This window comes from Bacillus sp. CDB3 (assembly GCF_002081505.1).
GTDB lineage: Bacteria > Bacillota > Bacilli > Bacillales > Bacillaceae_G > Bacillus_A > Bacillus_A cereus_AT.
Genome location: NZ_ALBR01000065.1, coordinates 57,672 through 115,342, shown reverse-complemented (window position 1 = coordinate 115,342; position 57,671 = coordinate 57,672). Strand labels below are relative to the sequence as shown.

The window sequence follows — 57,671 nt, the reverse complement described above, 5'->3', positions numbered from 1 at the left end:
TAGCTCTTCCAGGAAACGGTAGTATTTTAGCAATTGATCCAAGACGTGAGGAGTTAATTAAACAAGCAGCAGAGAAATTAAAAATTTTAATTGAGAGAGATATTAAGCCACGCGATATTGTGACAGAAGAGGCAATTGATGATGCATTTGCACTTGATATGGCGATGGGAGGATCTACGAATACAGTATTACACACGCTAGCGCTCGCACAAGAGGCAGGATTAGATTACGATATGAACCGTATTGATGCTGTTTCAAGACGTGTACCGCATTTATGTAAAGTAAGCCCTGCTTCTAATTGGCATATGGAGGATATTGATCGAGCAGGCGGGATTAGTGCAATTTTGAAAGAGATGAGCAGAAAGGAAGGGGTACTTCATCTAGATCGCATAACTGCTACTGGGCAAACATTAAGAGAAAACATTGCTGAATCTGAGATTCAAGATAAAGAAGTTATTCATACTCTTGAAAACCCTCATAGTGAAGAAGGGGGATTACGTATATTAAAAGGAAACCTTGCGAAAGATGGGGCAGTTATTAAAAGCGGAGCAACAGAGGTAAAACGATTTGAAGGACCTTGCGTTATTTTTAATTCACAAGATGAGGCGCTTGCGGGCATTATGCTTGGAAAGGTGAAAAAAGGAGATGTAGTTGTCATTCGTTATGAAGGGCCAAAAGGCGGACCAGGTATGCCAGAAATGTTAGCACCAACATCAGCAATTGCTGGTATGGGGTTAGGAGCAGATGTTGCACTGTTGACAGATGGACGTTTCTCCGGTGCTTCACGTGGTATTTCGGTAGGACATATTTCACCGGAAGCAGCTGCAGGTGGTACGATTGCTCTTCTTGAGAAAGGGGATATAGTTTGTATTGATGTTGAAGAACGTTTGCTAGAAGTAAGGGTGAGTGATGAAGAATTAGAGAAACGGAGAAAAGAATGGAAACGACCAGAACCGAAAGTAAAGACTGGCTGGCTTGGACGATACGCACAAATGGTAACATCGGCGAATACAGGTGCAGTTCTAAAGGTACCGAACTTTGATTGAGTCAATCTAAAAGAGATAAGGATGATAGAAAATGGTGCAGAAAGTAAAGGAGAGAGTGAAAATTGAAGATATCTTAATGGCTCATAATTGCATGAAAGATATCGTTATTAAAACACCGTTACAACGAGATACAGTTTTATCTGAGAAATATGATTGTGACGTTTATGTGAAACGAGAAGACTTACAATTGATTCGATCTTTCAAAATTCGTGGTGCGTATAATTTGATTCAAAGTTTACCGAAAGAAAAGTTACAAAATGGTGTTGTTTGTGCAAGTGCTGGTAATCATGCGCAAGGGGTAGCTTATACGTGTAATTTATTGAAGATTCCGTCAAATATTTTTATGCCCACAACGACACCTAAGCAAAAAGTATCACAAGTCCAATTTTTCGGTGGTGATTTCGCAGAGATTGTATTAGTTGGTGATACATTTGATAGCTCTTTCCAAGAAGCACAGCGCTATTGTGATGAACATAAGATGACATTCGTTCATCCGTTCGATGACCCGTATGTCGTTGCTGGTCAAGGAACAGTGGCGGTTGAAATTATGCATGATATGGAGAAACCAGTTGATTATATCTTTACAGCAATCGGCGGTGGAGGGTTAGCATCAGGTGTTGGTACATATGTGAAAGGTGTTAGTCCTGCTACAAAGGTCATTGGTGTAGAACCGATGGGGGCTGCATCTATGAAAGAGGCTTTTCTTCAAAATGAAAATGTGGCATTGGAGAAAATAGATAGTTTTGTTGATGGGGCAGCGGTTAAAAAGGTAGGAAAGTTAACATTTGAAACTTGTAAAGAGGTAATTGATGATATTGTTTTAGTACCAGAGGGAAAGGTTTGTACGACGATTTTAGAACTGTATAAGAAAAATGCAATTGTAGCTGAACCCGCTGGAGCGCTTTCTATTGCGGCGCTTGATCTTTACAGAGATGAAATAAAAGGGAAAACAGTTGTATGTACGCTAAGTGGTGGAAATAATGATATTGATAGAATGCAAGAAATGAAAGAACGTTCCCTCATTTATGAAGGATTAAAGCATTACTTCATCATTGAATTCCCGCAGCGTTCAGGAGCACTAAGAGAGTTTCTTGATAAGGGATTAGGCCCAGAAGATGATATTACACGATTTGAGTACATTAAGAAACATAATAAAGAAAATGGTCCAGCACTAGTCGGTGTAGAATTAAAACATAAAGAAGATTACGAGCAATTAATTACTCGTTTTAAAGAAAATAATATTCAATTTGTGGAGCTCAATAAAAATCCTATTTTGTTTGATTTACTTATTTAAAAGAAATAGAAAGAGAGCTATTATTAGCTCTCTTTCTATTTACGTTTATTTATTATTTTCCCAGTATCATCAATTTCTACATCGGTTGAAACCGTTTGTAAATATTGTAGTGCTTTTTTCTTTTCTTCTTCATTTACAGGAGAAACTTGGTTGTTGCGAATGATGTACGGGTTAAATGACATTTGGACATCATTTCCTTTAAAGGTTAAAGTTAATACGCCAGTTTCGGCGCTTTTTCCATTTACATAACTTGGGAATAAAAAGTTTCCTAATGAGTAAGCGATAGGAACTTTATTATAATACTCAAACCCTTGTAACCAATGTGGATGACTGCCGACAATTGCGTCAGCTCCTGCTTCAACCATTTTAGGTACATATTGTTTTTGATATTCTATTGGACGATTTGATTTTTCAACGCCCCAATGCATATAAACGATTACATAATCAGCATCTTTCTTTTGCTCTTGAATCGTTTTTGTCACAAGATCTAAATCATATCCGTTCGTAACGCCAGGCTTATTTTCACCAGCTACCCAATTAAAGTTAGGCATAAATCGAACGAAGGAAAGAAACTTAAACTTTTTCCTTTTACAGTTAGTTCACGAGCGGTATAAGCATCCTCAGCATTTTTTCCGGCTCCAGTGTAAGGTAGTTTTAATTTTTCGACGTGAGAAATGGTGTCTAGTAGTCCATCTTGTCCATAATCAAGCGTATGGTTATTGCCAATATTGACAATATCGTATCCAGTATTTTTTATTGCTTGTAGTGTGGATGGGTCGCTTTTAATCCAAAATTGTTGTCCAGGTACTTTTTTTTCTCTCGTTGTAAATGCTGACTCTAAATTAATAAAAGAAATATCAGCTTTTGTTATTTCTTCTTTTACATGTTGGAATGGATAATCAGCCCCATTTTTTTCGATTACGGGACGTAATTGCCAATCGAACATTGTATCACCAGAGAAGGTGAGTGTGATTTCAGGCTCTTCTATTTTCTTTTCATTTGTTGAAGCAGTTTTACTAGATTTGTTTTGCAAATCGGGTTTGTCTTTCGCTTTTGAAATAAAAGAGTAGTTGATTAATAAAACAATTGGTGTAATGAAAAAGGCTATTAACAGAAATCGTTTTAGTAAAGTTTTCATAAATACCTTCCCTTTTGAGTGTATCCTGCTATTTATGGGCAGTAAAACTCCCACCTCGAAATTTGGCGAATGCAAGGGAGTTAGGTGGGAATCGGCTGACCGTAAAAGCCCGATTGGTGTGGGCTAATAATTATTGGGGATGGCCCCAATGATTAAAGTTTCACTGTATCCCGCAAGTAGATTAACAATGAATCTACTAAAGGCAATCGGTCTTTGTATAGTTACAAAAAATAGCGGGTTATGTAGTGGAAAACGTTTGTTAATATTCATAATGTTAAGTTAACATATAGATAACCTGTAAATCAATGTATAAACCAAAATATAGAAATAAAGAATTCGAAGGGTGAAGAATGAGAAATGGTTATATTAGGAGCAGTTGTAAATGGGATTTGTATTATATTTGGTACTTTACTTGGTAAATTATTTAGTGCGATTCCAGAAAGTATGAAGGGAACAATTATGCATGCAATCGGTTTAGCGGTTACTGTACTTGGACTTCAAATGGCATTAAAAAGTGAAAATTTTCTTGTTGTCATACTAAGTTTAGTTATTGGTACGGTAATCGGGGAATGGCTACAATTAGAAGAAAGGTTAAAACTGTTAGGGGATTGGTTAGAAAATAAAGTTGGATCGAAAGGGAAAGGGAGCATATCAGAAGGCTTTGTAACAGCCACACTTATTTTTGCAATTGGTGCGATGGGGATACTTGGTGCATTGGACAGTGGGATTCGCGGAAATCATGATATTTTATTTACAAAGGCGATTATCGATGGATTCATTTCTATTATATTAACGACAACTCTAGGAATTGGCGTAGTATTTTCAGCGATTCCAGTGATTTTATATGAGGGAGGTATTGCAGTTTTTGCAACACAAATTAATAGTTTTGTTCCAAAAGAATTAATGAATCAATTTATAGTGGAAATGACGGCTACTGGCGGTATTATGATATTCGCAATCGGATTAAACTTACTTGGATTTATTAAAATTAAAGTGGCAAATTTACTTCCAGGCATATTAATGGTTGGAGTAATTGTTTCTATTATATATGGTTATGGTTTGATAATAAGTCATTAGGGGAAGGGATATAGATGGTGGAATTCCAATTTACAAAACGTGCATATAAAATATTGGAGATCGCAGCAGAAGAGGCTGAGTGTAGTAAAGGTATTATCCATCCAGTTCATCTATTCATAGGAGCTTGTAAGGAAGGTACTGGAGTTTGCGCGGAGTTACATATGTATTTATTTCACACGGTGGGTATGGATTTTTTAGCAAAGATATCGTTACTCCAACAATATTATGCAAATGAAATAGAATACATAAATGTTGGGGAGTTTAAAGTTTCAAATAAGACGATAGAAGTTTTAAAAGTAGCGAAGAAACGGATGGAACGTTTTCAGCAAATATTAATAAATGAAGGGCATGTTTTATATGCAATTTTTCAAGGGGATACAGTTATTGATAAGGTTATAAGTAAAAAGATGAAAAAAGATGTATTGCAAATTACATCTGAACCAAGAGATTTGACGGTTGCATTAAAAAGATTTGATCCTATTTGTAATAGTTTAAGTCATAATATTAGAAAAGCGATCTCTTCTGATTTTGAAAAGTTGGCACGTTTTGTTAAGAATGAATTTGGTGAGCGTTGGTTAAAATCTTTAGATTATGGATTTCGGACATATAAAGAAGAGTTACCTATTTTTATTGCTGAACAAGGAGGAGAAATCATTGGTTTCGCTTGTTATGATGTTGTGAGAGGAAAGAAAGGGCTGTTTGGGCCGATGGGTACAGTGAAACATAATCGTGTGAACGGTGTTGGGAAGACGTTATTGAATCATTGTTTATATGACATGAAGAAAAGCGGATATGAGTATGCAATTATAGGACAAGCAGGTCCGATTGAGTTTTACGAGCGAGGCTGTAATGCACGTTTAATACCCATAGGAGATAATTAACTCTATCCCTTTGCTAAGAATGCAAGGGGATAGAGTTTTATTATGTATAAAGCAAATTACTAAACTTTTTTTAGAAAACGGTGTAGAATGGGGAGCGAAAGAAAGAAGGTGTGAAAATGGCCAGCTGGAAACGAAATTTAATGATTTGTTGGCTAGGTTGTTTTACCACTGCAGCCGGTATGAGTTTAGTAATTCCTTTTTTATCTTTTTATATTGAGGAATTAGGGGTGACCGGCACTTCTAGTATTGCACAGTGGTCGGGACTTGCATTTGGTGTGACATTTTTAATGGGTGCGATCGTATCACCAATATGGGGCAAGCTTGGTGATATATATGGACGGAAATTGATGCTTATACGTGCGAGCCTTGGTATGGCGATAATTATGACGCTTATGGGGTTTGTGGCGGACGTGTATCAACTAGTCGCACTGCGGTTTTTAATGGGAGCGGTATCAGGTTTCCTTTCTACAGCGATGACATTTATTGCTGCAGAAACTCCGCAAGAACATTCAGGTTGGGCGATTTCTACAATCTCAACAGGAGGCGTGAGCGGTTCATTACTTGGGCCGATACTCGGAGGTTATTTGTCAGAGTTAATCGGAATGCGCCATGTTTTTCTAGTTACAGGAGCTTTCTTATTCCTTTCCTTTCTCATCGTCTTTTTCTTCTTACATGAAGAGAAGCATTCTGCTAAAGCAAAAAAAGCACAGCCGAAAAAAGTATGGACGATGGTCCCGGCAAAACATTTAATAATAAGTTTATTTGTAGCAACGTTTATTATTCAGCTTGCAAATATGTCAATTCAACCTATTATTACGCTGTACGTAAAACATTTGGCAGGCCCAGGAACAGATCATATTGAAATGATTGCAGGTGCAGTTATGTCTGCGACAGGATTAGCAGTTATTTTAGCAGCTCCGAAGCTAGGACGATTATCAGATCATATCGGTCCTCAAAAAACGTTAGTTGTAGCGTTGTTTGCTGCCGGAATTATTTTTATTCCGCAAGCATTTGTAACCTCAGCTTGGCAACTATTAATTCTTCGCTTTTTATTAGGTATTGCACAAGCAGGACTATTACCTTCCGTACAAACTCTACTAAAACAACATACGCCAACCCATGTAACGGGACGGATATTTGGATATAATCAATCGTTTCAGTTTTTAGGAAATATGATTGGGCCAGTACTTGGTGGGCAAATTGCAGCTCACGCAGGCTTCCAATATGTTTTCTTCTCTACATCATCATTATTATTTATTGCATGTATTTGGGTTTATTTTCATAGTAAGAATGCAGAGGTATCAGAGAAACAACATTTGGAAGTTAGTTAATTAGGTGAATGAACAGTAAAAAGGATGAAGCGATAGTTGCTTCATCCTTTTTTATTAAAACTGAAGGCAAAGATAACTTAATGTACCTAGCTCGTAGCTACGGTGAATGACTTTTCCTGTCTGTTCACCACTACCCATTGCGATAAATAAAGGAACAAAATGTTCTGCTCGTGGTACTGCTAATTGTGCATGAGGCGCATTCTTCTCCCAATTAAACAATGCATCTTTATCATTGGTCTGCATATGTTTAATAATCCAATCATCAAATTCAATTGCCCAATTTTCAGGTGTTGTTTGATTCCATTTCAATGCTCGTAAATTATGAACAGTAACACCGCTACCGATTACTAAAATATCTTCTTGTCCAAGTCCTTTTAGTGCTTCTCCAATTTCAAATTGTTCTTTTGCAGGGAGGAATGGATTTACTGATATTTGTATGACAGGAATATTTGCTTCTGGATACATACGGTGCAGGAGTGTCCATGAACCATGATCTAACCCTCTCGTCATATTATGATGGACTGGAATGCCTTTGTTTTTAAATTTTGTTGCTAGCATAGACGCAATGCTAGAAGAGCCTTTCGTACGATATTTGATTTCGTATAACTCAGGAGGAAAACCTCCAAAGTCATAAATTGTTTCATATTCTTCATCTGAAGAGGAAATCGTTAATACTTCACTTTCCCAGTGAGCGGTAAAAATAACAATAGCTTTCGGTTTATATGTTTCTCCAAGTGTCTTTAAAAAGCGTGTATAGTCTGTATCTTGAATAGCAAGCATTGGTGAACCGTGTGCTAAAAATAGTGATGGCATCATAGTAGAAACCTCCTAAAAAATATAGTAGTTACTTTATGTAAGTAACTATATAATTTTATTTTAAGTCCGTCAAGAGAATAGTTTGAAAGATAAACAATGAATGAATGCATTTGTCATAATAGAAGCAATTGCATATAATACATAATAAGAATAATGAATGGATATTCATTTTTTGAGATACATAATAGATTTGGGGGCTGACGAAATGAACGTACAGGAAAGTTTCGTTACGGCATTGGATGGATCGGAAATTTATTTGCGTAAGTGGTTACCAGAAGGAGATCTGCGAGGGATTATTCAAATTGCACATGGTATGACAGAACATGCAGGTGTTTATACAGACTTTATTGATGCTTTATTAGAAGCAGGATATGGTGTTTATGCTCATGATCATAAAGGGCATGGAAAAACAGTGAAAAGAGAAGAAGACTATGGTCATTTCGAACCAAATGTAGGTTGGAGTGAGGCTGTGTCTGATGTTATCTTTGTATCAGAAATGATAAGAAAAGAGCAGACATGCCCGTTATTTTTACTTGGACATAGTATGGGCTCTTTTTTATCAAGACGAGCTGTACAACTTAGAGGTGAACTATATGATGGATTTCTTATTTCAGGAACTGGTGGAAATCCAGGGCTTTTAGGAAGTATCGGTCATAAAGTAGCGACAATTGAGATGAAATTACGCGGGCCCAAAACGAAAAGCCCGATGCTAAACTTTTTATCTTTCGGAAACTTTAACTCGCACTTTAAGCCAAATCGTACAAAATTTGATTGGTTATCTTCAGATAATAGCCAGGTAGATAGATATATAAAAGATCCTTTATGTGGCTTTATTTGCACAACAAGTTTTTATCGAGAATTATTTCATGGTGTACTAGAAGTAAATAAAATAGAAGAATTCAAGAAAACACCAAAAAATCTTCCGATACATATATTCTCTGGAGATCGTGATCCTGTTGGAGATATGGGAAAAGGTGTAACAGAAGTTTATGAAAACTATAAAAAATGTGGTGTGAAAGACCTGACACTACGTTTATATGAAAATGGAAGACATGAAATGTTCCATGAAGTGAATAGAGATGAAGTGTTTAAAGATTTGATTTCTTGGTTAGATAGACATATTGTATGAGAAGAAACCTCACTTTTTTGAAGTGAGGTTTCTTTGAGGAAATGGAGGAAAGATTATGAGCGGATTTGTAAATAAAGAATATATAGAAATAGATTTTCAATATGAATTGATTAAAGAAGAGGAATTAAAAAATTGTACCTTCATAAAATGCCGTTTTAGAGGGGTAGATGCATCAGAAGTTTTTACTAAAAATTGTAATTTCATAGAATGTGATTTTACTGGTGCTCTTTTTAATGCTTCTATCCATCAAGGAACTACATTCGCAAATTGTAAGTTTGTTGGTGCGAATTTATTCGTATCTAAGTTTGAAGAATGTAAAATGACTGGATCCGATTTTGAAGAAGCGAATTTAGACGGAATAACAATAATATCCGGTGATTGGTCATATACAAATTTAAGGTTCGCGAACTTAAGTAAACAAATGCTAAAAGGTATACGTTTAATTGAAGCTGACTTATATGAATGTAATTTAGAAAAAGCAGATTTACGTGAAGCAGATTTAACAGGTGCACAATTAGGTAAGGCAAAACTTAGCGGTGCAGATTTAAAAGGAGCGATAGTTGATAGAGTTGATTTTAAAAGTTTTGATTTGAAAAATGTGAAATTAGACATAGCACAGGCAGTTGCAGTAGCAAGATGTTATGGAGCTAAGGTGAACTGAATTGTTTGTAAAACCGTTCAAATTGCTGAACGGTTTTACAAATCATAATAGTAGTATAATAGTGAATGAGGTGTTTATAGTATGGAAGATAAAACATTAGGTTTACTACTAGATGTTGTTGGGGAATTATTTTCAGATGAAATTTCCATTGCAGTTTCTAATACGAAAGAATATATTTACTATCGGCCAAGTAAACGAATTGATTTAAAGATTAGCGTCGGGGATCCTATAAAGGAAGGGACGATTGCTCATAAAGCAATGATAACGAAGCAAAAAGCCTCTGAGTTTATTAACCGGGATGTTTTTGGTATTCCTTATCATGGAATGGCCGTACCATTTTCAAATAATAGCAAGATTGAAGGTTGCGTGACGGCAATTTATCCAGCTTTAACGGATGGCAAGTCAGTCGTTACTTTAAAAACAACAGACGGCTGGGTTCCGGTTCCTTTTTCAAAGGTCATGTATTTAGAGGCTAAAGATAAAAAGACGTATGTGAATTCAGAAGAGTTATCAGGAACACATAAATACTCGCTACAAGAATTCGAATACTTGCTTCCGAAAGATTCATTTATTAGATGTCACCGTTCATTTATTGTAAATGTTAATCATATTAAAGCGATTTATCCTGATACTCATTCTACTTTTTTACTTTCGATGGATAATGGGGAGAGAGTACCAGTTAGTCAATCATACGCCAGTTATTTCCGTAAGCTTCTAGGATTCTAGATTTTTCTGCTTTAGAGCCTAGATTTGCTGTTTTGTCTGAATTTTCGGCATTGTATACTAAAATCCCTATTTTGATGGTGTTAATGTGTAAAATAATTATGAATATTCATTAAGAGAGGGATTACATATGGAGAATAATTTGGATAGAATCAGGGATCAACGTTTAAAAGATCGGGTAGTTACACCTGAAGAAGCAGCTTCATGGATTGAAAGTGGAATGACTTTAGGCCTAAGTGGATTTACACGTGCTGGGGATGTGAAAGCAGTCCCATTTGCGCTAGTGAACCAAGTTAAGAATGATAAATCTTTTAAAGTAAATGTTTATACTGGAGCTTCCTTAGGTTCGGATGTAGATAAGTTATTTGCTGAGGCAGGAATTTTAGGGAAGAGATTGCCATTCCAAGCCGATGCGACTATGCGAAAAGGAATTAATAACGGAGACTTTTTATTTGTGGATCAGCACTTGTCTCATACAGCAGAGTTACTCCGTGCTGACGTTATGGATATAGATTTCGCTATTTTGGAAGCGGTTTCGATTACCGAGGACGGAATGATTATTCCAACCACTTCAATTGGAAATTCCTTAGCATTTTCCTTAAATGCTAAGTCTATTATTATTGAAATGAATATGGCTCAATCTACACAACTAGAGGGGCTGCATGATTTATATGAACCAGGAAAACAAGGGGAAAGGCTTCCAATTCCGTTAGTGAAAACGGATGATCGAATTGGAACGATCGGTATTCCGATTGATGTTGAAAAAGTGAAGGGGATTGTGTTTACGAATCAACTAGATTCGCCATCGACAATTGTTCCTCCGGATGAAGAAACTGTTATTATGGCACAGCATTTAATAGAGTTCCTTCGAAAAGAAGTAAAAGTAGGCCGATTAACAAATAGTTTAGCACCGTTACAATCGGGAATTGGTTCAGTGGCCAATGCAGTTCTTCATGGAATGTTAGATTCGGAATTTGAAGATTTAGAAGTGTATTCCGAGGTTTTACAGGACGCAGTCTTTGATCTTATGGATGCTGGGAAAGTCAATTTTGCTTCCTGCTGCTCTATCACGCTTTCTGAAGAGAAAATGCAACAAGTATTTTCCAACTTTGAAAAATATCGTGACAAATTAATGATGCGCCCGCAAGAGATTTCTAATCATCCTGAAATCATTCGCCGCCTTGGATTAATCTCGATTAATACTGCTTTAGAATTAGATATATACGGAAATGTCAACTCTACTCACGTTTTAGGTACAAAAATGATGAACGGTATTGGTGGTTCTGGTGACTTTGCAAGAAATGCACGTTTAGCTATCTTTGTTACTAAATCCATTGCGAAAGGTGGTAATATTTCAAGTATCGTTCCTTTCGTCTCTCATGTGGACCATACTGAACACGATGTAGATGTTATCGTTACTGAACAGGGGTATGCTGACTTAAGAGGGTTGGCGCCAAGAGAAAGAGTGGAACTGATTATTGAGAATTGCGCACATCCAATGTATCGTGATCAGCTAAGAGCTTATTACGAAGAAGCACAAACAAGAGGTGGACAAACCCCTCATGTTTTAGAAAAAGCTTTTTCTTGGCATACGAATTATGCTGAAAATGGAACAATGCTTGAAGGGGTAGTAGAAACTGTATAGGTGCGTATTTTAAGAAGTAGTAAAAGAAATAATTTTTAATATAATATGCCATAAAGGTTTAAAGAAAAAGAACGCCAATTTTCAGGAATGGTGTTCTTTTTCTTTAAAAAATTGTTATCCATAATACGGTGAGCCGTTGTAGTTTTATAATAAAGATTTATAAAGTGAAGGCTAATAATCAGTGGGGGGTGTCCATCACCCACTGATTATTAGCCTTCACCAATCGGACGTTTACGGGCAGTTGATCTCCCACCTAACTTCTTTGCTCCACCTGAATTTTGAGGTGGGAGTTTTACTGCCCGTTAATGCGGGATAAAAGTAATCTCTCATCTACGAAAATAAAAGGTTTTTTAAATTATTTTTCGAATCATTTTAATAGTTTACATATCGAAGGTGAGGAGAAAGAATTATGAAGATAAGAAAAGCTGCATTAAGAGAAGCAAATGAATTAAGTGAACTCGCCCTAAATTCAAAAGCAACTTGGAATTATAGTGAAGAATTTATCCTTGCTTGTAAGGAAGATTTAACAATTACGGAAGAGTACATAAAAAGTAATTTTGTATATATTTTAGAAAACGATAATACAAAGGTTGGATTTTTCTCATTTTTACGTAATGACAATGCTCTCGATTTCCTATACATGCATCCTCGTTACAAAGGGGAAGGGTACGGGAAAATACTTTGGGAGTTTGTAATAGAACAAGCGAATGAACTAGGATTAAAAAGTTTTACGATTGATAGTGATCCGAATGCAAAAGGATATTACTTGAAGATGGGAGCAAAGTTAATCGGAGAGACGCCGTCAACGGTTTTTAAGGATCGTTTACTGCCTCTTTTGAAATATGACGTGTAAAACTATTAATAGTAGGAGAAGCTGAGAATGGATAATATAAAGCGAAAAAGAATATATGAAGCACTAATAAAATCGTGGTCGATTGAAACAAGTTCAAAGTGGACAATTGAAAATCCAGCAAAGGGACAGTGTGGTGTAACGGCTCTAGTCGTTCAAGATATATACGGAGGGAAAATCAAAAAGACAAAAATAGGAGAGGTGTGGCACTTTTATAACTGTATAGATGGGCAGAAGTTTGATTTTACAGAGACACAATTTAATGAAGAATTGAATTACATGGACGTGGAATCAAATCGAGAAGAAGCATCTGCAGATACGAATGAAATACAATATGACATTTTTAAGGAAAAGGTAGTTAAAGAATTAAAATTATCTTTTGACTCTTAATCTTTAATAAGTTACTATAATGGTGGTAACTCATTAAAGGGAACTTCATAGAGTTGAAAGGGGAAATACTTTTGAAAACAACTTATGTAAACGCTACAATTGCAACGATGAATGAAAAAAATGAAGTGATAGAAAATGGATATATCATTGTAGAGAATGATCAAATTATAGATGTAAATAGCGGAGAATTCGCTAACGATTTTGAAGTAGATGAAGTAATTGACATGAAAGGAAAGTGGATTTTACCAGGGCTTGTAAATACACATACACATGTTGTTATGAGTCTTTTGAGAGGTATTGGCGATGATATGTTATTACAGCCATGGCTTGAGACGAGAATTTGGCCACTTGAAAGCCAGTTTACTCCAGAGCTTGCGGTCGCTAGCACGGAATTAGGATTACTTGAAATGGTGAAAAGTGGTACAACATCATTCTCTGATATGTTTAATCCAATTGGAGTAGATCAAGATGCAATTATGGAAACGGTATCAAGGAGTGGAATGCGGGCTGCTGTTTCAAGAACTTTATTTAGCTTCGGAACGAAAGAAGATGAGAAGAAAGCGATTGAAGAAGCTGAGAAATATGTGAAACGTTATTATAACGAAAGTGGTATGTTAACAACGATGGTTGCGCCGCATAGTCCATATACATGTAGTGCAGAAATGCTAGAAGAGTGTGCACGTATTGCCGTAGAAAATCAAACTATGGTTCATATTCATCTTTCTGAAACAGAGCGTGAAGTACGTGATATTGAAGCACAGTATGGGAAGCGTCCAGTAGAATATGCAGCAAGTTGCGGATTGTTTAAACGCCCAACAGTTATTGCGCACGGTGTAGTATTAAATGACAATGAGCGTACTTTCTTGGCAGAACATGATGTTCGGGTAGCCCATAATCCGAATAGTAATTTAAAACTAGGTTCTGGTATAGCGAATGTAAAAGCGATGCTAGAAGCAGGAATTAAAGTAGGAATTGCAACAGATAGTGTTGCGTCTAATAACAATTTAGATATGTTTGAAGAAATGCGCATAGCAACTTTATTACAAAAAGGTATTCATCAAGACGCAACAGCATTACCAGTTGAAACAGCTCTTTCTCTTGCGACAAAAGGAGCCGCGGAAGTAATTGGCATGAAACAAACGGGATCACTTGAGGTTGGAAAGTATGCTGATTTTATTACGATTGATCCGTCTAATAAACCGCATTTACAACCAGCAGATGAAGTATTATCGCATCTTGTGTATGCTGCTAGTGGAAAAGATATAAGTGATGTAATTATTAACGGTAAACGTGTCGTTTGGAATGGTGAATGTAAAACATTAGATGAAGAGCGTATTATATTTGAAGCGAGTCGTTATAAACGTGGTTTACAAAGATAAGCATTTACATGTCAGTTGAAAAAGCTATCCTTTTTTAAAAAAAGGATAGCTTTTTTTGAACGAATAAATATTCAATGGAATGTCGCGTCTTTCTGTTAGTATTTCTGATATAATATATTACGCTTTATAATATTTTATATTTAAGGAGAACAATTCATGAAGCGAAAAAAGAGCCGTTTAATGGTAATGGTACTTGTTACATCTTTATTTTTAACAGCTTGTAATAATAAAGCGAATAAAAGTGATACAGAGGCTAAAAAACAAGTGTTAAATGTAACGGTATCAGAAGAAATTCCTTCTCTTGATACTGCGAAAACAATGGATGGTACGTCAGCACACGTTATGCAAAACATATTTGAAGGATTGTATGTGCTAGATGATCAAGATCAGCCTATTCCAGCAGTAGCAAAATCGTTTGCAAGAAGTGAAGATGGTAAAAAATATACATTTGAATTGCGTAAAGATGCAAAATGGTCAAATGGTGATAATGTAACAGCAAATGATTTTATGTTTGCGTGGAAACGTGCAATTAATCCTGAAACAGCATCTCAATATGCATACATGCTCTTTCAGGTAAAAAATGCGAAAGAAATAAATAAGGGAACAATGCCACTTGATGAACTTGGGGTTAAGGTCATAAATGATTATAAGTTAGAAGTTGAACTCGAACAGCCGATTCCATATTTCTTACAGTTATTAGCTTTACCTATATACTTACCACAGCATGAATCATTTTTGAAAGAACAAGGGGGCAATTACGGGCTTGAACCTAGTAATCTCATATATAATGGCCCATTCGTGTTAGAAAAATGGAAGCATGAACAAGAATTTCAATTGAAGAAAAATGATATATATTGGGATAAAAAGAAAGTGAAATTAGATGAAATAAACTTTCAAATTGTGAAGGATACAATGACAGCAGTAAATTTATATGAAGCTGGCAATTTGGATAGAGTACCAATTAATTCTCAATTTGTAGACAAGTATAAAGGGAATAAGCAATTGCATATGTCGAGCGATCCTGGAATTGCTATGCTACGTTTTAATGAAAAAAATGAGGCGTTAGCAAATAAAAAAGTGCGTCAGTCTATCTCATTAGCGTTAAATAAAGAAGATTTTGTTGCTCACTTTATTAATAACGGGGCAAAACCTGCAAGTGGACTTGTACCAGTTGGTCATGTGAATGAAGAGACTGAAAAAGATTTTAGAAAAGAGAACGGAGATATTTCTTCATATGATTTACAAAATGCGAAAAAGGTTTGGGAAGAAGCGAAAAAGAACTTGGAGTAGAACAAGTAAGCCTCGAGTTTTTAACGTTTGAACAAGATAACGCAAAACGTATGGCAGAATATATAAAAGGTGACTTAGAAAAGAATTTGCAAGGGTTAAAGATACAAATTAAACAACAGCCGTTTAAACAAAAGTTACAACTAGAACAAACAGGCGATTACGATATATCTATGGTAAATTGGGGACCTGATTATAAAGACCCAATTAGTTATTTAGAGCTATTTACGACGAGTAATCCGAATAATAAAATGAGTTACTCTAATCCTCGTTATGATGAATTAATCAAGAAGGCGAAAAATGAGCTAGTACTAAATCAAGAGGAACGCTGGGAAGCTCTGCAAGAGGCTGAACGTATTCTATTAGAGGACGCTGCGATAGCACCGCTTTATCACACTGGCTCAGCTTATGTACAAAAGGACTATGTAAAAGGAATTGAAAAGCATCAATTTGGTGGCGTGTATACGTATAAAAATGCTTATATTGATAAGAAGTAAATAAAAAAACCTTACTTTTAAAAGAATAGTCATTGACTATTCTTTTATTTATTGCCTCGGTATTTTATATAAAACTTGTTAAAGAGGAGGGTTTTCAAAACAAAAGTAAACATATTCTTTAAATTCAGCAACTGTCATTTTATTTAATTCAGCTAAGTGGCGAACAACAACAACGTGTAGCAATTCCTAGGGCACTATCTTACAATGTTGATTTACTTATTGCTGATGAACCAACAGCACACACCCTTTACTATTTCTATAGTCGTACTCAAATAAACGATATTCCGTAAAGTTTTGATGGTGATGGACGGGACCAAAATTAAAATTTTTTAAACCTAATTGGACTTACCATTAAGAGAGCGAGGATTAATGTAATCCATGCATTGCTATATGAAAACAATGCCATACCAGCCAATGGTAATCCAGCAGCTGGAATAGGTAATCCCTTAAAATATCCAATGGTTGGTTTAACACTAAATTTAGCTAATCTTAAAGCACCCATCGTTGGGAAAAGGATAAATGCCAAAGAAGTTAAAACAGATGGTGTTGCTATCGAATGAAATAAAAGTGCAGGAGCAACCCCGAAACTAACAATATCAGCTAAGGAATCTAATTCTACACCAAACTCACTGTTCACTTTTAATTTTCTCGCAATCCTTCCATCAAAAAAATCAAAAACAGCTGAAAAGAAAATGAAAATGGAGGCTACTTCCAAATAGTCATTCATATTCATAGTAATTGAAAAAACACCGCATAATAAATTTCCGATCGTAAATAAATTCGGTATAGCTTTTACCGTCTGATTGAACAAGGTTGTCCCCCCTAAGTTGATTAAACTTCACATTTATGTAGCATTTTCTATATATTCTTCCGTTATTCTTAAAAATATATGACCACTGTATGCTAAGTAAATTTCGACAAGAGAAAAGACGATTTCCTGTCCGTTAATAAGGATTCTACCAGCGCTATTTTTGCGGATCATATGCATAAACTTGTTAAAAAAGAAGTTGTAAATGGTGTTATTATTACAGAACCAGATGAACATGGAACGCATATCTCACGTATTGACCTTACTTTTACAAAGCAAGATGGAAAGCTGGTTTTAAAAGATAAAACAGCTACCGTTATGTGTAAAAAAACCTTACTTTTAAAGAGGTTTTTTTTACACATAAATTCTATTAAACAGATTTTAATAAAGAATAAAAATTCGTATCATATGGGATATCATCTTGATACATATAGTTTTTTAGAACACCTTCTTTTTCAAAACCTAATTTTAATAGCACTTTATTTGAAGCCTCGTTTTCAAGAAAGACAATTGCTCCAATCCGTTTTAAATGAAGGGTGCGGAAGCCATATGATATAACTTCAGAAACTGCCTCAGTAGCATATCCATTTCCCCAGTGTTCAGGCAAAAAGGCATAACTAATATTTGCTCGTTTATGCTCAGAAGACCAATCGTGAAAACCAATCGTTCCAATGATCCCTTTCTTGTCTTTTAATTCGATGCCCCATTTAATGCCGCTTCTTGCGTTGTAACTCACCTTAAAATTATTAAGGATTTGTTTTACTTGATCTAAATTTTGTAATGGTTTTTGGCCATAATGACGCAATACCTCGGTATTAGAAAAGCAATGTAATATACTTGGTGCATCTTCTTCAGTAAGTTCTCTTAAAATAAGTCGCTCAGTTTTTAATAAAGGAAACATGTTTTCACTCCTGTTCAAATGAAACTAGAATGTATTTGTTATTATATAATTTAATCTGAAAATAAAGATTATTCAAGAGGGAGGGGTCAGATTGTTTTGAAATAGATTACAGAATTTATTTTGAATAGAAAGTGGGATGTGGAAGAATCAAAAGGTTTGTTAACAATACTTTGTGTAATTAATACAAATCATATAATAAAAAAGGTATTCCATCTTTATTGGTAATACCCTTTTTATTAACCTACAAATGTCTGATACAGTAAGAAAATATTTAAAACAATAATGAGTGCAGCGATTAACCAAGCGACGAATGTTGTAATGCGATGGTTAACAAGCGCGCCCATAATCTTTTTATTACTTGTGAACATGATGAGTGGTACTAATGCAAAAGCAATACCGAATGATAATACAACTTGGCTCATTACGAGAGCGTAAGTTGGGTTTACACCTAAAGCGATAATAACGAGAGGTGGAATCATTGTAATAAATCGGCGTAAATATAGCGGAATATGCATTCGAATGAATCCTTGCATAATAATATCACCTGACATTGTACCGACAGAAGAGCTAGATAATCCAGCTGATAAAAGTCCGATTCCAAATAAAGCAGCTGATACAGGGCCGACTAAGTTGCTAAATTGGTTAAAAGCAACATCAAGATCTTCAACGTGCAAGCCGTTTTTAAAGAATAAAGCAGCTGCTACTATTAACATACTTGCGTTAATTGCACCTGCGATAACCATTGCAATAATGATATCAATGAATTCGAAACGGAAAATCTTTTTCTTTTGTTCATCATTTGTTCCGACAACGCGGCGCTGCGTTAAGGCGGAATGTAAATATATTGCGTGTGGCATTACTGTCGCACCTAAAATACCAGCTGCTAAAAGGATACTATCTACACCTTGGAATTTTGGAGTGAAAAGTCCTGAGAGTAGAGGGCTTAATTCTGGTTTTGCGTAAAAGACTTGTACACCAAAAGCGATAACAACGATAAAAATCATCCCTGTAATAATAGCCTCTAACGGACGAAAGCCTCTGCGTTGAAATTCAAGAATAATAAATGATCCAACTGCTGTAATTAAAGCGGCAGGTAACATTGGAATTCCAAATAATAAGTACAATCCGAGTGCTGCTCCGATAAATTCAGCTAAATCTGTAGCCATAATAACAAGCTCACCTTGTATCCATAAACCGATGGAAACTGGTTTTGGGAAGTTTTCGCGAGCTATCTCAGGAAGATTTCTCCCAGTAGCGATTCCTAATTTTGCTGATAAAGTTTGAATTAATACAGCCATTAAATTAGAAGCGAGTATTACCCAAAGTAGTAAATACCCATATTGTGATCCAGCTGCGATATTTGTCGCGAAGTTCCCTGGATCAATATAAGCAACTGACGCGATGAAAGCAGGCCCTAAGAATGGTAATAGCCTTTTTAAGCCTTTCGTTTGTCCGCTTAAAGCTAAATGTGCTGATTGAACAGTTGTACTTTGAGAAGGAACTTGTTCATCTTTTGATATATCTTTATTCATAGTAGTGTTCCCCTTTGAAATGTTAACTTGATGAAATTATTGTATTTATTTTTACGCATTATTTCAATACATTTAGATATATTATGTGTCAATTTCATTTGAACACGAAAGTTTCCTTAATGCAAATTATATGCCTTTGTGCAATGGTTGGTGTGATGTTATAAAAAATTGGGAGTTTATGGTGTGGTGACGCGGGGAAACATAATAAATTAAAGGGCTATTTTTGAAATTTATGTGAACATAAAGCCTATAATACAGCATATTAATTGATGGAAATGGATTTGTATGATATATAATATATTGGGATTGCAACATAACCATAGTGTTTTGGTGTGTAATCTTGTTTTTTATTTTTGTTAACTTATAGAAAATAGTATAAAGAGAAGAAAATGGGATGCATAAAACTTTGGATACATTTTCTTATTATATATGTTTTGATATGAACGTTAACTTATACATGATTTTAAAATTTAGATAGGTGGTAGAAATACATTGGCAACTACAAAACCATATAGAGTATTACTGTATTACATGTACACAACAATTGAAAATCCAGAAGAATTTGCTGAACAGCATTTAGAATTTTGTAAATCACTTGAGTTAAAAGGAAGAATTCTTGTAGCGACAGAAGGAATTAATGGAACTTGTTCTGGAACTGTTGAGCAAACAGAAAAATACGTGGAAGCGATGAACAATGACCCGCGTTTTGCTGGAATCGTTTTTAAAATTGATGAGGCAGATGAACATGCATTTAAGAAAATGCATGTACGCCCTCGTCCAGAGTTAGTTACACTTCGTCTAGAAGACGACATTAATCCGAAAGAAATAACTGGTAAATATTTAGAGCCAACAGAATTCTATGAGGCAATGAAACAAGAAGATACAGTTATCATTGATGCACGAAATGATTATGAATTTGATTTAGGACACTTCAAAGGTGCAATTAAACCAGATATTGAATCATTCCGTGAATTACCAGATTGGATTAGAGAGAATAAAGAAACACTTGAAGGTAAAAAGATTTTAACGTACTGTACAGGCGGCATTCGTTGTGAGAAGTTCTCTGGTTGGTTAGTTCGTGAAGGTTACGAAGATGTAAGCCAGCTTCATGGTGGAATTGTAACTTACGGAAAAGATCCAGAAGTACAAGGTGAACTTTGGGATGGTCAATGTTACGTATTTGATGAGCGTATCGCTGTACCAGTAAACCAAAAAGAGCATGTTATCGTTGGTAAAGATCACTTTACAGGTGAACCATGTGAGCGCTATGTAAACTGTGCAAACCCTGAATGTAACAAGAAAATTTTATGCTCTGAAGAAAGTGAAGCAAAACATTTACGTGCATGTTCTCATGAATGTCGTGTACACCCACGTAATCGTTATATCGTGCAACACGAATTAACTGAAGAGCAAGTAGCTACTGCATTAGAAAAAATCGAAGCAGGGAAGTAAGCGGAATTAGTGTAACAAAAAGAGAAGAGGCTACTCCAAGGTTCATTTTGGAGTAGCCTTTTTTATGATTCGGTTCTTATTTTTGTCAGTTTTTGTCGGTAAGTCGATATATTTAAAAAATCGCTGATATATTTTGAGTTGCGCCGATATATTCGGAAAATCGCTGATAAAAATTTCATTTACTTAAGCGCACCATGTATTTTTAATTTAAAAATAATCGTCTTTAATTTTTATCCTCTTTTTCTTTCACAGCAGAAAGTACAGTTTGTTTTACCCACGTTTGTCTTCTTCGATGCTGTATACCCCATTGGTATAAACTTTGTGCACCTAAAATAAAGGAAATGACTATACCGCTAATTGCTATTAACAGTGCGAAAAATTCCAGAGGCGATGATATTTTGTTTGAATCTGTGTTTCTTAAAAGGTCAATCATAGTAAACCCTAACATTTGGCCCACCACAGAGTAGAGAGTTAAAATTAATAATAAAAGGCTATCTTTTTTAGCGGCGACATTTTCTTGATATTTAAACAAACTATCAAGATTTTGTTTCGCGTTCGAGTATAAAATTTCAATGTTAAAAAGTTTTCTTAAGCGGAAGAAAATATCTTCACTTTGTGATTGAGATACTAATTCTAAAGAAAAATAATTCGCTGTAAACGAATTGATTGAATAAATTAATTCCTCTATTTCATTTGTATCTTGTTCAATATTTAGCTCAGCATAAGCGTTCGCCATCTTTAATAAAACAACCTTATGAAATAGGTTTAATAATAAAGCGTAATAAAATTCTCCGTACATTTGACTAGCAAGTTTAGTGACTTCTCGTTCACCTTCATTTGTTATACATGTGAAAATATGTTCTTCCATAATAAAATAACGGTTAGGAGCCCATCTTTGATAAGAATGCTTTGTTAAATAATCGTGAATATAAGGAACATTATTTGCGCTAATATACGGCTTACCATCGTCTGTTAATCCGGAAAGACTGGAAGCTCGATATACATCAACTACATGAAGGTCTGACTTTTTGTTAATAGATAATAAGGTTTGTACATACATTCGTTGGTCTTCAAAGAAGGGGAATGTTTGAAAGTATGAACTCCGCAACCTCTTATTCTCAAAGAAGTCTGTTAAGCCATGAAATAAATCGCCGAATATAAGTTTTTCTACTTGTGAATATTTTTTTCCATCACATTCAATACAAATGGTCTCAGTTGTATCATTTCTAGTTTCAAGCACACGGAAGCGAGAAGCGAATTCGATGGCTTCTGATAATGTCATGTTTGGAGCGGTTTTGACTTCTGTTCGAATTGTTAAGAAGCCAAGCTCATAAGGACAAAGTGTTACATCAATAGAATGTATCTTGAATGGAACGGAAATAAGATTTGTTGTTAAATGTCCATTTAAATTAAGGTCTTTAGAATAGCGCTGTAGTCCCTTTTGATGGTCTGAATGAGGAAAAAGAATTTTATTCGTAAATGAAAGATAGTATGCTTCCATATTTTGATGTGAAACTTGAAACTGCCCGTAATATGTATTTTCATCTTCAAGATGATCAAGTCGAAAAGGACGGAAATTATTTTTTTGTAAGAAAGGGAACATATTTTGTTCATATCCAGTTTTAAACGAAAACGGGAATATAAATTGAAATATAGCTGTTGTTACATCTTTTTCTTCGATTGTTTGTATTGCCTCCATTTACATTGTTTCCTTTCCGTATAAGCTATAGAAACAACATGCCCAATTTTTCTTGAAAATAACCTTGTTTTTGCAATAGATTAAGAATGAAAATTCAGCTAATTTAACAGAGGGCATGTATAATGTTATGTATACTAAAACTAGTATAATTGTGTTAGGAAAAGGGGATATTGTATGCGCATTTTAGTATTAGGAGCTGGAGGCGTTGGAGGTTTTTTTGGTGGACGACTAGTAGAAAAGGGAGAAGATGTTACGTTTCTTGTTCGTAATAAACGGAAACAACAATTAGAGGAAAAAGGTCTTGTTATCAGAAGTATTAACGGCGATTTTTCATTTCAACCGAAACTAATAACGAAAGAAGATAGTACTTCTCCATTTGATGTAATTGTATTCTCAACAAAAGCGTATCACCTAAATGAAGCAATAACAGATTTGAAACCATTTGTAGGAGAGGATACAGTAATAATCCCATTGTTAAATGGTATCGCTCATTTAGCACTATTACAAAAGGAATTCGGTGAAGAAAAGGTGATGGGTGGTTTATGCTTTATTGAAACGACATTAAATAACGAAGGGGATGTCGTGCAAACTAGTGCTGCCAACAGACTTGTATTTGGGGAAATTAAGCCTCAAGATGCAGAGAGGATGCAGCGTATTTCGAAAGTATTTGCGGGTACGAAAGCTAGTTTTGTATTAAGTGAAAATATTACACAAGATATGTGGCACAAATATTTATTTATCACTGTAATGTCAGGTATGACAACATTAATGCGTGCACCAATAGGCCCGATTCGTGAAAGTGAAGGTGGACGCGATTTTATTCGAAACTTATTTGAAGAATCAGTGCAAATCATGAAATCCATAGGGGCTCCGGTTAAAGATAATATTGTTGAGGACCATATGAAAACGATTGATAAAATTTCTTATGATATGAAGTCATCGATGCAGCGTGATATGGAAAAAGGCTCGCTCGTCGAAGGGAAACATTTACAAGGATATTTACTGGATTTAGCAGAGCAATTTTCTATAGAAGCACCTGTATTAGGCGTTGTATATCAAAATTTAAAGGTGTATGAAGAGATGATACAAAGTAAGGAAATAGTATGATTTTAATAGTATGAAAATAGATAAAGGATAGCAGAATATAAATATGTTGCTATCCTTTTTTGTTTCTATTGTGACAATTCATTCGTTTCTTTTAATTCTTTCTGTCGTATTTTTTTCTTTATCACGGTTACCATATAATTGATTAATTTCGCTTGCTAATGCATCTAAATATGAATCGGTAAAAAGTGGCTTCTTTTCTTTAGACATATGGGTCTCCTTTGTGGATTTTTTAGTATTCATTATGTATGTTTAATGGCTTATTATGCACAATCATTTTAATTTTTTCGTTTTTGAAATTTTTGTTTACTTTTTTAAAATAAAGGAGTATTATAATCCACAGTTTCAATTTTCTAAATCGCTGAAACCGCATGGTGCGGGGGACCCGTTTTAATGAATTAGTGCATAATTCAATGGGGTGAATCCTTGAAAAAGGTAGGGCTACTCAAAGGTCCGAATCCGACAGCTAACCTCGTAAGCGTTATATTGAGAAGGAAGGTGGAGCTTGTGCGACATAAAAATTAATGTCTACAAGTCTATTTCGTTATGGCTTGTAGACATTTTTGTTTTCTGAAGAAATAGTTTATCCGCTGTAATTAGCAGAAAAGTTCGTACAAAATTATTGGAGAGTGGACAGCAGTGGTTTCATCTATCAAAAAGTTTTTAATTGGAAGACCGTTAAAATCAACTGAGTTAGGAGAACAAAAGCTTAATAAAACGAAGGCGTTAGCGATTTTATCTTCTGACGCATTGTCATCAGTTGCTTACGGCCCAGAGCAAATATTAATCGCATTAGCAGGTCTTGGAGCGGTAGCTTATTGGTATTCAATTCCAATAGCTGTTGGGGTATTAGTATTATTAACAGCTCTTATTTTATCTTATCGACAAATTATTTTTGCCTATCCTCATGGCGGAGGGGCATATGTTGTATCAAAAGAAAATTTAGGGATGAATCCAGGATTAATAGCAGGAGGATCTTTATTAGTTGATTACATTTTAACTGTTGCAGTAAGTGTATCTGCGGGTACAGATGCGCTCACATCTGCTTTTCCTAGCCTACATGCACATAATGTAATCATTGCAATTATATTTGTAATACTGATTACCATTTTAAATTTAAGAGGGGTAACTGAATCAGCTTCCGTTTTAGCATATCCTGTCTATTTATTCGTTTTAGCACTATTTATATTAATTGGTGTAGGGATATATAATATTTTAACGGGACACGTTTCACCGACTTTACACACGCCGATTGGAACACCAGTTGCGGGGATTAGTTTATTTTTACTGCTAAGAGCATTTGCATCAGGTAGTTCTGCTTTAACAGGTGTTGAGGCGATATCTAATGCAATTCCAAATTTTAAAGATCCTGCACCTAACAATGCAGCAAAAACATTGCTTGCAATGGGAGCATTACTTGCTGTTTTATTTTCAGGAATTGTCTTTTTAGCTTATTATTACGGGATTACTCCAAATAAACAAGTAACAGTCGTTTCACAAATCGCTGAACAAACATTCGGACGTAATTTTATGTACTTTTTCATACAAGGTACAACAGCTTTAATATTAATACTTGCTGCTAACACTGGTTATTCTGCATTTCCATTATTAGCGGTTAACCTTGCGAAAGATAAATTTATACCGAGAATGTTTACGATTAGAGGAGACCGTCTAGGATATTCAAACGGTATTATTATACTTGGAATCGCTTCGATTATTTTAATTGTAGCTTTCCAAGGGCAAACAGAACATTTAATACCGTTATATGCAGTCGGTGTATTTATTCCGTTTACACTTTCTCAAACTGGGATGGTATTAAAATGGCTTCGTGAAAAACCTGAAGGATGGGCTTTGAGATTAACGGTTAATTTAATTGGTGCAGTCATTAGTTTTATCGTAATGAGCATGTTCTTTTTAACTAAATTTGCACAAGTTTGGTCGATCCTTATTTTCTTACCTGCCATTATCTTCTTGTTCCATCGAATTAAGAAGCATTATGATGCTGTAGGCGATCAATTAAGTTTAAAAACTTGTGAACGGATTGTTCCGATTGAGGGGAATGTAATTGTCGTTCCTGTAGCTGGTATGACACATGTAGTAGAAAATTCATTGAACTATGCTAAATCTCTTTCTGCAGATCAAGTTATCGCTGTTTATGTTGCCTTTGACAGAGAAGAGGAAAAGAAATTTGAAGAGAAATGGAAGAAGTGGCAACCTGAAGTAAGGCTTGTTACATTACATTCTCATTATAGAAGTATTATTCAGCCACTAACAAAGTTCATTGATACAGTACAATATAAGGCGAGTGAATCAAATTACCGAGTTACGGTCGTTATACCACAGTTTATTCCGAAAAAAGGTTGGCATAACATTCTTCATAATCAATCTAGTTTACTCATTCGTGCGTATTTACTCTATAAAAGAAATGTTGTTATTACGACAGTACCATATCATTTGAAAAAGTAAGGGAATTTTTTAAGGATAACTTCACGAAAGTGAAGTTATCCTTTTTATGTATATGCTATGCATAATTGCATATGGGTCTTAAAATTATATCGATATAATATTATCGCTTATGAGTAAATAGTGTTTTTTGTTGTGATATATGGATATTTTAATTGAGAAAGTTAATCGGATTTTATTTTGGAATAAAGACATGAGATGTTGAAAATAAAGGGGATGAAAATACTTCTTTACGGTAGATAAATAGCTGTGTTTAAATGACCTTACAGTACAAAACTTAAATGAAAACAAAACGAAATTTCATATTTTCATCCGTTATTAAGTTGAAAATGAATAATATTTTTATGTAATATATTTACTGTATGAATGTGGAAATTGAGATGAAACAGAAATTTTATACAAGATTATTCATACTAAGCACATATGGAAAGTTATGAAATGTTTTATAACAATAAGTAAGTACTGTAGCAATTAAATTTGAGAGAGGTGGTTAGCATATGAATCACGATGAGAACGTTCGTTATTTTTAACCATCTCAAATAATGTACAAGAAAATAGAATAATAAAATGCAATAGTAATAGTTGCTAATACATAGGAGGAGTTAAAGTGAAAAAAACTTTAATTACAGGGTTATTGGTTACGGCAGTATCTACGAGTTGCTTCATTCCTGTAAGCGCTTACGCCAAGGAGGGGCAAACAGAAGTGAAAACAGTATATGCGCAAAATGTAATTGCTCCAAATACATTATCCAATTCAATTAGAATGCTAGGATCACAGTCACCGCTTATACAAGCATACGGATTAGTTATTTTGCAGCAGCCAGACATTAAGGTAAATGCGATGAGTAGTTTGACGAATCATCAAAAGTTTGCAAAGGCGAATGTAAGAGAGTGGATTGATGAATATAATCCGAAGCTAATCGACTTAAATCAAGAGATGATGAGATATAGCACTAGATTTAATAGCTATTATAGTAAGCTCTATGAACTAGCAGGAAAACTAAATGAAGATGAACAAGCAAAAGCAGATCTTACAAGCGCATATGGAAAATTACAATTGCAAGTACAAAGCATCCAAGAGAGTATGGAACAAGATTTATTAGAGTTACATCGATTTAAATCTGTATTAGACAAAGATAGTAACAACTTATCAATTAAAGCTGATGAAGCAATAAAAACACTGCAAGGATCAAGTGGAGATATTGTGAAATTAAGAGAAGACATAAAAAGAATTCAAGGGGAAATCCAAGCTGAACTAACGACTATTTTGAATAGACCTCAAGAAATTATTAAAGGTTCTATTAATATCGGTAAACAAGTATTTACAATCACAAATCAAACTGCACAAACGAAGACAATCGATTTTGTTTCTATCGGTACTTTAAGTAATGAAATTGTAAATGCTGCAGATAGTCAAACGAGGGAAGCCGCTCTTCGTATTCAACAAAAGCAAAAAGAGCTATTACCACTTATTCAAAAGTTATCACAAACTGAAGCAGAGGCGACTCAAATTACATTCGTTGAAGATCAAGTAAGTAGCTTTACAGAACTAATTGATCGCCAAATTACAACTTTAGAGACGTTATTAACGGATTGGAAAGTTTTAAACAATAATATGATCCAAATTCAAACAAATATTGAAGAAGGCACGTATACAGACAGTAGTTTACTTCAAAAACATTTCAATCAACTTAAAAAAGTAAGTGATGAAATGAATAAGCAAACAAATCAATTTGAAGATTACGTTACAAACGTTGAAGTACATTAAACAGAAAAATAATTAGCGATATAGGGAGAGAAGAAAAATGACAAAAAAACCTTATAAAGTAATGGCTCTATCAGCACTTATGGCAGTATTTGCAGCAGGAAATATTATGCCGGCCCATACTTATGCAGCTGAAAGTACAGTGAAACAAGCTCCAGTTCATGCGGTAGCAAAAGCTTATAATGACTATGAAGAATATTCATTAGGACCAGAAGGCCTGAAAGATGCAATGGAAAGAACAGGTTCAAACGCTTTAGTAATGGATCTGTACGCTTTAACAATTATTAAACAAGGTAATGTTAACTTTGGGAATGTATCGAGCGTTGATGCAGCTTTAAAAGGAAAAGTGATTCAGCATCAAGATACAGCTAGAGGAAATGCGAAACAATGGTTAGATGTATTAAAGCCACAGCTTATTTCAACGAATCAAAATATTATTAATTACAATACGAAATTCCAAAACTATTATGATACGTTAGTTGCTGCAGTTGATGCAAAGGATAAAGCAACTCTTACGAAAGGTTTAACTAGATTATCAAGTAGTATTAATGAAAATAAAGCGCAAGTAGATCAGTTAGTGGAAGACTTGAAGAAATTCCGAAATAAAATGACGTCGGATACTCAAAACTTCAAGGGAGATGCAAATCAAATTACATCAATCTTAGCTAGTCAAGATGCTGGAATTCCGCTTCTGCAAAATCAAATTGCAACGTATAATGAAGCAATTAGTAAATATAATGCAATTATTATCGGTTCATCTGTTGCGACAGCTTTAGGCCCAATTGCAATTATCGGTGGTGCAGTAGTTATTGCTACTGGTGCAGGAACGCCGCTAGGAATCGCATTAATTGCAGGTGGTACAGCAGCTGTAGGTGGTGGAACAGCTGGAATCGTATTAGCGAAGAAAGAGCTTGATAATGCACAAGCAGAAATTCAAAAGATAACAGGACAAGTTACAACTGCGCAATTAGAAGTAGCAGGATTAACGAATATTAAAACGCAAACGGAATATTTAACAAATACGATTGATACTGCAATTACAGCATTGCAAAACATTTCAAATCAATGGTACACAATGGGATCAAAATACAATTCTTTACTTCAAAATGTAGATTCAATTAGTCCAAACGACCTTGTGTTCATTAAAGAAGATTTAAACATTGCGAAAGATAGCTGGAAAAACATTAAAGACTATGCAGAAAAGATTTATGCTGAAGATATTAAAGTAGTAGATACGAAAAAAGCATAATAACGATTAAACTGTTATAACATTATGTATAGATAACTGATTATCATAAAATAGAGGGCTCCTGTTCAGTAGTGAGCAGGAGCTCTTTTACCTCTAACGTTTCATATCCTCATAAAAAGAATAGGTGATAAGTATGCGTAATAATTTCTATAAAAAATGCCTTTTAACGATAATGATTGCTGGAGTAGCAACAAGTAATGCGTTTCCTTTACATCCTTTTGCAGCAGAACAAAACGTAAAAACATTACAAGAAAATGCGAAAAACTATTCTCTCGGACCAGCAGGGTTCCAAGATGTAATGGCGCAAACGACATCGAGCATATTCGCAATGGATTCATATGCAAAATTAATTCAAAATCAGCAAGAGACTGATTTGAGTAAAATAAGTTCAATTAATAGTGAGTTTAAAGGAAATATGATTCAGCACCAAAGAGATGCAAAAATTAACGCGGCATATTGGTTAAATAATATGAAACCTCAAATTATGAAAACGGATCAAAATATTATTAATTACAATAATACTTTTCAAGCGTACTATAATGACATGCTAGTAGCGATTGATCAAAAGGATAGCGGTAAATTAAAAGCGGATTTGGAAAAGTTATATGCGGATATTTTAAAGAATCAAAATGAGGTAGATGTATTATTAGGGAATTTGAAAGCTTTTCGCGATAGAATGGCGAAAGACACAAATAGTTTTAAAGAGGATACAAATCAATTAACAGCAATTTTGGCTAGTACGAATGCAGGTATTCCAGCATTAGAGCAACAAATAAATACATATAATGATTCAATCAAAAAGAGTAATGATATGGTTATCGCTGGTGGTGTACTTTGCGTAGCGTTAATAACATGTCTTGCTGGCGGACCGATGATTGCAATTGCGAAAAAAGATATTGCAAATGCAGAAAGAGAAATAGCCAATTTAAAGGATAGAATTTCAGGAGCGCAAGCAGAAGTAGCAATTTTGACTGATGTAAAAAATAAAACAACAAATATGACAGAAACAATTGATGCAGCAATTACAGCACTGCAAAACATATCAAATCAATGGTATACAGTAGGAGCAAAATATAATAATTTACTACAAAACGTAAAAGGAATAAGTCCTGAAGAGTTTACGTTTATAAAAGAAGATTTACATACAGCGAAAGATAGCTGGAAGGATGTAAAGGATTATACAGAAAAATTACATGAAGGTGTGACGAAGTAAACAGTGGACTAGTTCTACTGTTTATTTTTGTATCCCGTTTTTTGTGGAGAGCCGAGCATGTAATTTTACCGATAAGTTTGCCGTCTGTTTTATCAATGTAGCTTTGGGATAATGTTTGGTCAAATTGATACTAATAGCCGCGATAAACTCTTGATCCCGCTTTTTATATTTAATGTTTTAAGGGAAAAATCTATACTATAAGCAAAACTAAAAATTGGAAAGGGAATACTAGAACATGGAAAATTATTTATTATTTATCCTTACAGCAATCCTAATCATAATAATGCCTGGTCCCGGTTTTGCCTTAGTTACAAAAAATACTATCTCGCATGGTAGAAATGGTGGGATGAAGACCGTCTAATGTAGAAGTACACCTAGTATTAAAATAACTATTAGTAAAGGTAAGTTTTTAATCAATTTGAATCCCTCTTTCAAACGAAATATCTTTATATGATTATATTGAAAAAAATATGTAATTAATTATAAGATAGTTATCTATGAGAATTTAACTTGTTTTTCGTTTTGGGATGTTAAAAATTCTTAAGTTGATGGGCATGGGATAGCACCACATGCCCATCAACTTAAGAACAGGAACTTACGCTTGAACATAATATCAAATTTAGATGAGCAAAGCTCTATTTCAAGTGAATAGAATTCACTCTTTAAGAATACATAAAATATATACATACAAGCTTAGTCTGATTACTACATCATTAGTGAAAGTGGGATTCTATATATTTTGGAGGAAGAAATATGCAAAAAAAGGTTCTCCTGTTTACAGATTTGGGGATTGATGATGCGTTTGCTATACTGTACACCTTTTTTCGTAAAGACATTCAACTTGTAGGGATTGTAGCCGATTATGGAAATGTATCAAGAGAAAATGTAATAAGAAATATTAACTATTTGAAGTACATTGCGGGAAGAGAAGAGATACCTGTATTCCTTGGTGCTTCTGTACCGTTGACAGGTATATTGATTCAGTATTTCCCTGAGGTACATGGAAAAGTCGGATTAGGGCCTATCATTCCCCCTGAAATTTCATATCCAGTTTATCCTTTAAATGATATTTATCAAATTATAGAATCAAATTTAGAAGATCTTACAATTATCAATTTAGGAAGACTTTCTTCGCTAGCTACGACTTTTGTATTGAATTTAGAAACAATGCGAAATGTAAGAGAATGCATTTGCATGGGGGGAGCTTTTTTCTATCCAGGTAACGTAACTGCTGTGGCTGAAGCTAACTTTTACTCAGATCCTTATGCAGCAAACTTAATTCTGCAGCATGCAAAGAACTTAACAATTATTCCTTTAAATGTGACTCAACATGCGATTGTTACACCCGAAATGGTCCAGCAAATCGATGCATTTCATCGGAATACACAGGATCTTGCAGGACTCATCATCAAACCTATGCTAGACTATTATTATAAATTCTACTCCAAGTCTAATCCAGGTATAAGTGGAAGTCCTATGCATGATTTTGTAACAGTGTGGTATTTGCTGAATCAAGAGGCTGTTGGTCTTTCAAGAGTACCCATTAAAGTAATTCCTGACCAAGGAGAAGGATTTGGTCAAAGTATTGCAGACTTTCGTTTTTCTACTAATCCAGGCTATAAAACGCATAATGTAGCTTTTCAGTTTGATTATGAAAAATTCAAGAAGGATATTATGGAAACGTTCTTAAAGAAGAGAGTGTAACAGACTTTATTAATTTCAGATAATACGGATTATCTGAATGAAATGCCACTTTAACGTACAGGAATTCGACTTTATTAGGTTAAATTTCGCTTAGTATATAAAATTTCAAAATGTTGGCTGTATCCCACCACTATCAAGCTAACAAAACACCCCCCCTAAAATGAAAAAATCCGCTGACTTCTCAAAGTAATTAACTGTAGTGAAAGAAAATTTTTATTTTGGGGTTACATTAAAACTTTAGCTTGATGGCCGTGGGTTTCGCCATCAAAACGCGAATTTCGTACGCTAAGGAATTTCTATGTTAAAAAACTTGGTTTTACCGTACATTAAAGAAGTTCCATAAACAATATTTAATGTTTGTTATTGAAGGGTTTTGTTATCGTTACTATAGAAAGAACAAAAAGAATGAATATAAATCGATTTACCTGCTTCAAGATCATCTATAATGAGTTTCTGAAGCTACACAATAAAGTTTCATTGTAAATACTAAGTGGAGTAGAAGTTTAGGTGGATAAAATTCGGTAGTCGAAATTTCTTGCATAAAGCTGTATAATGCTTGTAACGAAAGGGAAATACAGGAAAGGATTTGTATTGAGGTACTATGGATAAAGATAAACAACAATTAAGCGTAGAAGTGGCAAGATTATATTATCAATCAGATTATAGTCAGCAAGAAATTGCTAACAAATTAAATATCTCAAGACCGACGATCTCTAGATTATTAAAGTACGCAAAAGAAAAAGGATTTGTTCAAATTAGTATAGCTGATCCATTTGCTGATTTAGATAACGTTGGGAATTTACTTAAAGAAAAGTACAACTTGTTAGAGGCACATGTTGTGTTTTCTCCAGTACCAGAATATGCAACGATTACGGAGTATATTAGTAAGTATGCTGCTGAGTATATGGAAAAGACAGTGAAAAACGGTGATATCGTTGGTGTAAGCTGGGGAATGACGATGTATGAAATCGCCAGAAAAATCGTACCTCAACATGTAAAAGGGGTAGAGGTTGTCCAATTAAAAGGTGGCATTAGTCACTCAAGTGTAAATACATATGCGAATGAGACCATCGCTTTATTTGCAGAGGCTTTTCAAACGACACCAAGAAATTTACCACTTCCAGTTATATTTGATAATGCGGTGACAAAAGAATTAGTAGAGCAAGATCGACATATTCATCACATTATTGAAATGGGGAAACAAGCAAATGTTGCGATTTTCACTGTTGGTACAGTGCGTGATGAAGCGTTATTATTCCGATTAGGATATTTAGAGAAGGATGAAACGAACATTTTGAAAAAACAAGCTGTCGGTGACATTTGTTCACGTTTCTTTGATGGAGACGGAAATATTAGTAGCGAAGAAATTAATAAGCGTACAATTGGAATTGAGTTAGAGGAACTTAAATTAAAGAAACGTTCTATTTTAGTTGCAGGTGGCAATAGAAAAATAAAAGCAATTGATGGTGCGTTACGCGGTGGGTATGCAAATGTATTAATTATCGATCAGCATACAGCAAAAGAATTGTTACATTATCAAAAAGGTTAGAAATAAAAGGCTTTCTCAAAATATTAATTTTGAGAAAGCCTTTTATTTTTAGTATGAATAAATCAATGTGTAGTACCTTGTAAAGTATTTGTAAGGAACGCTCTTTGATTGATCTCCTTTTTCAAAAATTAGTGAGTTAGCCATAATATCTCTATCTACAAAAGTCCATCCATCTTGCTCCATCATATTGATAAAAGGCTCCATTTTTCCGCGCTTTACTAAGTAGGGGTATTGATTATCTATCGGTTCTACTTCCACCATTTCTTTATTTTGAATAACCATCTTAGACATAGCTAAAGCAAATGGAATGGGGTTTCCTTCTTGGAAAATAACATCCCTTTTATAAAAAATAAATATGGATAGTGAAGTGCATACTAGCAATGTGAATATAAAGAATTTTGACTTAAACAAGTGATTCACATCCTTTATTTACAAGCTTATACTACTTTCAATGTATTACAAGAAATTCCCTTCTGAAAAAGTATGAACAAAATTTCAAAAGTATATTTACATTTGTTCAACAAAGAGTTAGAATGAAGTTGTTAAAAGATATGAGGAGTGAAGATAATGAACATTGCAAAGTTAATTGACCATACAATTTTAAAACCAAATTCAACTAAAGAAGACGTTATGAAAGTAATCGAAGAGGCAAAGGAATATAAATTCGCTTCTGTTTGTATTAATCCTACATGGATAAAGCTAGCTGCTGAAGAATTAGCTGGGCATGATGTAGACGTTTGTACTGTAATCGGTTTCCCATTAGGAGCAAGCACTACTGAAACAAAAGCATTCGAAACAAAAGATGCTATCGCAAAAGGTGCAACTGAAGTTGATATGGTAATCAACGTAGGCGCTTTAAAAGATGGCGACAATGAGTTCGTTGAAAAAGACATTTATGAAGTAGTACAAGCAGCAAAAGGAAAAGCTCTTGTAAAAGTAATCATTGAAACTTGCCTATTAACAGATGAAGAGAAAGTACGCGCTTGTGAATTATCAGTAAAAGCTGGTGCTGATTTCGTAAAAACTTCAACTGGATTCTCAACTGGCGGAGCAACTGCTGAAGACATCGCATTAATGCGTAAAACAGTAGGACCAAACGTTGGTGTAAAAGCATCTGGCGGCGTTCGTACACGTGAAGATGCAGACAAAATGGTAGCTGCTGGAGCTTCTCGCGTTGGAGCTAGTGCTAGTGTTGCAATCGTATTAAATGATGCAAAAGGTGCTACAGATAACTACTAATTAATAAAGTGTGAAAAGCAATAGATACACAAAGTATAGTGTATCTATTGCTTTAACAATTGAAAATAATGTAAGCGGATACGAATGGGAGGAGACGGCTTATGAAATACTTAATCGGTGTTTTTGGCCTCGTATTGATTTTAGGTATCGCTTGGCTTGCTAGTAATGATAGAAAGAAAGTAAAATATCGTCCAATCATAACGATGGTTATATTACAATTCATTTTGGGGTTTTTATTATTAAATACAAGTGTAGGGAATATATTAATTAGCGGAATAGCAGATGGCTTTGGAGAGTTATTAAAATATGCCGCTGATGGTGTGAATTTCGTATTTGGTGGATTAGTAAATCAAAAAGAGTTTTCATTCTTTTTAAGTGTATTAATGCCAATCGTATTTATTTCAGCTTTAATAGGTATTTTGCAACATATTAAAGTATTACCTATTATTGTGAAATCTATCGGTCTAGCATTAAGTAAAGTAAATGGAATGGGGAAACTAGAATCATATAACGCGGTAGCTTCTGCGATTTTAGGACAATCTGAAGTGTTTATTTCAGTTAAGAAACAACTAGGATTATTGCCAGAGAAAAGAATGTATACATTATGTGCATCTGCAATGTCTACAGTTTCTATGTCTATCGTCGGATCATACATGGTGTTGTTAAAACCTCAATATGTTGTAACCGCTTTAGTTCTGAACTTATTCGGCGGATTCATCATTGCTTCTATCATTAATCCGTATGAAGTTACAGAAGAAGAGGATATGTTAGAAGTACAAGAAGAAGAGAAAAAGACATTCTTTGAAGTATTAGGGGGAATACATTATAGATGGATTTAAAGTTGCGATTACAGTAGCAGCTATGTTAATTGGTTTCGTTGCTCTTATCGCATTCATTAATGCAGTATTTAAGGGTGTAATCGGTATTTCATTCCAAGAAATTCTCGGTTATGTATTTGCACCATTTGCATTTATTATGGGTGTGCCTTGGCATGAAGCAGTTAATGCCGGAAATATTATGGCAACAAAATTAGTATCAAATGAATTTGTCGCTATGACAGATTTAGCACAAGGAAATTTTAATTTCTCAGATAGAACGACAGCGATTATATCTGTATTCTTAGTTTCATTTGCAAACTTCTCTTCAATTGGAATTATTGCAGGGGCAGTTAAGAGCTTAAATGAAAAGCAAGGGAATGTAGTCGCAAGATTTGGCTTGAAATTACTTTTCGGTGCAACATTAGTAAGTTTCTTATCAGCAACAATCGTGGGCTTATTATTTTAATAGATTCATATAATATGAAAAGGAATGGTGATTGTAATGAGAATGGTAGATATTATTGCAAAAAACGTGACGGCAAAGAATTAACGACTGAAGAAATCAAATTCTTTATTAATGGATATACAGACGGAAGTATTCCTGATTATCAAGTGAGTGCACTTGCAATGGCAATCTTCTTTAAAGATATGACAGATCGTGAGCGTGCAGATTTAACGATGGCAATGGTGGAGTCTGGAGAGACGATCGACTTATCAGCAATTGAAGGAATTAAAGTAGACAAGCATTCAACTGGCGGTGTTGGTGATACAACTACATTAGTATTAGGACCATTAGTAGCTGCTTTAGACGTACCAGTAGCAAAAATGTCTGGTCGTGGTTTAGGACATACGGGCGGAACAATTGATAAATTAGAAGCGGTAGAAGGATTCCACGTTGAAATTACGAAAGAGCAGTTCATTGATATTGTAAACCGTGACAAAGTAGCTGTTATTGGACAAACAGGAAACTTAACACCTGCAGATAAAAAGATTTATGCATTACGCGATGTAACAGGAACGGTTAACTCAATTCCTTTAATCGCAAGTTCAATTATGAGTAAAAAAATTGCAGCTGGTGCTGACGCAATCGTACTTGATGTAAAAACAGGTGCTGGCGCATTTATGAAAACAGAAGAAGATGCAAAAGAATTAGCGCATGCAATGGTACGTATCGGAAATAATGTTGGACGTCAAACTATGGCTGTTATTTCAGATATGTCACAACCACTTGGTTTTGCAATTGGTAATGCTCTAGAAGTGAAAGAAGCGATTGATACGTTAAAAGGTGAAGGTCCAGAAGATTTAACAGAATTAGTACTTGTATTAGGTAGCCAAATGGTTGTACTTGCGAAAAAAGCAAATACATTAGAAGAAGCTCGTGAAATGTTAATTGAAGTTATGAAAAATGGGAAAGCAACTGAGAAATTTAAAGAGTTCTTAAGCAATCAAGGTGGAGACAGCTCAATTGTAGATCATCCAGAAAAAATGCCACAGGCGAAGTATGTAATTGATGTACCTGCTAAAACTTCAGGTGTTATTTCAAACATTGTTGCAGATGAAATCGGTATCGCTGCGATGTTACTTGGTGCAGGCCGTGCTACGAAGGAAGATGAAATCGATTTAGCTGTAGGTTTAATGTTACGTAAAAAAGTTGGCGATGCAGTAAAAGAAGGCGAGCCATTCGTAACGATTTATGCAAATCGCGAAAATGTAGAAGATGTAAAAGCAAAAATTTATGAGAACATTTCTATCGCTGAAACAGCAGTGGCTCCTAAATTAGTTCATACAGTTATTACTGATTAATCATCATTACATTTACTTTGAGGAGGAAATAATATGGATAAGAAAAAATATATTGAAGAAGCAAATAAGATGTTATCAAAAGCATATATTCCGTATTCGAAATTTCCCGTTGGTGCAGCATTAGTTACGAAAGAAGGTAAAATCTATACTGGTTGTAATATAGAAAATGCTTCTTACGGCTTATGTAACTGTGCAGAAAGAACAGCAATCTTTAAAGCAGTATCAGAAGGTGAGCGTGACTTTAGTTACCTAGTCATTACAGGCGAAACCGATGGACCAATTTCACCATGTGGTGCATGTAGACAAGTTATTGCTGAATTTTGTGATCCGAAAATGCCTGTTTTACTAACGAATGTAAAAGGTGATGAAAAAGAAGTGACGGTTGAACAGTTATTACCGGGTGCTTTCACAATTGAAGATTTAAAATAAGTAAAAGCCATTCCACAAGGAAAAGTTGTGGAATGGCTTTTTTGTTTTAAAAAAATAGAATGTAACATTCTGTTCATATTCCGTTCATAAACATTACGTAAAATAATTGCAGCGGATATGGAAAACGACGATATGAATTGTCGTTCTACAGCAGGAGGAATATAATGAAAAAATTATATAATGCAGCATTCATGTACTTAATTATTGGTTTATTATCAGGTGTATTTGCAAGAGAGTATACAAAAGCACAAGGAATTAAAGGATCTACTATGTTACAGCTAGTGCATACGCATGTATTAGTATTAGGGTTCATATTCTTTTTGGTTGCATTAGCTTTGTTTAAAGTGTTTCATGTACAAGAAACAAAAAGCTTTCACGTATGGTTTATTGTTTATAATGCAGGATTAATTTTTACTATCGCTACGATGGTATTTAGAGGTCTTCTACAAGTAAACGGAACAGACTTTAACGGTTTAAGCCATATGGCTGGATTAGCTCATGTCATTATTAGTGTCGGGCTTGTTTGGTTTATGATTTTGCTAAAAAAGTCTTTTAAATAGATAGGAGTGGAGAATATGAGTTTAGCACTTTTATCAAGTATCGTAGCAGTTTGTATGGCTGTTGGAGTGATGTTTCTTCGCTTTAAGGCAGCGAAAAAACCGGTAACGAAAAAGAAAATTATATTACCGCCAATCTTTATGAGTACTGGCGCATCGATGTACTTCTTACCAGAGTTTCGATTAACATCGTTAGAAATAGTAGAGGCAATTAGCGTAGGACTTATTTTCTCTATATTTCTTATTAAAACATCTAAGTTCGAAATAAAGGGCGAAGATATATATATGAAACCGTCAAAAGCGTTCATATTTATTTTAGTAGGCTTATTAGCTGTACGGGTAGCATTAAAATCATATTTAAGTCAATCGATTGATTTGGCGCAATTAAGCGGGATGTTTTTCTTACTTGCTTTTGCGATGATCGTATCGTGGAGAATTGCTATGTATCGCTCGTATACTAAATTAGAAAAGACAATAAAAAGAGCTGGAATTTCTATATAGGAATTCCGGCTCTTTTTATGTTTTATACGATTGTTTTTTTAGCCTTGATTTCATTTGCTTAATTTTAAACGTATTTGAGCATCTTGTAATGCGACTGGTGTAACGTTAAGACCATTTTGATCAACGATTTTTGTGTTTAATAAAATGGAATCTAAGCTTCCACGAAATGTTTTTGTATAGTTTTGACGCAACATTTGTTGTTCTTGTTTTTCATTAACTGTTAATCCAGATGCTTTTTCTTTTTTTGATAATTCGTTAATACGGAATAAAATGTTTTGCATTTTGTTCACCTCTTATTTTAATTTAAATTAGTTACTTACTAATTTATAGTTATTTTATCCTATCTTTTAGAAGATGTCAATGCTCCTAAAAAACAACTGAACAACATAGGTAAAAGAATAGTTTACACATATGATAATGAAGGTTTAACTTTTTATATGAATACTATTAATTGACGAAAAATTATAACAATAATAAAATGAATAACAGAGGATAATTATTTTTAAAAGCATACATAGAACGCTAGGGGGATTATTATGAAGTCAACATTTTTTGCTCAAAATAGAGAAAGATTAGTAAAAACATTACCGGAGGAATCGGTTACTATTTTATTTGCTGGACAAGCACCTCATATGTCAGCTGATGCACATTATAAATTTATACCGAATCGAAATTTTTATTATTTAACGGGGATCGATGAGCCGAATGTTATTTTCATGTTAAAAAAGTTTGGGAATAGTGTAGAAGAGACTCTCTTCATTGAAAAATCAGATCCGGTGCTTGAAAAGTGGGTTGGAAAAACAGTTTCTAAAGAAGATGCAGAACAAATTTCAGGTATAAAAAAAGTTGTATATATAGAAAGCTTTGAAAAGACAATGGCAAATACACTTTTCACAGAAAATGTGAAACATGTGAATTTAGATTTGGAACTTCGTGAGTGGAAAGGTACAGAGACGAAAACGTTAGCGTTTGCTAAACATGTAAGAGAACAATATCCACACGTTACAATCGGTAATGTATACCCAAACATTTGTGAATTACGAGTGTTTAAAACAGAAGAAGAAATTGAAATTATTAAAGAAGCTATCGCTGTTACTAAAGAGGGTATTTATAACGTGCTGAAGCATGCAAAAGCAGACATGATGGAATATGAATTAGAAGCTCATTTTGATTTTACGTTGAAATCATCTGGCATTAAACATCATGCATTTAATACAATTTTGGCGAGTGGTAAAAACGCTACTGTGCTGCATTATGAAGATAATGATGCAAAAGTGGGACAAGGTGATCTAGTACTGCTCGATTTAGGTGCTCAAAAAGACTACTATAATGCTGATATTAGTTACACATTCCCAGCTAGTGGAACATTCTCTAGTCGCCAAAAGCAAATATATAATATCGTGTTAAAAGCATTAAAAGAAACAACGGAACTTATTAAGCCAGGTTTAAAATTCGCTGCATTAAATGAGCATACAAAAAAGGTGCTAGCAGAAGAATGTAAAGCAATTGGTTTAATTCAAGAAGACGAGGAATTAACGAAATATTATTATCACGGTGTCAGCCACTTCCTTGGTTTAGATACACATGATGTAGGAACGTACAAAGATAGAGTATTAGAAGAAGGTATGGTTATTACGATTGAACCAGGTATATATATTGAAGAAGAATCAATTGGGATTCGTATTGAAGATGATATCCTTGTAACAAAAGATGGCTATGAAAACTTGTCAAAAGATATTATTAGAACAGTTGAAGAGATTGAAGGGTTTATGAGTAACAATAATGTAAATGTAAAAGAAGATGAAGTTGTTACGAAATAATAATTAGAAGAGGCGCTCAGTTTTGGGTGCCTTTTTATTTTGCTTATTTTATATCTCCATATTTTCTTGAAAATTGCCTTCTATAATAATCTTGAAAAAGAAAAAGGAGGGATTTTCCATGAAGAGATTTGTATTAACAGCAGTTACAGTCTCCGTAATATCTTTAATCGTTGCGTGTTCTGCGACCACAAATACAACAAATGCTCATAAAAATATGAATGATAAAAAAACAAAACAGACTGAAACGGCTACAAAGCCATTGAAAGTTATAAAAGGGACAGAGGTTACTTTAGTAGCGAAAGAAGAAAAACAAAAGCTAAGTAGCGGTGTTATTGTTCCAGTCTGGACATTTAATGGTTCATCCCCAGGTCCAGAAATCAGGGTAAAAAAAGGTGAAAAGGTTAAAGTGACATTAAAAAATGAATTACCTGCGCCAGTATCTATTCATTGGCATGGGTATCCTGTCCCAAATAACATGGATGGAATTCCAGGCGTGACACAAGATGCGGTTGAATCAGGAAAAAGTTTCACCTATGAATTTGAAGCGAACGTACCAGGAACGTATTGGTATCATTCACATCAAGATTCTGTAAATCAACTAGATAGAGGCTTGTATGGCGCTCTTATTGTAGAGGATACAAATGAAAAGTATGATAAAGATTACACATTAATGTTAGATGAATGGGTAACTGATAAAGAAGAAATTAATAAGCAGTTAAAAGAAATGACAAAAGGGCCAACAGGTAATAAATCTAAGGGTAATGAAAATACGAAAAAGAATGATGATATGAAAGGCATGGGTCATTCCGGTATGGACATGAAGAGTGATAAAAAAGACTCTGGCAATATGGCAGGCATGGATCATGGAAATATGAAGATGGAAGGTCATGATATGAGTATGTATGACTTATTCACAATCAATGGTAAAAGCGGTGATTTAGTAGAGCCCTTAAAAGTGAATGAGGGTGATAAAGTTCGTCTTCGACTCGTTAATGCGGGTTATTTATCACATGATATACACGTTCACGGTCATGATTTAAAAGTAATTGCAACAGATGGTCAACCAATTAATTATCAAAAAGTTATAAAAGAAAAAGTAATTTCAATTGCACCGGGTGAACGTTATGATGTTGAATTTACAGCTAACAATCCTGGGAAATGGTACGTTGAAGACCATTCAGAAAATAAGGATGCAAAAGGAATGAAAGCTGTTATTGAATATGAAGGTAGTAAAGATATAAAAGATAAAGCAAACGAAAAAGAAAAACTACCAAAATTAGATATGACGAAATATGGTGCGAAAAAATTAGGTAGTTTCACGTTAGACCAGCAGTATACTGCCACATATAATATGGATTTGAATACGCAAATGAATGGAAATGAAATGGTATATACAATTAACGGAAAAGTATTTCCAGATATTGATCCAATTCCAGTAAAAAAAGGTGACTTAGTAAAAGTAAAATTAGTAAATCGCTCTAAAGCGGACGATCATCCGATGCATTTACACGGTCATTTCTTCCAGGTGTTAAGTAAAGATGGGAAAACGGTAGAAGGTTCTCCAATTGTTAAAGACACTTTGAACTTAAAACCAGGAGAAGAATATGAAGTAGCCTTTGTAGCAGACAATCCAGGTGAATGGATGTTCCACTGTCACGACCTACATCATGCTTCAGCGGGGATGGTAACAGAAGTGAAATATACAGATTATAAATCTGAGTATGTTCCAAACCCTAACATTCCTAATAAGCCAGAATAACATAAAGCAGTTATCCATAGGATAACTGCTTTATGTATTTTAGTCTTTAGCGTTATGCATATGTTGATCATGCTCGGATGCAGGTGGAGGCGTATGATCTGGGAATGTTACGAATACAGTGAGAACAATTACTACGCCAATTGAGAGCAATAATAGAAACTGGCGATGGATATAAGTAGAAAAGGTTTCTGATAAAAGGTGAATCATACATGACATAGTTATCGTTATGGTAAGTAAGAGGCTAATAAGAAGTATACTATGAGCTTGTTGAGCTTCTAACATTTCTGTAATCATTGCTCCCATCATACTTGCCATTAAACCAGAGAACATACCTTCTAAGGCAGTATAAAGGTGAAAGCGTAGACCGACTAAAAGACCGATAAACCCACTAATCAAAATAGCAAGCAAAGTAGAATATAGTAATTCTCCTTTGAAGAGAATGCCTAAATAAAAACCTATACTTAAACCGATACACATACTAAAAGACATAATAAATACCATATACTCCATTAGGGTACCCTTACATTTAGAAATATATGATGTAATAATAAGCGAGGTGCAACAAAGTGTTAAGGCAGTTAATGTATAAGTAAACATTATGATACCTCCCTGTCCTAGCGTTCACTTCATCATATGTTCAAATGGAGAGTACTTATGCTAATATATATCTGCAAATTATCTGCACAATTTAAAAACGGTATGCAGTAATGAAGGGAAGGACGCTCGATTTTTGGGCGTCTTTTTGTTTGTGAGTATTTGAAAGAAATTGTTATATAATGAGTTTCTATTGTGAAGCCATAAAGAATCAGCGTATAATATTATAGGTCTCCCATTTGTGAGACAAACCGCGAATGATAAATAAGATTGTTGTTTTATCATCGCTTCTAAACATATATACAATGAAAGTAACACTGGAATACAGATAGGGAGTTATAAAATGAAATTAATTATTGCCGAGAAACCAGATCAAGGTTTGGCTCTTGTTTCACAATTTAAATATCGCCGGAAAGATGGGTATTTAGAAGTAGAAGCAAATGAGTTATTTCCAAATGGAGCGTACTGTACATGGGCAATTGGTCATTTGACGCAGTTATGTAATCCAGAACATTATCACGCAGAGTGGAAAAAATGGTCACTTAATACGTTACCGATGATTCCAGAGCGTTTTCAGTTTGAGGTAACAAAGTCAAAGTATAAGCAATTTAACGTTGTGAAACAGCTGTTACATAACCCTCAGGTAACAGAAATTATTCACGCGGGCGATGCTGGGCGTGAAGGGGAATTAATCGTACGAAACATTATTAATCTTTGTAACGTGCAAAAACCAATGAAGCGCTTGTGGATTTCATCTTTAACGAAGCAAGCTATTTATCAAGGGTTTAAAAACTTACTAGATGAAGCAGATACGATTAATACGTATTACGAAGCATATACAAGATCCTGCGCTGACTGGGTTGTTGGTATGAATGCATCGCGTGTCTTTAGCATTTTGCTAAAGAAAAAAGGAATGAACGATGTATTTTCCGCTGGTCGTGTACAAACACCAACATTAGCACTCATCGTAAAGCGTGAAAAAGAAATAGAGAACTTTAAGTCAGAGCCGTTTTGGGAAGTGTTCGCAACCTTTAATATAGAAGGAAAGAAGTATGAGGGGAAATGGGAGAAAGATAATGAGTCTCGCTTAAATGATCCGGATTTGGCAAATAAAATTGCAGCTTTTTGTCAAAATAAACCGGCTGTAGTTAAAGAAATGAAAACGGAGCGTAAAGAGTTTCAGCCGCCGTTTTTATTTAATTTATCAGCACTGCAAGCGACAGCGAATAAAGCTTTTAAATTTTCACCGAAAAAGACGCTTGATATAACACAAGCACTATATCAAAAAGGGATAGTTTCTTACCCACGTTCGGATTCTAACTATGTTACACAAGGAGAAGCAGCGACGTTCCCTGATATTTTACAGAAGTTAAGTCAGTTTGATGAATATAAAGGCTTATTGCCAGCACCAATTGAATCAATTATGAATAACAAGCGTTATGTGAATGAAAAGAAAGTTACAGATCACTACGCAATTATACCGACAGAGCAAGTTACAAATCCAAGCAAACTATCAGGTGATGAAAAGAAAATTTACGATATGATCGTAAGAAGACTGATTGCGGCGCATTATGAAGTAGCAATCTTTGACTACACAACGATTACAACTCTTGTAGACGAACGTGCTGCGTTCATTTCGAAAGGAAAACAGCAAATTCAAGAAGGTTGGCGTAAAGTTATTTTCCAAGACGATAAAGATGACGAAACGATTCTTCCAATTGTAGCTGAAGGTGAACAAGGAAAAGTTGTAAAAGTGAAAGTGAAAGAAGGAAAAACACAGCCACCGAAGCGTTATACAGAAGGACAACTTATTACGTTAATGAAAACGGCGGGTAAGTATTTAGAGAATGAAGAGCTTGAGAAAGTATTAAAGAAAACAGAAGGTTTAGGTACTGAGGCTACTCGTGCTGGTATTATTACAATGCTGAAGGATCGTAAATATATAGATGTGCAGAAAAACCAAGTGTACGCAACGGATAAAGGAAAAGTATTAATTACAGCAATCGGTGATAAAATACTGGCTTCACCAGAAATGACAGCAAAATGGGAGCAACGCCTTGCGGAAATTGGAGAAGGTACAGCTTCACCAGCTACATTTATGGAACAAACGAAAAAGCTATCAGCTAAAATTATTGAAGACGCGGTAGAAATGTCGGAGAAATGGGATTTCACTGGATTACATGTTGAATCGATTGAACGAAAAGGATCGAAATTTACAACAGGTAAAAAGGTAGGGAACTGTAAAAAATGTGATGGCGATGTTATTGATAAGTCGACGTTTTACGGTTGTGCAAACTACAATACAACACAATGTGACTTTACCATCTCGAAGAAGATATTAAGTAAAACAATTTCGCAAAAAAACATGACAAAGCTTTTAAAAGGTGAGAAGACCGATTTAATTAAAGGCTTTAAAAAGGGCGAGAAAACGTTTGATGCGAAGTTAGAGTGGAAAGATAATAAGATTAATTTTGTGTTTGAGAATTAATAGTGTCAACAAATAAAAAAGTCCTTTCCAAAGTAAAAGGTTATGTAACAGGTTAGGTTTGAAAAAAATATTGATAAAATAGAAAAAGCATGACGATTTTATGTCATGCTTTTTCTATTTTATAATTACAGACTTTTGTGTACTAATACTAAAAATTATTTAAAATAATTGTTTGAAAAGATGGTATGAAATAGTGTTAAGTAGCAATAAAGTTATTTAATTTACAATAAAGTCCTTTAACAAATAAAAAAGTTGTTTAAAAATCCTTCTTTAACTAAACGGCAGGTTAGTTTTAATACGATGTTTGTTTTATCATTTAACCAAAGTAATGGAAGGTCGAAGAAAAGGCAGTAATAAAGAAGTGCAATTCATAATGTGGACTGGCACTTTGTAAGGTGCAAAATTCATTGTTTGATTTCGACTGAGGAATTTGATTTATCTATTTTCCCTGTACTTTATTATGATTCCTTAGGCAGCCTTCTCTGTTTTAAATATCCATTGTTGAAGAGTTGGTTGATAATACGGTATCATCCACCCTAAAATTTTGCCGATAAAATAGGCGGCGATTAGTGTACCGATTCCGATTGATCCTAATGATTGAATGAAAACTATACAGATTGCACCAGCCACACAAATGTTGATTAAATCGCTCAAAATTTTTGCGTTACCGAATTTCAAATTAAATTTTTCACTAATTGCATAAGTTAACGCATCATACGGCATTAATGGCAGTTTCGCTGTTGTATAGCCCATTAAACCGACCGCTATAACAAATAAACTAATAATCAAATATACACTTCGAGCAAAGATAGTTTCAGGTGTGGGGAAAAGTTGTACAAGGAAGAGCGTTGCATCCATGAAGAACCCAAATAAAAACGAAATAATGAATTGACTCACAAATTCATTGAACTCCATTCGTTTACTTAATATTACTTGAATAATAATGTATAAAACATTTGCAAGCGCCATTGTCACACCAACCGATAAACCAACCGTTAGCGTACTTGCATATGCTAATGATGACACAGGCGATACACCAAACCCTGCTTGAATCGACATGCTAATGCCGATCGACATAAAAAATAACCCGAGCACGTATAAGACGAGGCGCTTCCAGGTTCTGTTCCGATGATTCATAGTATCTCTCACTTTCTAGTTAATATTATCAATATAAAGACTATAGCTATAGAATTAAATATAACGCCAAACTCGACATATGAAAAATATATATATGATAAACTAATCATATCAAAAAACATATGACGGAGAGATACAATGGATTTTCGACAATTATATTACTTTAAAGAAATTGTGAAACAAGGAAGCATTTCTAAAGCAGCAGAAGTGCTCCATATCGCGCAACCACCACTTAGTCAATTATTAAAAAAGCTTGAAACTGACCTTGGCACAACTTTAATTCATCGATATCGTCAAAAATGGGAGCTTACAGAAACAGGTGAAATACTATACCAATATGCCAATCAAATGCTAATGCAAATTCAAGATGTAAAGCAGCAAATTCAAGAAATTGAACAAGGAATAGGTGGAACAGTAAGTATCGGTGCATCATCTACATGTTCGAATATGCTCATTGACTATGTTAGTACGTTTAGAACACAATACCCTAATGTTAAAATAAATATAGTAACGGGAAATTCAGAAGAATTATTAAAAAGACTAGAACAAAGAGAAATTGATGTTGCCTTACTTTTACGATTGGGAAATAGTGAACAATATGAGATGAAAGTATTAAAAAAACAATCAACCGCTGTAATTATCCCGGCCAGTTGGGCAACATCATTTTCATCACAGCATGTGACGATTGAACAGATAGCCCAGTTCCCATTCATTATGCTAGGAGCAATGGAAGGACTCTCTTTCAATGAAGATCTCTTCAAAGTGTTTGATGAACATCAAGTCAAGCCAAATATCATTATCGAGTGTAAAGATATAAGGATGGTTATAGCACTTGTTAGTAGAGGGCTAGGACTATCCGTTATTCCAAGAATGGATTACACATCAACATTTTTAGAACATACAACGCTTTTTGAATTGAAACAATTTGATTTTCACCTAGAGCCTGTAATAATAAAATTAAAAGACCAAAGAATTTCCAAAGTAGCATCTCAATTTTGGGAAATAGTTGATTAGGAGATGTGAACAAAGCAAAAATAGCCTTTAATCAAGCAATATAGACATCGTCCGAAGAATTGAGTTGGAATAAAAAAGTTCTTTACTTGAGGAAGTTTCAAAATTGACTGTAGCTATATAAATAAAAGATAAAAAAGTTTTTTACTAATTTGAAAAACGCAGTAATTACACTACTTATTAGTAAAGAACTTTTTTATACAAAGACAAGTGGTTTCAACAAATAAAAAAGCTCCTGCCTGAGTGAAAGGTGCTATAACAGATTAAGTTTGAAAAAAATATTGATAGAAAAGAAAAAGCATGACAATTTTATGTCATGCTTTTTTATTTTTACTTAAAACAAAATATACAACAAAAATATTATAAAAAATAATAAAAATTTATTGTAAAACGATAAAATTTATATTAGAATCAAAAACAGAATAAATAATCGTGGTACTTTTTATGGAAAAGGTAACAACGTTATTTTTTTAATTAGAGGAGGTATAAATATGGACATTAACAATTTGATTATTGAAAATATGGATAACCCTCATGAGTTGGAGAGAATGTATAGAAAAGACCCGAAAGCTTTTAAAAAGTCATTCTCACAAGCATGGGATGAAAATCCTGATTCTCAGGTTCTAGCTGCTTGGTATGAAAGGATGTATTTCAAGGAAACGGAAAATGCAGAAAAAATATCGCTGTTTCAAAAAGGTTTCTTATTCATGGGCATGTTAGCTATTCTAGCTGGGCTAAGCACTAGAATCATTTTCCACTTTGTCGAGCAGGAAGCAATTGCTCCAATTAACCTAGTTTTTGGTGTAATTCCTTTTATTGTTGCTTATTTTATTTACAATAATACTCCGAAAAAAAGTATTATTTATTTCCTTGCGGCGTTGTTCCTAATTTCCGGGTTGTATCTTAATATGTTGCCATTAAATTATAAAGACAGCAGTATACTTGCGTATTTACATCTTCCTATATTGTTATGGGTCTTAGTAGGACTTGCGTTTACAGGAAATGAATATTCAAAAGGTAGTACAAGATTAGCTTATATTAAATTTAATTTAGAATATTGTCTTCTCTACGCGAGTATGGCAGTGAGCGGAATGGTACTAGCAGTATTCACCATGAAGTTATTTAGCTTCGTTGACTTGGATATAGGAGAATTCTATTTTAGTAATGTTGTTTTATTTGGTGCTGCCGCTCTCGCAATTGTGGCTACATACTTAGTATCAATGAACCTTAAACTTGCTAAAAATATTACACCATATATAGCTAAAATTTTTAGTCCACTTGTACTGATTACATTGTTGATCTATCTTATAACGGTTATATGGAGTGGGAAAAATCCATTCTTGGACCGCAATTTCCTAATGGCCTTCAATGGAATACTCCTTGGAGTATTGGCTGTTACTATATTTTCTATCGTTGAGAGTGACTCAGAAGAGAAAAAGAGCATTTCAGATTATATAAATTTCGCCTTAATTGTTCTGGCGCTTATTATTGACACTGTCGCATTGTCAGCCATCGTATTCAGACTTTCTTCTTACGGGATTACACCTAATAGACTTGCTGTTTTAGGCGTAAACATACTGATTTGGGCAAATCTCATTTGGATTATGTTTTCCTATATGCGTTTTCTACAAAACAAATCAGGACCGACAGCTATCCAAGACGCCGTTACGAAGTATTTGCCAATCTACGGACTTTGGGCAGCTTTCGTTATATTTACTTTTCCTATAATTTTTAAATAGAAAGGATTTGTTAATGTAACGACAAGTTAATTTTCTATAGCGTATAAAATCCTTAGAGCGGATAATTATCGTTAATTCTATAATTTCTCGACAATAAAAAACGTCCCAAAGTAGGACGTTTTTTTATTATATGTATTGCTGTTTTTTCTTAATAAGTAATAACACTTGTGAAACACAAGCAAGTACTGGCAACTCAATCAATGGTCCAATAACGAGTGCAAGTGCGATAAGAGGCTCATCTGGAAAAGCGGTCACAGCAATAGCAAGTGCAACAGGTGAGTTTCTCGCTAACGTTGTTAAGCTTAGGCTGACAGTGTCTTCATAGGATAAATGCATCATACGTCCTACAAACTGTCCTAGTATAAAGTTAATCATGAAGAACAGTAATACTGGTATAAGTAACAATAAAACAACATTCATATTTTGTAATAAGTACTTACCCTGTGAGGCAAACATCGCTACTATTGCTAAACTTAAAAATACAATTTGAGCAGAGCTGAAAAACGGAATGAGCTTATTCTCAAGTGTTTCAGCTTTTTTCACTTTATGCATAATGAATTTTGTAGCGTGCGCAAGTAAAAATGGTAAGACGATTACGATAACAATACTTTCTACTAAAACAGAAACCGCTACAGTCTTCATTACACCAGCAAATAAAAATAAATAAATTGGAAGCAGTAATACTTGTAAAATTAAATTCACGGGTAAAATTGCTGTAGAAAGTGCTACATTTCCTTTCGCTATTTCAGTAAATATTAAGTACCAATCTGTACATGGAGTAACCATCAACATTATAAACCCAACCCAAAGTGCTGGGTGATCTGAAAGAAATAATGCTCCTAATCCCCAAGCAAGAAAAGGTGTCCATATAAAGTTAATACCTAGGCTTGTTCCAGCGAATTTTAAGTTGCGGAATCCATTTTTTATTTCTTTTAATGGGATGCTGAGGAATAATCCATAAAGCATTAAAAATAAGAAGGGAACAATAAATTTTTCCGAATACATATGTATCATATTAAATTGTCCTAATATAACCCCGAATATAACAGCTGCAAGAATGATAAAGGTTTGAATCTTTTCTAAAGTACTCATTAATAAACCCTCTCTATAGATGAATTTCTCTCTAGTTGTATTATACAAGGTATTTCACTTATGTGTTTTTGAATTGATCATTTTGACTGAGGAAATATCTTTATTAAATATTTTTAATTCGAGATTCTTTTCTTTTTAAAAAGTTACTTGACTAAAGTAAGTAGATATATTACAATCACTTACATAAGGTAATTAAATAACAAAAAGTTTTAGTTAACTTTATTTAAGGTATCAATTGGAACTTTTTATTAGAATAAGAATTTTTATGATGATGAATAATGAATATGATGAGAAAGTTTAGGTGAAGAAAATGGGATTATTTAGCTCATTATTTGGTAAAAAAGAAGAAAATACAAAAGTAGAGGGGAATAAAGCAATGTCAAAAGTATTATTTGTAAAAGCAAACGATCGTCCAGCGGAGCAAGCAATTAGTTCAAAAATGTATGAAACATTTGTAAGTACTTATAAAGAAGCTAATCCGAATACAGAAATTACAGAGTTAGATTTATTTGCATTAGATCTTCCTTATTACGGAAATATCGCTATTTCAGGTGGATACAAACGTAGTCAAGGTATGGAGTTAACAGCAGAAGAAGAGAAGGCGGTTGCTACAGTAGATCAATATTTAAATCAGTTTTTAGAAGCTGATAAAGTTGTATTTGCGTTCCCATTATGGAACTTTACAGTACCAGCACCATTAATTACGTATATTTCATATTTATCTCAAGCTGGAAAAACGTTTAAATATACAGCAAATGGTCCAGAAGGTTTAGCTGGTGGTAAGAAAGTAGTTGTGTTAGGTGCTCGTGGTTCAGATTACTCTTCAGAACAAATGGCTCCTATGGAAATGGCAGTAAATTACGTAACAACTGTACTTGGATTCTGGGGAATTACAAATCCAGAGACAGTTGTAATTGAAGGACACAATCAATATCCAGATCGTTCACAACAAATTGTTGAAGAAGGTTTAGAAACCGTTAAAAAAGTAGCTGCAAAATTTTAATTCATGATAATAAACGGAAAAACCAACATGATGACCATGTTGGTTTTTTAGTCTGTTTTCTATGTTAAAAAATGTATATTTATAAAATAAATGAAAAGTTTGAAAATAGTATTGCAAAATATTATATATCAAACTATAATGAGTTCAAGAATAGTTGATACTTAAATTAAATATTCAGAAAATTCAATTAGTTAAAATTGGAAATGAGATAAGGAAATTTGAATGGGGGTTATATTATGGCGAATAAAGTACCGTTTTCGTTCATAGTAGTTATCGGATTAATGTTATTTGCACTATTTTTTGGAGCAGGAAATTTAATATTCCCAGCGATGCTTGGTCAATCGGCAGGAGAGAATGTATGGATTGCTAACGCTGGATTTTTAGTAACAGGTGTTGGATTACCATTACTAGGTGTATTAGCATTTGGTTTTTCAGGTAAAGATGATTTACAGTCATTAGCAAGTCGAGCTCACCCGGTATTCGGGATTGTGTTTACGACAGTTTTATACTTAGCGATTGGTCCGTTATTTGCAATACCAAGAACGGGAAATGTTTCTTATGAAATTGGTCTTAAGCCGTTTATGCCAGGGGGATTAGGTTCTACACCGTTAATTCTTTTTACAATTATATTCTTTAGCATCACTTGTTTTTTTTCGCTAAATCCTGCGAAAATTGTCGATATTGTTGGAAAAATATTAACACCAATTAAATTAACATTCATTGGTATTTTAGTAATCGTTGCTTTTATTCATCCGATTGGAGAGATGCAAGCACCAGTTGAAGGATATACATCACATGCATTTTTCAAAGGATTCCAAGAAGGGTACTTAACAATGGACACGCTTGCATCGTTTGTATTTGGGATCATCATTATTAATGCAATTAAAGAAAAAGGTGCGAAAACGAAAAACAAATTATGGTTGTTTGTGCAAAGGCGACAATCATCGCAGCATCGATTCTAGCAATTATTTATACAGCACTTTCTTATATGGGAGCTTCAAGTGTTGCGAAGCTTGGACATTTAGAAAACGGCGGAGAAGTATTAGCGAAAGTTTCTAACTACTATTTTGGATCATATGGCGGGGTATTATTAGGATTAATGATTACAGTTGCTTGTTTAACAACTAGTGTGGGACTTGTATCAGCGTGTTCTTCATTTTTCCATAAGTTATTCCCAAATGTTCCTTACAAAGCAATCGCAATCACGCTATGTGTATTTAGTGCAATTGTTGCAAATGTTGGATTAACGCAATTAATTGCAGTTTCTGTGCCAGTATTAACAGCAATTTATCCACTAGCAATTGTATTGATTTTTTTAACTTTCTTCCACTCATTATTCAAAGGAAGAGCTGAAGTTTATCAAGTGAGTTTAATCGTAACATTTATCATCAGCTTATTTGATGGATTAAGTGCAGCTGGAGTTAACATTGAAGTAGTAAGCCGTGTGTTCACTAAATTCCTTCCGATGCAGGAGGTAGGATTAGGCTGGATCTTCCCAGCGATTATCGGTGGATTTATCGGATATGGCATTAGCATTTTAAAAGCGAAAAATCAAGTTCAACCAGCGGCTAGTGCGAATAAGAAAATAGGTTAAATTTAAAAAGTTATAGAATTTGATTCTATAACTTTTTTTGTTACTATTAATAATGAGAAAAAATAAAGTAGTAGGGGAAATAAAATGAAAAAAACAATTGATCATATCGGCATCGCAGTTCGTGATATAGATAGTACGATACATTTTTATGAAAAGGTTTTAGCAGGAACTTTAATAGATCGATACGTAAGTGAAGCACCCGGTGTTGAAAGCGAAGTAGCCATTCTTGAAGTAGATGGTGATAGAATAGAATTACTTGCACCGACGAATAATACAACTTCTCCAATAGCAAGATTTATAAAGCAAAAAGGGAAAGGTGTTCATCATGTTGCATATCGTGTAGATGATTTAGATGTAGCTTTAGAAGAATTAAAGGAACAAGGTATTCGAACGTTAGAACATACGCTTCGCATCAATAAGCATGGTAGACGATTAATTTACCTTAACCCAGCGGATACAGAGGGAACAATTATTGAGTATTGTGATTATCCGGAAGAGAAATAAAGGAGGTTTATCCTTGAGAAAAGGTGTTACGTAATAACGTAACGCCTTTTTAATTTGTGTATTTCTCTTTATATGGGAGGTTATTTCACATTTTTTTCACAAATGATTCACGATAACTTTTCTTCTTTAGAAACTTACATAAATATATTTTATGCTATAATGGTAATCTACTTTAAAAATATAAGTAATATCTATGAAGGTAGCTACTATTGTATTGGAAGTGTAGAGGTGAGGAATAAATAGAGAGTGATACTAAATAGACCCTCATACTTAATCAGGTTAACATTTTATCTGGAAATTAAACTTTGGAAGTAAAAGTAATGAAAGTGTAGTGACGAAAAAGAAAGAAGTGAAGTGAGTGTGAAAGTAATGCGAAGGTTAGGGGCGTGGCTATTAATAGCGTGCGTGTTTATCATATTGATACCAAAAAGCACATCTGCTCATGCGTATGTTGTGAAATCAAATCCTGCTGAAAATGAAACGTTGAAGAAAGCACCAACTGTCGTGAAAATTGAATTTGATGAGGATATACAAGTTTCACGATTTAATACATTGTTCGTAAGAGATACCTCAGGTAAAAGAGTAGATTTAAAAGATGCTCATATTGATAAGAAAAACAAAAAAATATTAGAGGCTGGGTTAAAAGAGAATCTCAAAAATGGTCTCTACTCTATTCAGTGGAAAGCTATTTCAGCTGATGGACATCCAATTCAAGGAGTTATTCCGTTCCAGATTGGATCAGCAGAAGTGGGAACAGACGATATACATGTGGAAGAGATGGGCTATGTTCCGCAAATCGATATGATTATGGAACGAGGGATTCTATATACAAGTTTCTCGCTATTTTTAGGAGTTCTATTCTTTAATCTTATTATGTATAAAGGGAACGCAACCCCAGTTCAATCAAGGAGTAAAAAAATAATATGGATATCATTATTTGGGATATTCATTAGTTTACTATTCAATTTACCATTGCAAGCGAAAATGAATGCTGATGTTTCATGGTTAGAAGCATTCGATCCTATATTATTAAAAGAAACACTACAACTATCTGTTTTTGGTTATGTATGGATAACTCAAATGGCTCTTATTAGTACGCTTATAACTGTTACATATTTTGCGGTGAAGCGTGAAAAGCTTTCATCTTTTAAAGTATGGAGCATTCCAATGCTACTGTTTGTTGGGTTACTTGTTATGAAAGCCATTAATAGTCACGCATATGGTTTAAAGTTTAAAGACATTGCTGTTGTGATGGATTTTCTACATTTATTCGCAGCTTCATTATGGATTGGCGGTCTATCATCGATTATTCTTCTTTTACGTAAAGAGGATGACAAGTGGACTATGTATTGGGATGCAATTAAGCGTTTTTCACCATGGGCAACTGGTGCTGTCATTGTGATTTTAATAACAGGCCTTTTTAATAGTACATTTTTTATTCCAACGATCCATTCGTTATTTGATACGAAGTATGGATTAGCCTTATTAACGAAGATCCTTTTATTTGTTTTCATGGGGGTATTGGGAATTATTCATTATGTGAGAGGGAGAATGCGAGCACAGCAAGGATTAGGAGCTACGCTGAAAGTAGAGTTTATCATTGGAATTATCGTTTTCGTAATCGTAGCTTTTATGACAAACGTACAAACACCGCCGATGCCTCCTACTGGACCTTTTACAGAAAGTAAACAATTAGAGAATGGATATGAACTCACTTTACATGTAAGTCCAAATAAGGTGGGACAGAATACATTCCATATTAATGTAAAGGATGAGAATGGACAGCCTGTTACCGATATGGAACAAATTGTATTGACGACTCAATCGTTAGATATGAATATGGGCAAAGGTTCATTTAAAGTTTCGGCAGTTTCACCGGGAGAATATGAAGCGGAAGGTATGTATATTAACATGACAGGAAACTGGAATATACATGTTCATGGATTAACAAAATCTCTTGATAGCTTCGATACAGATTATAAATTTATTGTAGGTGGCAGATAAAGTGAAACTTTAACCAGTGGGGATTTTGTTCATCCCCCACTGATTATTAGCCCACACCAATCGGGCTTTTACGGGCAGCAGGGCTTCCACCTAACTTCTTTGCTCCAGCCGAATTTTGAGGTGGGAGTCTTACTGCCCACAAATAGTGGCATAAAGAGAAGTTATAGATGAAAAGGAGTTATAAGAAAATGAAACGTATAAAAAAATTAGGAACAACAATGGTAGCAACTATAATTGCAATGGGAATTTTTTCGTTACCTGTTAGTGCTCATGTGACTGTAAAACCAGCAACTTCTGACGTTAGCTCTTGGGAGACTTATACAATAAAGGTACCTGTTGAAAAGAATATGGCAACAACAAAAGTTACACTGAAAATACCATCTGGAGTCGAGTTTCAACAGTATGAGCCAGTGCCAGGATGGAAAGTGGAAGAACAAAAAGATGCAGCTGGAAAAGTTAAAACTGTAATATGGGAAGCAACAGGAGATGGGATTTTACCTGGTCAGTTCCAGCGATTTACTTTCGTCGCTAAAAATCCAGATAAAGAACAAAAAATAGCTTGGGATGCATATCAGCAATATAAGGACGGAGAAATTGTTGAATGGACAGGTGATGAGAAAGCTGAGAAACCACATTCCCTTACTACGATTGCAAAAGGTACATCATTAACAGGAGAACATGGTGAAGTATCTAATGTGAAAGAGAATGCAGGTATCATTAATATGCAAACAATAGCAATTATCTTATCCATTTTGGCAATTGTATCGTCAGTGGGTACTTGTATTTTTGTAGTACGTCGTAAAAAATAGGCAACATTGAAAGGTCTCATTGAAAGTAATGAGACCTTTGTTAATTAATATTAGAGATTAAGCAGCCTCGAGGAGGGATGCGTGTTTGAAGTGTTAAAATTAAATAATTTTTTGTATCTTCTGCTCTTTACTTTTTAGAGATGCCCATAAGCGAACCAGCATTGTTTCAGGTGGCGTGACAAGAAATTGGAGGAGAAATATTGGAAAATAAAAAATTGACATTCGTATTATTCATTTACCATACAAAAAGCCCCACAAGCATAGCGCTTAATAAGGAAACAGCCATTCCGCTAACAAGAAGCTTCCAAACATTCTTACCGATTATTGAAGATTTTTCTCCGCCAAATAATGAATTGTAAGTTCCATAAATCATACCTACTGTACTAAAGTTAGCAAAAGAGGCTAGAAATGTTGTTGCAACTGCAATCGTATGCGGTTGTAAAGACTTTAAGTTTGATTTTAAATCCATCATTGCAACAAATTCGTTCGTTGTTATTTTTATCCCCATTAATTCAGCTACATACATAGCATCACTGCCTGATACACCAAGTAAAAATGCAAAAGGACTAAAGATAATAGAGAAGATTTTTTGAATTGTTAAACCTGTTACAAAAAACTTAAAATCCCATTTAAACATGCTGTTAATGCTACATATCCAATTACCATAGCTAAAATAACAATAACCATATTCATCCCAACTAACATACTATTTGAAATGGTAGAAAAGAAATCTTTTTTTTCATTTTTTGAAGGTGAATAAATAATATCTTCTTCTTTAGTGACTTCTATAGGATTTAAAACATTGGCTAAAATTAATGCGTTAATACAGTTTAAAGGAATGGCGCTGAAAATATATGTTGCTGGAACCATTGATAGATAAGCACCAAGAATGGAACCGCTGACGCTACTCATACTCATAATTCCAAAAGTCAACAAACGATTTTCTTTTAAAACAGATAATTGATCACGAACAACTGCAAGTGCTTCCGTGTTTCCTAAAAACATCATTTGAATGGAAAAGAAGCTTTCTAACTTTGGTAAACGAGAAATCTTTGAAATGATTGCACCTACTTTATCGATAATCCAAGTTAAGATTCCAAAATAAGAAAGAATATCAAAAAAAGTGATAACAAAAATGATAGGAAGTAATGCGCTAAAGAAGAAATCAATTGTTTGATTTTCCATAG

The 57,671-nt window shown here is 34.4% G+C and carries 44 protein-coding genes, 8 pseudogenes and 1 riboswitch (2 of these 53 cut by a window edge); of the genes and pseudogenes, 39 read left to right on the top strand and 13 right to left on the bottom strand.

The window, feature by feature from the left end:
* Together ilvD and ilvA are read left to right on the top strand one after the other, a co-directional pair.
* Window positions 1–1,046, top strand: the 3' portion of a protein-coding gene (gene ilvD, locus CDB3_RS15185; RefSeq protein WP_128855071.1) for a dihydroxy-acid dehydratase. 628 nt of this gene lie to the left of the window's left edge; the window shows 1,046 of its 1,674 coding nt (coding positions 629–1,674); its start codon lies off the left edge, out of view; its stop codon occupies window positions 1,044–1,046.
* Between the two features lie 31 nt (window positions 1,047–1,077).
* On the top strand, window positions 1,078–2,340 hold the full coding sequence (gene ilvA / locus CDB3_RS15180) for a threonine ammonia-lyase IlvA (RefSeq protein ID WP_128855070.1): 1,263 nt from the start codon (window positions 1,078–1,080) through the stop codon (window positions 2,338–2,340).
* Window positions 2,341–2,375: 35 nt separating this feature from the next.
* On the opposite strand, the pseudogene CDB3_RS15175 reads toward ilvA, so the two are convergent.
* Window positions 2,376–3,478 (bottom strand): annotated as a pseudogene (locus CDB3_RS15175) (CapA family protein).
* Window positions 3,479–3,835: 357 nt separating this feature from the next.
* Between CDB3_RS15175 and CDB3_RS15170 the strand changes: the two are divergent.
* The 3 genes from CDB3_RS15170 (at window position 3,836) to CDB3_RS15160 (ending at window position 6,767) form a co-directional block, all read left to right on the top strand.
* Complete coding sequence (locus CDB3_RS15170) at window positions 3,836–4,555, top strand: DUF554 domain-containing protein (protein WP_000236011.1); 720 nt, start codon at window positions 3,836–3,838, stop codon at window positions 4,553–4,555.
* Between the two features lie 14 nt (window positions 4,556–4,569).
* The gene (locus CDB3_RS15165) at window positions 4,570–5,436 is read left to right on the top strand and encodes a GNAT family N-acetyltransferase (protein ID WP_128855069.1); all 867 of its coding nucleotides are present in this window, start codon (window positions 4,570–4,572) and stop codon (window positions 5,434–5,436) included.
* Between the two features lie 116 nt (window positions 5,437–5,552).
* Window positions 5,553–6,767: a multidrug efflux MFS transporter gene (locus CDB3_RS15160; protein ID WP_128855068.1), complete on the top strand. Its 1,215-nt coding sequence runs from the start codon at window positions 5,553–5,555 to the stop codon at window positions 6,765–6,767.
* A 54-nt stretch (window positions 6,768–6,821) separates the two neighbouring features.
* On the opposite strand, the gene CDB3_RS15155 is transcribed toward CDB3_RS15160, so the two are convergent.
* Window positions 6,822–7,583, bottom strand: coding sequence for a DODA-type extradiol aromatic ring-opening family dioxygenase (locus tag CDB3_RS15155; RefSeq protein WP_128855067.1), 762 nt, complete (start codon window positions 7,581–7,583; stop codon window positions 6,822–6,824).
* A gap of 205 nt (window positions 7,584–7,788) precedes the next feature.
* On the opposite strand from CDB3_RS15155, the gene CDB3_RS15150 reads away from it, so the two are divergent.
* The 9 genes and pseudogenes from CDB3_RS15150 to CDB3_RS15110 form a co-directional block, all read left to right on the top strand.
* The gene (locus CDB3_RS15150; RefSeq protein WP_128855066.1) at window positions 7,789–8,712 is read left to right on the top strand and encodes an alpha/beta hydrolase; all 924 of its coding nucleotides are present in this window, start codon (window positions 7,789–7,791) and stop codon (window positions 8,710–8,712) included.
* 55 nt (window positions 8,713–8,767) lie between these two features.
* Window positions 8,768–9,373: a pentapeptide repeat-containing protein gene (locus CDB3_RS15145; protein ID WP_128855065.1), complete on the top strand. Its 606-nt coding sequence runs from the start codon at window positions 8,768–8,770 to the stop codon at window positions 9,371–9,373.
* An 81-nt stretch (window positions 9,374–9,454) separates the two neighbouring features.
* Window positions 9,455–10,099: a LytTR family DNA-binding domain-containing protein gene (locus CDB3_RS15140; RefSeq protein WP_097831512.1), complete on the top strand. Its 645-nt coding sequence runs from the start codon at window positions 9,455–9,457 to the stop codon at window positions 10,097–10,099.
* Window positions 10,100–10,226: 127 nt separating this feature from the next.
* Window positions 10,227–11,741, top strand: coding sequence for a succinyl-CoA:acetate CoA-transferase ScpC (gene scpC, locus CDB3_RS15135; protein ID WP_128855064.1), 1,515 nt, complete (start codon window positions 10,227–10,229; stop codon window positions 11,739–11,741).
* A 409-nt stretch (window positions 11,742–12,150) separates the two neighbouring features.
* A complete protein-coding gene (locus tag CDB3_RS15130; protein WP_128855063.1) occupies window positions 12,151–12,594 on the top strand; it encodes a GNAT family N-acetyltransferase in 444 nt (147 codons plus the stop codon).
* Window positions 12,595–12,621: 27 nt separating this feature from the next.
* Window positions 12,622–12,981 (top strand): YunG family protein, encoded by a 360-nt coding sequence (locus CDB3_RS15125; protein WP_128855062.1) that lies wholly within the window; start codon window positions 12,622–12,624, stop codon window positions 12,979–12,981.
* 53 nt (window positions 12,982–13,034) lie between these two features.
* On the top strand, window positions 13,035–14,360 hold the full coding sequence (locus tag CDB3_RS15120; RefSeq protein WP_128855061.1) for a bifunctional S-methyl-5'-thioadenosine deaminase/S-adenosylhomocysteine deaminase: 1,326 nt from the start codon (window positions 13,035–13,037) through the stop codon (window positions 14,358–14,360).
* A gap of 156 nt (window positions 14,361–14,516) precedes the next feature.
* A pseudogene (locus CDB3_RS15115) lies at window positions 14,517–16,144 on the top strand (peptide ABC transporter substrate-binding protein).
* A 143-nt stretch (window positions 16,145–16,287) separates the two neighbouring features.
* Window positions 16,288–16,386 (top strand): annotated as a pseudogene (locus CDB3_RS15110) (ATP-binding cassette domain-containing protein); the annotation flags it as partial.
* A 77-nt stretch (window positions 16,387–16,463) separates the two neighbouring features.
* On the opposite strand, the gene pssA reads toward CDB3_RS15110, so the two are convergent.
* From pssA to CDB3_RS15090, 3 genes are all read right to left on the bottom strand, one after another.
* Complete coding sequence (pssA, locus tag CDB3_RS15105) at window positions 16,464–16,955, bottom strand: CDP-diacylglycerol--serine O-phosphatidyltransferase (protein ID WP_128855060.1); 492 nt, start codon at window positions 16,953–16,955, stop codon at window positions 16,464–16,466.
* Window positions 16,956–17,322: 367 nt separating this feature from the next.
* The gene (locus CDB3_RS15095; protein ID WP_128855059.1) at window positions 17,323–17,853 is read right to left on the bottom strand and encodes a GNAT family N-acetyltransferase; all 531 of its coding nucleotides are present in this window, start codon (window positions 17,851–17,853) and stop codon (window positions 17,323–17,325) included.
* 236 nt (window positions 17,854–18,089) lie between these two features.
* Entirely contained in the window at window positions 18,090–19,385 is a 1,296-nt protein-coding gene (locus tag CDB3_RS15090; protein ID WP_128855058.1) for an Nramp family divalent metal transporter, read from the bottom strand.
* A gap of 492 nt (window positions 19,386–19,877) precedes the next feature.
* On the opposite strand from CDB3_RS15090, the gene trhO reads away from it, so the two are divergent.
* Window positions 19,878–20,837 (top strand): oxygen-dependent tRNA uridine(34) hydroxylase TrhO, encoded by a 960-nt coding sequence (gene trhO / locus CDB3_RS15085; RefSeq protein ID WP_128855057.1) that lies wholly within the window; start codon window positions 19,878–19,880, stop codon window positions 20,835–20,837.
* A gap of 223 nt (window positions 20,838–21,060) precedes the next feature.
* Here trhO and CDB3_RS15080 read toward each other — a convergent pair whose 3' ends face one another.
* On the bottom strand, window positions 21,061–22,536 hold the full coding sequence (locus CDB3_RS15080) for a hypothetical protein (protein ID WP_128855056.1): 1,476 nt from the start codon (window positions 22,534–22,536) through the stop codon (window positions 21,061–21,063).
* A gap of 174 nt (window positions 22,537–22,710) precedes the next feature.
* Between CDB3_RS15080 and panE the strand changes: the two genes are divergently transcribed.
* The gene (gene panE, locus CDB3_RS15075) at window positions 22,711–23,643 is read left to right on the top strand and encodes a 2-dehydropantoate 2-reductase (protein WP_128855055.1); all 933 of its coding nucleotides are present in this window, start codon (window positions 22,711–22,713) and stop codon (window positions 23,641–23,643) included.
* A 78-nt stretch (window positions 23,644–23,721) separates the two neighbouring features.
* Here the strand turns inward: panE and CDB3_RS32410 are convergent, their stop codons facing one another.
* Window positions 23,722–23,850, bottom strand: coding sequence for a hypothetical protein (locus CDB3_RS32410; protein WP_256869827.1), 129 nt, complete (start codon window positions 23,848–23,850; stop codon window positions 23,722–23,724).
* Between the two features lie 139 nt (window positions 23,851–23,989).
* Window positions 23,990–24,136, top strand: a riboswitch (cyclic di-AMP (ydaO/yuaA leader).
* Window positions 24,137–24,279: 143 nt separating this feature from the next.
* Between CDB3_RS32410 and CDB3_RS15070 the strand changes: the two genes are divergently transcribed.
* The 7 genes and pseudogenes from CDB3_RS15070 (at window position 24,280) to CDB3_RS15040 (ending at window position 33,583) form a co-directional block, all read left to right on the top strand.
* A complete protein-coding gene (locus CDB3_RS15070; protein ID WP_128855054.1) occupies window positions 24,280–26,106 on the top strand; it encodes an APC family permease in 1,827 nt (608 codons plus the stop codon).
* Window positions 26,107–26,710: 604 nt separating this feature from the next.
* Window positions 26,711–27,871 (top strand): non-hemolytic enterotoxin NHE subunit A, encoded by a 1,161-nt coding sequence (nheA, locus tag CDB3_RS15065; RefSeq protein ID WP_128855053.1) that lies wholly within the window; start codon window positions 26,711–26,713, stop codon window positions 27,869–27,871.
* 37 nt (window positions 27,872–27,908) lie between these two features.
* Entirely contained in the window at window positions 27,909–29,117 is a 1,209-nt protein-coding gene (nheB, locus tag CDB3_RS15060) for a non-hemolytic enterotoxin NHE subunit B (RefSeq protein ID WP_071745130.1), read from the top strand.
* A gap of 133 nt (window positions 29,118–29,250) precedes the next feature.
* Window positions 29,251–30,330 carry a non-hemolytic enterotoxin NHE subunit C gene (gene nheC, locus CDB3_RS15055; protein WP_128855052.1) on the top strand — a complete coding sequence of 360 codons (1,080 nt, stop codon included), beginning with the start codon at window positions 29,251–29,253 and terminating at the stop codon, window positions 30,328–30,330.
* 235 nt (window positions 30,331–30,565) lie between these two features.
* Window positions 30,566–30,688: pseudogene (locus tag CDB3_RS15050) on the top strand (LysE family translocator); the annotation flags it as partial.
* A 395-nt stretch (window positions 30,689–31,083) separates the two neighbouring features.
* Window positions 31,084–32,034 carry a nucleoside hydrolase gene (locus tag CDB3_RS15045; RefSeq protein ID WP_128855051.1) on the top strand — a complete coding sequence of 317 codons (951 nt, stop codon included), beginning with the start codon at window positions 31,084–31,086 and terminating at the stop codon, window positions 32,032–32,034.
* 601 nt (window positions 32,035–32,635) lie between these two features.
* The gene (locus CDB3_RS15040; protein WP_128855050.1) at window positions 32,636–33,583 is read left to right on the top strand and encodes a DNA-binding transcriptional repressor DeoR; all 948 of its coding nucleotides are present in this window, start codon (window positions 32,636–32,638) and stop codon (window positions 33,581–33,583) included.
* A 48-nt stretch (window positions 33,584–33,631) separates the two neighbouring features.
* On the opposite strand, the gene CDB3_RS15035 is transcribed toward CDB3_RS15040, so the two are convergent.
* The gene (locus CDB3_RS15035) at window positions 33,632–33,994 is read right to left on the bottom strand and encodes a hypothetical protein (protein ID WP_128855049.1); all 363 of its coding nucleotides are present in this window, start codon (window positions 33,992–33,994) and stop codon (window positions 33,632–33,634) included.
* Between the two features lie 156 nt (window positions 33,995–34,150).
* Here CDB3_RS15035 and deoC point away from each other — a divergent pair, with 156 nt between their 5' ends.
* The 6 genes and pseudogenes from deoC (at window position 34,151) to CDB3_RS15005 (ending at window position 38,930) form a co-directional block, all read left to right on the top strand.
* Window positions 34,151–34,822, top strand: coding sequence for a deoxyribose-phosphate aldolase (deoC, locus tag CDB3_RS15030; protein ID WP_098889637.1), 672 nt, complete (start codon window positions 34,151–34,153; stop codon window positions 34,820–34,822).
* A gap of 101 nt (window positions 34,823–34,923) precedes the next feature.
* Window positions 34,924–36,106, top strand: a pseudogene (locus CDB3_RS15025) (NupC/NupG family nucleoside CNT transporter).
* A 36-nt stretch (window positions 36,107–36,142) separates the two neighbouring features.
* Window positions 36,143–37,443: pseudogene (locus CDB3_RS15020) on the top strand (pyrimidine-nucleoside phosphorylase).
* Between the two features lie 33 nt (window positions 37,444–37,476).
* Window positions 37,477–37,872, top strand: coding sequence for a cytidine deaminase (locus CDB3_RS15015; protein ID WP_000358534.1), 396 nt, complete (start codon window positions 37,477–37,479; stop codon window positions 37,870–37,872).
* Window positions 37,873–38,036: 164 nt separating this feature from the next.
* On the top strand, window positions 38,037–38,432 hold the full coding sequence (locus CDB3_RS15010; protein WP_097831492.1) for a DUF2871 domain-containing protein: 396 nt from the start codon (window positions 38,037–38,039) through the stop codon (window positions 38,430–38,432).
* Window positions 38,433–38,447: 15 nt separating this feature from the next.
* A complete protein-coding gene (locus CDB3_RS15005) occupies window positions 38,448–38,930 on the top strand; it encodes a CcdC family protein (protein WP_128855047.1) in 483 nt (160 codons plus the stop codon).
* 50 nt (window positions 38,931–38,980) lie between these two features.
* Here CDB3_RS15005 and CDB3_RS15000 read toward each other — a convergent pair whose 3' ends face one another.
* Window positions 38,981–39,211 (bottom strand): DUF896 domain-containing protein, encoded by a 231-nt coding sequence (locus tag CDB3_RS15000; RefSeq protein WP_128855046.1) that lies wholly within the window; start codon window positions 39,209–39,211, stop codon window positions 38,981–38,983.
* 255 nt (window positions 39,212–39,466) lie between these two features.
* Between CDB3_RS15000 and CDB3_RS14995 the strand changes: the two genes are divergently transcribed.
* Entirely contained in the window at window positions 39,467–40,750 is a 1,284-nt protein-coding gene (locus tag CDB3_RS14995) for an aminopeptidase P family protein (protein WP_128855045.1), read from the top strand.
* Between the two features lie 118 nt (window positions 40,751–40,868).
* Window positions 40,869–42,509: a multicopper oxidase family protein gene (locus tag CDB3_RS14990; protein WP_128855044.1), complete on the top strand. Its 1,641-nt coding sequence runs from the start codon at window positions 40,869–40,871 to the stop codon at window positions 42,507–42,509.
* Between the two features lie 39 nt (window positions 42,510–42,548).
* Here the strand turns inward: CDB3_RS14990 and CDB3_RS14985 are convergent, their stop codons facing one another.
* Window positions 42,549–43,106 carry a hypothetical protein gene (locus CDB3_RS14985; protein ID WP_128855043.1) on the bottom strand — a complete coding sequence of 186 codons (558 nt, stop codon included), beginning with the start codon at window positions 43,104–43,106 and terminating at the stop codon, window positions 42,549–42,551.
* Between the two features lie 340 nt (window positions 43,107–43,446).
* Between CDB3_RS14985 and topB the strand changes: the two genes are divergently transcribed.
* The gene (gene topB / locus CDB3_RS14975) at window positions 43,447–45,591 is read left to right on the top strand and encodes a DNA topoisomerase III (protein WP_128855042.1); all 2,145 of its coding nucleotides are present in this window, start codon (window positions 43,447–43,449) and stop codon (window positions 45,589–45,591) included.
* Window positions 45,592–46,059: 468 nt separating this feature from the next.
* Here the strand turns inward: topB and CDB3_RS14970 are convergent, their stop codons facing one another.
* On the bottom strand, window positions 46,060–46,728 hold the full coding sequence (locus CDB3_RS14970) for a YczE/YyaS/YitT family protein (RefSeq protein WP_128855041.1): 669 nt from the start codon (window positions 46,726–46,728) through the stop codon (window positions 46,060–46,062).
* 138 nt (window positions 46,729–46,866) lie between these two features.
* Between CDB3_RS14970 and CDB3_RS14965 the strand changes: the two genes are divergently transcribed.
* Both CDB3_RS14965 and CDB3_RS14960 read left to right on the top strand, forming a co-directional pair.
* Window positions 46,867–47,742: a LysR family transcriptional regulator gene (locus CDB3_RS14965; protein WP_128855040.1), complete on the top strand. Its 876-nt coding sequence runs from the start codon at window positions 46,867–46,869 to the stop codon at window positions 47,740–47,742.
* A gap of 488 nt (window positions 47,743–48,230) precedes the next feature.
* Window positions 48,231–49,478 (top strand): DUF4153 domain-containing protein, encoded by a 1,248-nt coding sequence (locus CDB3_RS14960; protein ID WP_128855039.1) that lies wholly within the window; start codon window positions 48,231–48,233, stop codon window positions 49,476–49,478.
* Window positions 49,479–49,604: 126 nt separating this feature from the next.
* Here the strand turns inward: CDB3_RS14960 and CDB3_RS14955 are convergent, their stop codons facing one another.
* Window positions 49,605–50,570: an arsenic resistance protein gene (locus tag CDB3_RS14955; protein WP_128855038.1), complete on the bottom strand. Its 966-nt coding sequence runs from the start codon at window positions 50,568–50,570 to the stop codon at window positions 49,605–49,607.
* Between the two features lie 310 nt (window positions 50,571–50,880).
* Here CDB3_RS14955 and CDB3_RS14950 point away from each other — a divergent pair, with 310 nt between their 5' ends.
* The 5 genes and pseudogenes from CDB3_RS14950 to CDB3_RS14930 all read left to right on the top strand — a co-directional run bounded on the left by CDB3_RS14950 (window position 50,881) and on the right by CDB3_RS14930 (window position 56,484).
* A complete protein-coding gene (locus CDB3_RS14950) occupies window positions 50,881–51,573 on the top strand; it encodes an FMN-dependent NADH-azoreductase (protein ID WP_128855037.1) in 693 nt (230 codons plus the stop codon).
* A gap of 236 nt (window positions 51,574–51,809) precedes the next feature.
* Window positions 51,810–53,167 (top strand): annotated as a pseudogene (brnQ, locus tag CDB3_RS14945) (branched-chain amino acid transport system II carrier protein).
* Between the two features lie 84 nt (window positions 53,168–53,251).
* On the top strand, window positions 53,252–53,671 hold the full coding sequence (locus CDB3_RS14940) for a VOC family protein (RefSeq protein ID WP_128855036.1): 420 nt from the start codon (window positions 53,252–53,254) through the stop codon (window positions 53,669–53,671).
* Window positions 53,672–54,025: 354 nt separating this feature from the next.
* Window positions 54,026–55,675, top strand: coding sequence for a copper resistance CopC/CopD family protein (locus CDB3_RS14935; RefSeq protein ID WP_128855035.1), 1,650 nt, complete (start codon window positions 54,026–54,028; stop codon window positions 55,673–55,675).
* Window positions 55,676–55,863: 188 nt separating this feature from the next.
* Window positions 55,864–56,484 (top strand): YcnI family copper-binding membrane protein, encoded by a 621-nt coding sequence (locus tag CDB3_RS14930; RefSeq protein WP_128855034.1) that lies wholly within the window; start codon window positions 55,864–55,866, stop codon window positions 56,482–56,484.
* A gap of 235 nt (window positions 56,485–56,719) precedes the next feature.
* Here the strand turns inward: CDB3_RS14930 and CDB3_RS14925 are convergent.
* Window positions 56,720–57,671 (bottom strand): annotated as a pseudogene (locus CDB3_RS14925) (nucleoside transporter C-terminal domain-containing protein); it runs 241 nt beyond the window's last position.

Bases quoted from the DNA above. Each gene is read 5' to 3' on its own strand.
- CDB3_RS15155 (WP_128855067.1), bottom strand. From the start codon at position 7,583: ATGATGCCATCACTATTTTTAGCACACGGTTCACCAATGCTTGCTATT.
- topB (WP_128855042.1), top strand. From the start codon at position 43,447: ATGAAATTAATTATTGCCGAGAAACCAGATCAAGGTTTGGCTCTTGTT.
- CDB3_RS15010 (WP_097831492.1), top strand. From the start codon at position 38,037: ATGAAAAAATTATATAATGCAGCATTCATGTACTTAATTATTGGTTTA.
- CDB3_RS15090 (WP_128855058.1), bottom strand. From the start codon at position 19,385: ATGAATAAAGATATATCAAAAGATGAACAAGTTCCTTCTCAAAGTACA.
- CDB3_RS15165 (WP_128855069.1), top strand. From the start codon at position 4,570: ATGGTGGAATTCCAATTTACAAAACGTGCATATAAAATATTGGAGATC.
- CDB3_RS14950 (WP_128855037.1), top strand. From the start codon at position 50,881: ATGGGATTATTTAGCTCATTATTTGGTAAAAAAGAAGAAAATACAAAA.
- ilvA (WP_128855070.1), top strand. From the start codon at position 1,078: ATGGTGCAGAAAGTAAAGGAGAGAGTGAAAATTGAAGATATCTTAATG.
- CDB3_RS14985 (WP_128855043.1), bottom strand. From the start codon at position 43,106: ATGTTTACTTATACATTAACTGCCTTAACACTTTGTTGCACCTCGCTT.
- CDB3_RS14990 (WP_128855044.1), top strand. From the start codon at position 40,869: ATGAAGAGATTTGTATTAACAGCAGTTACAGTCTCCGTAATATCTTTA.
- nheC (WP_128855052.1), top strand. From the start codon at position 29,251: ATGCGTAATAATTTCTATAAAAAATGCCTTTTAACGATAATGATTGCT.
- CDB3_RS15160 (WP_128855068.1), top strand. From the start codon at position 5,553: ATGGCCAGCTGGAAACGAAATTTAATGATTTGTTGGCTAGGTTGTTTT.
- CDB3_RS14940 (WP_128855036.1), top strand. From the start codon at position 53,252: ATGAAAAAAACAATTGATCATATCGGCATCGCAGTTCGTGATATAGAT.
- CDB3_RS15145 (WP_128855065.1), top strand. From the start codon at position 8,768: ATGAGCGGATTTGTAAATAAAGAATATATAGAAATAGATTTTCAATAT.
- CDB3_RS15140 (WP_097831512.1), top strand. From the start codon at position 9,455: ATGGAAGATAAAACATTAGGTTTACTACTAGATGTTGTTGGGGAATTA.
- panE (WP_128855055.1), top strand. From the start codon at position 22,711: ATGCGCATTTTAGTATTAGGAGCTGGAGGCGTTGGAGGTTTTTTTGGT.
- scpC (WP_128855064.1), top strand. From the start codon at position 10,227: ATGGAGAATAATTTGGATAGAATCAGGGATCAACGTTTAAAAGATCGG.
- CDB3_RS15080 (WP_128855056.1), bottom strand. From the start codon at position 22,536: ATGGAGGCAATACAAACAATCGAAGAAAAAGATGTAACAACAGCTATA.
- CDB3_RS15015 (WP_000358534.1), top strand. From the start codon at position 37,477: ATGGATAAGAAAAAATATATTGAAGAAGCAAATAAGATGTTATCAAAA.
- CDB3_RS15045 (WP_128855051.1), top strand. From the start codon at position 31,084: ATGCAAAAAAAGGTTCTCCTGTTTACAGATTTGGGGATTGATGATGCG.
- CDB3_RS14960 (WP_128855039.1), top strand. From the start codon at position 48,231: ATGGACATTAACAATTTGATTATTGAAAATATGGATAACCCTCATGAG.
- CDB3_RS14970 (WP_128855041.1), bottom strand. From the start codon at position 46,728: ATGAATCATCGGAACAGAACCTGGAAGCGCCTCGTCTTATACGTGCTC.
- CDB3_RS14995 (WP_128855045.1), top strand. From the start codon at position 39,467: ATGAAGTCAACATTTTTTGCTCAAAATAGAGAAAGATTAGTAAAAACA.
- CDB3_RS15005 (WP_128855047.1), top strand. From the start codon at position 38,448: ATGAGTTTAGCACTTTTATCAAGTATCGTAGCAGTTTGTATGGCTGTT.
- CDB3_RS15170 (WP_000236011.1), top strand. From the start codon at position 3,836: ATGGTTATATTAGGAGCAGTTGTAAATGGGATTTGTATTATATTTGGT.
- CDB3_RS14965 (WP_128855040.1), top strand. From the start codon at position 46,867: ATGGATTTTCGACAATTATATTACTTTAAAGAAATTGTGAAACAAGGA.
- CDB3_RS15125 (WP_128855062.1), top strand. From the start codon at position 12,622: ATGGATAATATAAAGCGAAAAAGAATATATGAAGCACTAATAAAATCG.
- CDB3_RS15040 (WP_128855050.1), top strand. From the start codon at position 32,636: ATGGATAAAGATAAACAACAATTAAGCGTAGAAGTGGCAAGATTATAT.
- CDB3_RS15095 (WP_128855059.1), bottom strand. From the start codon at position 17,853: ATGTTTCCTTTATTAAAAACTGAGCGACTTATTTTAAGAGAACTTACT.
- deoC (WP_098889637.1), top strand. From the start codon at position 34,151: ATGAACATTGCAAAGTTAATTGACCATACAATTTTAAAACCAAATTCA.
- CDB3_RS32410 (WP_256869827.1), bottom strand. From the start codon at position 23,850: ATGTCTAAAGAAAAGAAGCCACTTTTTACCGATTCATATTTAGATGCA.
- CDB3_RS15000 (WP_128855046.1), bottom strand. From the start codon at position 39,211: ATGCAAAACATTTTATTCCGTATTAACGAATTATCAAAAAAAGAAAAA.
- CDB3_RS14930 (WP_128855034.1), top strand. From the start codon at position 55,864: ATGAAACGTATAAAAAAATTAGGAACAACAATGGTAGCAACTATAATT.
- CDB3_RS14955 (WP_128855038.1), bottom strand. From the start codon at position 50,570: ATGAGTACTTTAGAAAAGATTCAAACCTTTATCATTCTTGCAGCTGTT.
- CDB3_RS15150 (WP_128855066.1), top strand. From the start codon at position 7,789: ATGAACGTACAGGAAAGTTTCGTTACGGCATTGGATGGATCGGAAATT.
- nheB (WP_071745130.1), top strand. From the start codon at position 27,909: ATGACAAAAAAACCTTATAAAGTAATGGCTCTATCAGCACTTATGGCA.
- CDB3_RS15130 (WP_128855063.1), top strand. From the start codon at position 12,151: ATGAAGATAAGAAAAGCTGCATTAAGAGAAGCAAATGAATTAAGTGAA.